The sequence below is a fragment of the Robertmurraya sp. DFI.2.37 genome, assembly GCF_029211245.1.
In the GTDB taxonomy this organism is placed as follows: Bacteria; Bacillota; Bacilli; order Bacillales; family Cytobacillaceae; genus Robertmurraya; species Robertmurraya methanolica_A.
In genome coordinates, this window is record NZ_JARGEJ010000024.1 from 1 (window position 1) to 57,671 (window position 57,671).

Sequence of the window (57,671 nt, forward strand, 5' to 3'; positions counted from 1 at the left end):
AAAGGCAGCAGCGTACTCATCGAGCAACGACTTGAATAAGCTTTCTGAGATGAGGACGAAGGACAACGGAAAGATTTGCTGTAGGAACAGAATATTATTATGGCTCAGTAGCTCAGTCGGTAGAGCACGGTGAATAAGCTACAAGAAAAGGCAGCAGCGTACTCATCGAGCAACGACTTGAATAAGCTTTCTGAGATGAGGACGAAGGACAACGGAAAGATTTGCTGTAGGAACAGAATATTATTATGGCTCAGTAGCTCAGTCGGTAGAGCAAAGGACTGAAAATCCTTGTGTCGGCGGTTCGATTCCGTCCTGAGCCATTTTTTAGTTGGAGGGGTAGCGAAGTGGCTAAACGCGGCGGACTGTAAATCCGCTCCTTCGGGTTCGGCGGTTCGAATCCGTCCCCCTCCACCAGACATTTTCACTGTAGTGAAAATTAGAGATTCTACTTTGTACGAAACGCAGTGAAGTAAAATAGCATTCATTAATAGTTTTCGTAATAGCGCTAGTATAGAGCAAAACGGGCAAAGGCATACTTTAATAATAGAATCATGGCGGTCGTGGCGAAGTGGTTAACGCATCGGATTGTGGCTCCGACACTCGTGGGTTCGATTCCCATCGATCGCCCCATTTATATTTCAAAGGTAAGACAAAAACTAATTAATAAAGATTACAATAAAAATGCGGGTGTAGTTTAATGGTAAAACCACAGCCTTCCAAGCTGTTGTCGTGGGTTCGATTCCCATCACCCGCTTCCTAAAAAGGATGTTCTAGGTTAGTGCTAGAATATCCTTTTTCTTATTTGGCACCTTCTTTTACTTCACAAATAAATCTAGATCAAGTATACTCACAATAACACACAATTCTTATGTGATAGGTGGGTTTTATATGAATAAAAAACCTAAATCAATTCCAAGACCGTTGGTGAGGTTAAATCAATGGGTTATCGTTTTCAGTGTTCTCTTAACCTGGATTACTCAGCAAGAAATTATTTTGTTGTTCCCGTTTATTTGTGGTCTTATTGGGCTTATTTTTAAAGTTAATCCGATTATCGCCGCAGGAAGGAAATTTTTAAGAAAAGCGCCTTCTGCATATATACCTGAAGATTTTGACCAACAGCAGTTTAATCAAGTAATTTCTGTCTTCTGCTTGGGGCTTGGTTATACAGGGTATATATTTGGATGGACAATTATTGCCTGGACCTTTACAACTATGGTTGCATTAGCAGCGTTTATTGCAATTCTTGGTTTTTGTATTGGATGTTATATTCGTTTTCAATGGCAACAGTATCAATATCGAAAATCAATGAGCTGACCAATGATGTAGGGGTGAACTTCCATTTTCAAAAGAAATCCGTTCGAAAGGCTGCTCTTATTATGAAACAAGAGCAGTTTGAATTCGAGCGGTTTTTTATGCATAAGGCTAAACTTTTGTAAAAAAAGTAAAATAAAGAGTGAATATTTATAGAATGCTTGTCCTTCAGGAAATTTTTAGGGAAGCGCCATTGTTTACTGGAATTTTTGCAGATGAGAATGTTTTTCTTCATAATACTGTCAGCTAACTCTGAGGAAAAATTTTAAAAAATGGATGAGCTCGCTCAAGCATCTGTTTGTGAGTTTTTAAATTTACATACTGGAATTATTTAATCATTATGTCCAATGAGGAGATTGGGTTGAATATGCGTCTTTAATACAATCTTTAAAATGGCAGAGTAAAAGGAGATCTATTTACGATTACAGTTCATACTATAAAGGAATCTTTCCAATTAATCTTATCAGATGATTCAAGGTAATATCCATTGTTCATGATAGTCAAAAACTAGAGGTTACTCCATGAGTAGCCTTCTTTTTTGGATCAATCTTGGGTGCTATCCAATAATCGGTCAATTTCAATATTCTCTAAAATAAGGTGGCTAACATCCATAGCGAGATCCTCGGTTTCCTCAAGCAGTTGATCGATGTCTGTTTTTACCATAAACAGTTCTCCTTTCTATTTATCAAATCGATATTGTTATATTCACGTTTTTTACTCTTTTAAAACTTGTTTATGTTATATAATGCAGAGTATGTTCGTGCATTTATAATAAATTTTATTTCTTAAAAAATATGTTCGATACCTTTAACTCGTTTAAAAAAATATGTACTATATGCTTCGTATTGTTAGTGAAAACTATGGGTGTTTGTATAGAAATAAAGATAAAATAGCAGAAAATATTTGCAAAAAGTTGCTAAAATAATTAAATAGTCTTATGTTAAGTTTGAAAGGAATTTGCAGTAGATTCAGTTTTTACGGGAGTGGAAAAGATGAATGTTTTAGTAATAGAGGATAATGAAAGTGTTTGTTCCATGATTGATATGTTTTTTTCGAAAGAGGGTATAAAAGGCGAATATGTCCATGACGGACTAAAAGGGTTTGAACGATATAAGGAAGGGGAGTGGGATCTTTTAATTATTGATTGGATGCTTCCGGGAATGGACGGTGTTTCAATCTGTAGAAAAATAAGAGGAGAGGGAGATTCGATCCCTATTATTATGTTGACTGCAAAAGATAGTGAATCTGACCAAGTTCTTGGATTAGAGATGGGAGCGGATGATTATGTAACAAAGCCATTTAGTCCTTTGGCATTAATGGCTAGAATTCGTGCAATTACGCGCAGAGTTCATTCGGGTCCAATGGAGAAGATAGAGAAAGGCTTATTAGTGACGAAACATTTTCAAATCAGTAAGGAAAAAAGAGAAGTTTATTTGGATGGTGAGGCAATTACAAATTTAACACCGAAAGAATTTGACCTCCTATACTACTTTGTTCAACATCCAAAGCAAGTTTTCACAAGAGAACAGCTCCTTGATCGTGTTTGGGGTTATCAATTTTATGGGGACGAGCGAACTGTTGATGTCCATATTAAGAGACTAAGGAAAAAACTAGGTACAGATCACCAACCATTTTTCCATACTGTTTGGGGAGTAGGGTATAAATTTGATGAAACGATCCAAACCAGTGAAAATTAAGTATTTATATCAACAGCTCATTAGTCATATGGGCGTTCTTTTAGTTGCCTTCCTCATCATGAGTATTGTTTTTGCCCACTATGTTGAACGATTAGTGTACCAAAATACGGTTGATGAGCTCGTTTCTTATGGAGAAAATATTCTTAATGATATTACGAGAGGATCACGCTCTGTCTCAAATATTGTGAATGAGTATAGTTTGGTTTTGAAAGGGAGAAATATAAGCTTCAGTATTTTTGATCAAGAAGGAAGCCTTCTATATCCTAGTGGGAATTTACGACTTGTAGATGAAGTTCTCGATCAGATCGCTGAAGGGAAACCTCATGTTGTAAGAAATAGAATTAAACATTCCAATCAAGAAGTTACCTTAGTGGCACTACCATATATCATGAATGACACTTTAATTGGGGTAATCCTGTTAACGGCTCCTATAAGTGGCTCAAGAGAGATGATTAGTCAAATTAATCAATACCTATTCTTCACCGCTCTCTTGGCATTTGCGCTTGCGATTTTACCAAGTTGGCTCCTTTCGAAGGTTCACGTAAATCGGATAAAACGGATTCAGGAAGCAACTTCGATGGTATCTAAAGGGGATTACTCTGTCAATCTCCCCCCATCAAATTTTGATGAAATTGGAGAGCTTGCGCAGGATTTTAACCATATGGTGAAGAAGCTGAACACCGCCGCTGAGGAAATTGAAAGCTTAGAAAACCGCAGAAGGAACTTTATGTCAGATGTTTCCCATGAATTAAGGACGCCATTAACAACGATAAGCGGTGTAATTGAAGGTTTGAAAAATGGCATGATTGCGGAAGAAGAAAAAGAAAAAGGGATCAATTTAGTTAGTCAGGAAACAAAGAGATTGATTCGTTTAGTTAACGAAAATCTTGACTACGATAAAATTAGGTCCAATCAAATTAAGTTAAAAAAAGAAGACGTACAGTTACGAGAGGTTTTTGAAATTATTCAGGAGCAGCTTACGTTACAAGCTGCCGAGAAAAATAATCAGATTGAGATTAAAGTAGAGGAAGATGTTCGAATTCTTGCTGATTATGATCGGCTCATTCAAATTCTAATTAACATTACGAAAAATAGCATACAATTTACCGAAAATGGCCATATTTGCTTAAAAGGAAGAATGGAAAATAATCATACTGTGATCGAAATAGAAGATACGGGAATCGGTATCGATACGATGGAAATTGAAAAAATCTGGCATCGATTTTATAAAGCAGAAATTTCTCGAACCAATAATCCATACGGAGAATTTGGTTTAGGGCTCTCAATTGTAAAGCAGCTAATCCATCTTCATCATGGCTCCGTTGAAGTATTTAGTGAAAAAGGAAAAGGTACAAAATTTGTTATAAAAATTCCTTACAGATGAGTCCACTTCATAATTGCCTACTTCAAGTTAAAAAACGAATGTCCTTTTGACTTTTACATTATTTTAAGGAGTAAATGCGGACATAAATGATTATAAAACGTTATATTGTTCGTTTTTTAATTAGCGATGGTACATTATGCAATCGATTCAAATAAGCAATATAAAATTATTAATATGGAGTAAATCGTTTTGAGCATTCGGTGCGATATCGCGACGAGTGCTTTTTGCATTCCTCTATTGGCATTAGTGGACTCAAAGCAAATCAGAAGTTTATCCGACACATTTAGAAGGATTATGTATCAAAAGAGAAAAAGGACTAGATTTTTCTCGATTTATTCAGTTCTTCTTAAAAGTTTCGTCACTATTTGTTCATAATTACGGGATAAAATTTGCTTAAAGAGCTTGAGAGGTAGGAGGAATTGAAGATGGATGATTTGAACAAGAATGAGATCCAAGTAGTGGAGCAATCGGCTGCTCCTAAAGATAAAAAACCGAAGTCAAAACTAAAAGGTTTTCTCAGTATGGTAGCTGCGGGAGCAGTTGGTTCAGTTTTAACGATGACAGTTATACCGCAAACTGACTTTTTTCATGATTACTATCAGCCAGTTGCAGAAGGAAGTGAAAATGTTGCAGGTGCTGCGACACAAGGAAATGAAGTAAATATCATGCCGACATCTACAAACAATTCATCGGCTTCAGTTGCAGATATTGTTGACCAAACGGCATCTGCGATTGTAGGAATTATAAACAGACAACAGCAGAACAATCCTTTTTCGAGAACATCAGAGGTGGTGGAAAGCGGTTCTGGTTCGGGTGTGATTTTTAAGAAAACAGATGATGTTGCCTACATTGTGACGAACAACCATGTAATTGAAGGGGCATCAGAAATCGAAGTTTCGCTTCATAATGGTGAGAAAGTGACAGCTCAATTAATTGGTGCGGATGCACTCACCGATTTAGCTGTCTTGAAAATTGATGCAAAGTACGCAGATAATGTACTTTCATTTGGAGATTCTTCTACTTTAAGAGCAGGCGACCAAGTGCTAGCGATCGGTAATCCTCTTGGATTGGAATTTTCAAGAACAGTCACACAGGGAATTGTTAGTGCTGTAGATCGAAATATCGCCGTTTCAACTTCTGCTGGAGAATGGGAGTTAAATGTTATCCAAACAGATGCAGCTATTAACCCAGGCAATAGCGGGGGAGCTCTTATTAATTCACAAGGACAAGTAATTGGCATAAATAGTTTAAAAATATCTGAAAGTGGAGTTGAGGGATTGGGATTTGCGATTCCAAGCAATGATGTCGTTCCAATTGTAAATGAAATCATTGAATCAGGAAAAATTAGCCGCCCGTATATGGGAGTTAGTCTTGCCAGCTTAAATGAAATTCCTCCAGCTTATTACCAAAATCTCCCTGATGATGTGACCGGGGGTGTAATGGTGACATACGTGGACCCCAATTCGGCAGCTGCTGAAGCTGGTATTAAGGCACAGGATATCATAGTTTCAATTAATGAACAGAAAGTGGAAACTGCCAGTGAATTAAGAAAATATTTGTATACAGAGGCGAAAATTGGCGATGAGGTAAAACTGGAGATTTACAGAGAAGGGAAGCTAATCAAGGAAAAAATAACCTTGTCGAACAATATTCAAGCAAGTTGATGTACCAATAATAGATCTTTCGGAAAAAATGAAAGATCTTTCATATAAAATGGAGAGGCTAAGTTGAAAGAGCAGCTGGTTACCACCTTTCGACTTGCCTCTTTTTTATTAATAAGGAACGCTTTTAGCTGTCCCCTGTTCTGTACAGCTTTTGCAAAAAGATTGCTTTGATGCAGAAGCAATAGGGAGACTATTAAACATACTGTTGGCAATAAATAAGGTACTATGAATCACGACTCTCTTGTTTAAGCGTTTTTTTTACATCTTTTTTAAATTGCTGGAGTTCTTGCTGAAGTTCTTCTTTGCTTATATCAAGTGTTTCCATCACATCATGAAATGATTTTTTTTCTTTCTTGTAAGCAATGATTTCTTCTAGTGGTTTTTCACTAAGCTTAGCGAGGGCTGCTGCTCCAATTAAAAAACGCAAATGAAATCCATCTTTGATATATTTATCGATTTCCTCGTCTGTTTTATTGGCGTATTCCGCTAAGTATTTCTGCACCTCTTTTTCATTATTTTTAACGAAGGTTTCCCACTTCCGCATAGCGTCAATACGTTTAAATTCTTCCATATCAATTCCGAGCTGTTGAGCTGTTTTTTCCCAAGATTTCGTTTTATTGTATGAGTCAAGAACTTCATCGATGTTCTTGTCCGTTTTTTTACTTAATATGGCTGCCATGAAGATATCTTGTTTTGAATATCCCTGTTTCTTTAATTGTTCCGCCTTTTCATGCTCAATTAACTTATGATGATGTCCATGTTTATGGTCGAACTTATCAGGGGATGCATGAACAAGAGTAGATGATAGGCTACATGTTAAAGCAACAATAAGAAGTGCTGTTATTATTGTTATTTTTTTCATTAAACATTCTCTCCTTTATTTAAAGATAAATGAACCACGAAGTATATGGTAACCAAAATATGTAAAAAATATGAGAACTATTTTGTTTTTGTCAAAAAGGGAAAATCTAATTCTCGTTAGTGTTCCCTTTCACAATATTGCCATGAAATCAATCGTATCATTGCTAAATCTTATAGTATTCTTATAGTGAAAATATAATAGTTGGCTGGAGAATTGGAGAAGCCGCAAAAAACTGTCTGGGTGAAGTCTGTCTACCCATCAGGTTTTTTGCGGTTTCTTTTTTAATCGGGAACATATTACGCTGGCCTTATTAAATCAATAGGGAGGAAATGGCATGAGAAAAAAGATAGAAACACAAGTGATTGTAATTGGCGGCGGTGTAACAGGAGCGGGCGTACTTCGGGACCTGGCAGTCCGTGGAATTAAAGCAATCCTGGTCGAACAGCGTGATCTTGGTCATGGAACTTCCTCAAGAAATCACGGGCTCCTCCATTCAGGTGGCAGATATGCAGTTAGAGATGAAGAAGCGGCGATTGAAAGTTATCGGGAGAATATCATCCTAAAAAAGACAGTTCCTGGTTCGATCGAGCAAACGGGCGGCTTATTTGTGAAAGTACCAGAAGATGATGATGAATATGTGCAAAAATGGGTATCTGCCTGTGAAAAGGTTGGCATTCCCGTCAAGAATATCCCTCTTGAACAAGCGTTTCAGGATGAACCGTATTTAAGTAAAAAGATACAAGCTGTTTATTCAGTTCCAGATGGTTCAGTGGATTGTTTTACGCTAGTTGTTGATGTTGTAGCAGATGCAGTGGCAAGAGGAGCTAGGGCATTAACTTATCATGAAGTGATTGAAATAATGCGTGAAACAAACGGAGTGACTGGAGTAGTCGTCCGCAATCGTTATACTGGTGAAGAAATCGAAGTTCGTGGGGAGATTGTGATTAATGCTGCGGGACCATGGGGGGCTAACATGGCCGAAATGGCAGGAATATCCTTGCATTTAATCAACAATAAAGGGATGCTTGCTGTTCTTAATCATCGCTTTAACAGGCAAGTAATCAATCGTTTAAGGATGCCTGGTGATGCAGATATTTTTGTTCCGGCCCATAATGTAACGATCTTTGGAACAACAGGTGTTAATGTCAATGATCCGAACGATTTTAGCTTAGAGCGTCAAGAATTGGAAATGATGCTAGAGGAAGGGGTAGCGTTGGTTCCAGATTTGTTGAACATGCGTCTTATTCGAGCGTTTAGTGGTAGCAGACCCCTTTATCAAGAAACAACAGTTGCTGATACAAGTGGCCGCTCAGTTACGAGAGGAATCGCTTTGATAGATCATAAACAAAGGGATGGTGTCGATGGTTTTATTACCATTACTGGTGGAAAGCTGACAACCTTCCGCTATATGGCGGAAAAAACAGTCGATATTGTTTGTGAAAAAATGAATATTGCTGCTCGTTGTACGACAGATGAGGAGATCGTTCCTCACCGAGATGCACAAAGTTTTTTTAAAGAGGTTGATATGGCTCCCGCTGCGAAGCATAAATTATTTCATTGGGCAGGAACAAAAGCAGCAAAGATTGAGCGATCATTAAAACAACGTCCAATTGATCGGACTGTTATTTGTGAATGTGAACAAGTGACATGGGCTGAAATTGAATCGACGTTGACCGCTGATAGTCCCTTTAATTTAGGAGATATTCGCAGAAGAACACGTTTAGGAATGGGACCTTGTCAAGGAACATTTTGCAGTTACCGGGCGGCAGCGGTAGCGGTGGAAAAAAATGCAGCCACTTCGGAACAAGCAGCCTGGGCATTAAACGATGCACTCAATGAACGTAAAAAGGGAATGACCGTTGTCGCGACAGGTGAGACGGCCAAACAAGCACTGTTAATGGAGACGATTTACAACGTTTCATTACGTCTAAAGGAGGGGGCAGATCAACATGTATGATGAAATTATTGTAGGACAGGGGTTAACTGGCCTATTAACGGCCATTTGGAGTCGAGAAGAAGGAAAAAAAGTTGCTTTAGTGTCTACCGGTTTGGGCAAGATTTTTCAGTCAGCAGGCGTATTCGATATACTTCCAGGGGAAGATGGTAAATTTGCAGATTTAATGACGAAATATAAGTTGGATACACACTCACGTTTAACGATAAGTGAGGCTGCGAAAAAGTACTTTCAGTTAACAGAACGAATTGGTTACCCCTATCAAGGAGGTATAGAGACACCTATAACAATAATTACCGGATCGGGTCATCTTAAGGAAACGGCATTCTATCCAGATACGATTAAACCGATTCCTGAGCAGGGTCATGTGGTTATCGTTGGTTTTGAAGAGGTAGTGGATTTTCTTCCAAAGTATGTGAAAGGGAATTTACAAAAAAGCCGGCCAAGTTTACATGTAGATACGATGACAGTATCACTTGGAAAAGGTTCTTCAAGAACAATGTCACAACTTGATGCAGCATATTTATTGGATCAGGAAAAAGTGTGCCAGCATGTTCTTGATCAAATCAAGATAAAAATGGCGGATAAAAAAATAGCAAAGGCGGAGCTATTTATTTTTCCGGCCGCATTAGGGTTTAATAATTGGCGGAAAGTATTGGAACAAGCAACGATCCAATTGCAGGCTGCGATAACGGAAGCACCGGGAATGCCGCCCAATGCGACAGCAATTCGCTTGCATGATAAATTAAAAAAAGAAGCCATAAAGCTTGGGGTAAGATTTTATGAAAACACGACCATCATCGGTGCAAAAGTCAAGGATAGTAAAGTTCAATCAGTGATCACAAAAGCGAATTTAGAAATAAAATCAGAGAGTTATGTGATTGCAACCGGTGGGATATTAGGTGGTGGAATAGAGAAAACAGCTACGGGCTATAAAGACAAAGTATTGGGAATTGACCTTGATCAACATGGCCGCTACACGAACTGTCCAGAAAATGTATGGTTAGTTGGGGCCAGTAACGGAATGAACGTGACACAATATGGAATAACTGGCGGTGTCTATTCCATTTTATCATGCTATGAAACGTATACAGCACGTAAACAGCGTATGAAGTTAGGAGGGCTCCAACATGCATAATTATAATTTGCTAGACCGTTCATTTGATGCCTGCCTCAAGTGCCATGCTTGTACGGCAACTTGTCCTGTTTCAAGTGTTTCCCTTGAGTTTGGGGGACCAAAGCATTTGGGACCAGAATTAAAAAGACTAACTGATAATCAACAAGTCATTGATGACAAGCGAATTGAATTATGCACCCTTTGTGGGAATTGCGATATATCCTGTCCGGAGAATGTCCATGTTTCTACTCTAACGGCATATGCGAAGGCGATTCATGCAGATATTGAAGGAACAAAGCTTCGCGATCATGTTTTAAGCAATGCTGAATTAGTTGGTGTGGCTGCATCAGCTTTTGCCCCCATTACCAATGTGGCGATGACAATGAAGCCTGTTCGTCAAGTGATGCAAATGGTGCTGGGCATTCCTGCTGAACGAAAGTTTCCACAGTATCGTTTTAACAATTTTAAACGTAAATATAAAAAAACAACTTCAGAGACAAAGAGAAAGGTAGCTTACTTTGTTGGTTGCTATGCAACCTATAATGCTCCTGAAGTGGCAGATTCATTTGTTGAAGTCATGAAACATAACGGAATTGAAGTGGCGGTACCAAAACAGAAATGTTGCGGTGTACCAATGTTTGCAAACGGTAAGATGGAGCAAGGACTTAAGAATGCCAATTATAATATTGAAAGTTTATTAGAGTACACAAGGCAAGGTTATGATATTGTTTTAACTTGCACGAGCTGCACCTTTGCTTTTAAAAAGGAGTATGTGAATTATTTACAATCGGCAGATGCACAAGAGCTAGCAAAGCATGTCTATGATGCTGACGAGTATTTGCGCATGCTTAAAGAAGCCGGTGAATTTAATTCAAACCTTGCACCAATGAGTGACAGGGCGGGTTATTATGCTCCTTGTCATATGAAGGGTCAGGGGATTGGCAATCCAGCTATGGATATTCTTGGACTTATTCCTGGCTATGAAATTCAAGATGTAGCAGCCGGCTGCTGTGGCCAATGCGGCACTTTTGGATTTAAAGAAGAGAAATACGATATTTCTATGAAAATAGGAAAGTCAATGTCTGAAGCAATTGCTGATGCAGATGCTGATTATACAGTAACAGAATGCGGCATGTGCAGAAATCAATTAGAACAACTTACGACAAAAAATGTCAAACATCCAATGCAAGTTCTCGCGCAATCCTATGCAAAGAATCTCGAAGAAAGCGCAATTGCTTCTTCAAAATAACAGTGTAAAGAGTTTGGAAAAGGGTCAAATCCTCTTATTTATTCGAGGGTTTGCCTCTTTTTTTAAATCTCAAAAAGAATGAAAAAAGCAATGATTTAAATAAAACAGATAAACAAGTTGTTTATCTTCCTTGTTGAAAAATTGTCACATTATAGCGTTAAATTACTAATAGGAATTGTTGACAACGCTTTCAGACATTCTTTATACTTTAGTTACAAGTTAATGCAATTGTGACGGAGATAAGGAGACTCACACAGCCCCTATTTTATGATAGGATGTACTGGTGTGGCTCCTTTTTTTCTTCGTCGAAGTAAACCGATTACAATTTGATAGATGAGGAGAGGAAAAGATGACACAATTTGTTGGAGAGATTGTTGGTACCATGATTTTAATTGCATTTGGTGCCGGAATTGGGGCTGGTTCTTCTTTAGAAAAGTCCTATTCAAAAAATGCAGGATGGATAGTAACAACACTAGCATGGGGACTTGCTGTAACAATGGGTGTGTTTGCTGTTGGTTCTGTTAGTGGGGCCCATTTAAACCCTGCTGTGACGGTTAGTTTAGCTATAACCGGAGATTTTCCATGGGCGGATGTCCCTAGTTATATCATTGCTCAATTTATTGGAGCAATATTAGGGGCAACTCTAGTATTTTTACACTACTTGCCGCATTGGAAAGAAACAAAGGACCAAGGTACAAAATTAGGGGTATTTGCAACTTCACCAGCAATTCCGCATACTTTTTCAAATTTGTTAAGTGAGATTATTGGTACTTTTATGCTTGTGCTTGGGTTATTATTTATAGGAGCAAATAATTTTACTGAAGGATTAAATCCACTAGTTGTCGGCTTACTCATCGTTGTAATCGGAATGTCTTTAGGCGGATCAACAGGTTATGCAATTAATCCTGCCCGTGATCTTGGTCCAAGAATTGCTCACGCAATCCTCCCGATACCTGGGAAAGGTGATTCAAACTGGAAATACTCATGGATTCCAGTAGTTGGTCCACTTTTAGGTGGTAGCATAGGAGCCGTGTTTTATCAAGCGGTTTTCTTAGGAAAAATCACTTCTGCTTTATGGATTGTACTAGCGATTACCGCAGTTATTCTAATCATTGCTTATTTTGCAAGCAAAAAACAATCTAATGTTGTTAATGAAACGAATCAAGTAGCTTAAATCAAATGGGGGAATTGACAATGGAAAAATTTATCTTATCTTTAGATCAAGGAACTACAAGCTCTCGGGCAATATTGTTTAATAAAAAGGGAGAAATCCATTATACTGCACAAAAGGAGTTTACACAGCATTTTCCGAGTCCAGGTTGGGTAGAGCATGATGCGAAGGAAATTTGGAGTTCTATTTTATCGGTAATTGCTGGAGCTCTTTCCGAGTCCAATGTTAAGCCGGAACAGATCGCAGGGATCGGAATCACGAATCAACGTGAAACAACGGTTGTATGGGATAAAGAAACAGGAATACCAATTTATAATGCAATTGTTTGGCAATCAAGACAAACGAGCGACATTTGTGAAGACTTAAAAGAAAAAGGGTATGTTGATTTATTCCGTAATAAAACTGGGTTGCTAATTGACGCTTATTTTTCCGGAACGAAGGTAAAATGGATTCTAGATCATGTAGAAGGTGCACGTGAGCGGGCAGAGCGCGGAGAACTTTTATTTGGTACGATTGATACATGGTTAATTTGGAAGTTATCAGGTGGCAGAGCACATGTTACTGATTATTCGAATGCATCGAGAACGCTCATGTATAATATTCATGAGTTAAAGTGGGATGAGGAGTTATTAGAAATCCTTGATGTTCCGAAAGCAATGCTTCCGGAAGTGCGCCCATCCTCTGAAGTTTACGGTTATACCATTGATTATCATTTCTTTGGAAAAGAGGTGCCGATCGCCGGAGCGGCAGGAGATCAGCAAGCTGCTTTATTTGGTCAGGCATGTTTTGAAACAGGAATGGCAAAGAATACTTATGGAACAGGCTGCTTCATGCTAATGAATACAGGAGAAAAGGCGGTTAAATCTGAACATGGCCTTTTAACAACGATTGCTTGGGGACTAAATGGAAAAGTTGAATACGCTTTGGAAGGAAGTATTTTTGTTGCTGGTTCAGCGATTCAATGGCTGCGTGATGGTTTGAGAATGTTAAAGAATGCTAAGGATAGTGAGGAGTACGCAACAAAGGTTGCCTCAACGGACGGTGTATACGTGGTACCGGCATTTGTGGGCTTAGGAACTCCTTACTGGGACAGCGATGTTCGAGGAGCGGTATTCGGTTTAACTCGTGGAACGTCGAAAGAGCATTTTGTAAGAGCGACATTAGAATCGCTCGCTTATCAAACGAAGGATGTATTGTCAGCAATGGAAGCAGACTCAGGAATTGTCTTGAAAAAGTTTCGTGTTGATGGCGGAGCGGTAAAAAATAATTTCTTAATGGATTTCCAAAGTGACTTGTTGAATGTTTCAGTTGAGAGACCTATTGTCAATGAAACTACTGCTCTTGGAGCAGCTTATTTGGCAGGGCTAGCTGTTGGTTATTGGGAAAGTCAAGAAGAAATTGCCAAGCAATGGGCAGTAGATCGAAAGTTTGAACCAACGATGGAAGAGGAAAATCGCGCAGAGCTATATGATGGATGGAAAAAGGCAGTAAAAGCAGCAATGGTTTTTAAATAAGAGTTAGATGGCCCTGTCAAAAAGTCGGTTACTACGGCTTTTTGACAGGGCTTTTTTATAAGAAAAGAAAAAGCCATTTCTAGCTATGCTAAAAATGGCTTTTCCCCATCAACAAATCCTCAGCCTTAACTCTATGAATCTATGAGACGATGGAGGAATTGGTTAAGGGAAATTGTTCGATATTCCCCTGTTCTTCTATTTTTCGTGTGACTTCAATATATTTGATGTGATGGTCTTCCATTTCTATGATTTTAAAGGAATAGGACTCAATCTCAATCGTGTCACCTTCTTGGGCTTCATAATTTTCTGTTAAGATCCAGCCCCCAATGGTATCGACATCTTCATCATTAATATTAAGGTTAAACAATTCATTCACTTCACTTACGAGAACTTTGGAATCAAGGATGTAATGGTCATCAGTAATCTTACGCACTTCAGATACTTCATCCATATCGAATTCGTCGCGAATTTCTCCGACAATTTCTTCGATGATATCTTCTACCGTAACAAGACCTGATGTTCCCCCATATTCGTCCATTAGAATGGCCATGTGGATCCGCTCTTTTTGCATTTTAATTAATAAATCTCCGATAGGAACCGTATCAATCACGCGGATGATCGGGCGAATATAAGATTCCAATGTTTGTGAAGCTATTTCAGGGTGATTTAATAAATCAGTCATGATTTCTTTTAAGTTCACTAATCCAATAATATGGTCTTTATCGCCATCAATGATAGGGTAGCGCGTAAACTTTTCTATATACATGACTTCCAAGAACGTTTTTATCGTATCATCTTTTGATAATGATACAATTTCGGTTCGGGGAACCATAATTTCTTTGGCAATACGATCGTCAAATTCAAAAATTTTATTTACATACTTAAACTCAGATTGGTTAATCTCACCACTTTTATAACTTTGAGACAGAATTAGTCTTAGTTCTTCCTCAGAATGCGCCTCTTCGCTCTCCTTAGCAGGTTTTAATCCAAACCAACCGACAATGATTCGAGCTGCACCGTTTAAAGTCCAAATAAATGGATAGAACAAGCGGTAAAACCAAATAAGTGGTCTCGCCACAACTAACGTGACTTTTTCGGCTTTACGGATCGCTACGGTTTTTGGAGCAAGCTCACCAACCACTACATGGAGAAACGTAATAAACAAGAAAGCTATCGCGATAGAAACAGCGTGGGATAGAGTTGAAGGAATATTGAACTCCAAAAATAGTGGAGTGAGCATTTTAGCAATGGTAGGTTCTCCTAACCAACCAATTCCTAAAGCTGTAACGGTAATCCCAAGCTGACAAGCCGATAAGTATTCATCAAGATGAGTGATGACTTTTTTGGCAGCGACTGCACTTTTGCTCCCTTCGTCAATTAACTGTTCTACTCTTGAGCTCCTTATCCTAATGATCGCAAATTCTGAAGCGACAAAAAATGCCGTTAAAGCAATCAAAATGGCTAATAAAACCAAGTTAAATATGTCCAAATAAATTTCCTTATCTCGTCACAAACGAGTAAGGAGTCACCTCCCAATAAATTCAAAAATATAGTCTAGCCTGTTAATTCGGAAAGGGACTTTAATAACACTTCTCCTTCTGTATTGAGTAACTTGGAGTAATTCTCTGCTTGGCCAGCTTCAAGATTTTCGATCAATGGTATGAGAACGTTTAAATCGATCTGAAGCTGTTTCATTTGTTGGGTGACAGAAAGAATATGTTTTTTTAGTTCCCCTTCTTGCACTTCTTTTATTTTTTTAATCTCTAGTTTTCTCTTAATCTCTTCAAGTGGAATATGAAGACCTTTGCATTCTTCAATAAATCTTAAATCCTCTAAAGCTTGTTCTGTGTAAATTCGATAATTGGATTTTGAGCGTTGAGCTTTCAAGAGTCCAATACTTGTATAATAATCGATCGTTCTTTTTGATACATTTGCTAAACTTGCTAGTTCGCCAATGCGATACAATGCCCCATCATATCACCTCAATCTATTTCTATAATATATGATTATAAATGATGCAAAACCATACAGTCAAACGTTGTGGTTGCCCAAAAATAAGTTACCTTTAGTTTATTATAAATTGGAAGGAATATGAATAATTCTTTTATGATTTGTTTGAAAATACAAAAAAATCTGTTAAAAAATAACAGAGTAAGAGAACAAGTAACAATTTGAAAAAGCATTATTTACTAATCCACTCTCTTGCAAGCATGCTGTACATTCGTAAATGGTGAAAGTGGCCATTTAAGTTTTCACCGTCTCGAACGAAACCTTCATACGTAAAACCAAGTCTTTCTGGAATCGCGCGGCTTTTTAAATTCTTTTCACCACAGCGGATTTCTATTCGATTTAGCCCTAATTCAAAGAAACTATAATTTAGAACAGCGTGAACAGAGCGTGTCATAATCCCTTTTCCTCCTGCATCTTCTGCCAAAAAGTAGCCGATAGATGTTTGACGATTATACCAGTCAATATATTGTGAGCCGATATTTCCTACTAACCGACCTTTGTATCGAATCCCAAGGCTAAATCCATTATGGTCACTTAATTGCATGAGCCAGAAGGAGATAAGCCCTTGGGTTTGTATAGGAGATAAAATTTCATTAACCCATGGGAGCCACCTTTTTAAGAATGTTCTATTTTGATCAATTAGGTGAAAAAACTCCTCTGCATGTTGGAGTTGAAGCAATTGCAGTTCAATTTCATTGTCCACTTTCATTGTAAACATACTTTCCCTCCTTTTGTATGACTATCATATGCGGCGTTTTGAAAAAGAAAAATCTTTGAACGGAAAAAAGTTCAAGAAATTTACATATTAACTTAATCAATAAGTTTTATAGGTATGTGGTGAAGGTTTAAATACTTTTGTTTCGTCATAAAGATGTTGTTTTTTGACTCACTTTCTCTCTGATTCTATGGAGCGCTGTGAGCTCAGGGAATCAGAACCCTTTTTTGGCGAACTAAAAGGCGTGAGAAGTCAAGATTTCACACGAAATGAGCCAACGAAATTCGTTAGCTCAACAATATGGTTTTTTAAGGTTATTTTTTTACGTGCTAGCGCTGTGATTTTTCACACTGTTGAAACAGATAAATCATGCTATAACGAAAGAGAATCATTCTCAATTAATCGAAGTTAGGTGATGAAAATGCTAGCAAGCCTGAAAATAGGCAAACGTGTAAAAATTATTGATACGTCGGGAACAGATCGTTTAGTTCGAAGACGTTTACTCGACCTAGGAATTACAGAAGGATCGGAAGTTTGTATTAAATGTAAAATGCCTTTTGGTGGACCATTTATGCTTGAATCTTGTGGACAATGCGTTGGTATTCGGCGACGCGAAGCACAAACAATAAAGGTGGAAGAATTATAATGGATATTGCATTATTAGGTAACCCGAACACAGGAAAAACCTCAATGTTTAATAATCTGACTGGTTCCTATGAGTACGTGGGAAATTGGAGCGGGGTAACTGTTGAGAAAAAAGTTGGCCTTTTAAAAAAAGGGACAGCCTCTCTTATCGATTTGCCCGGTGTGTATTCATTGAATCCGCTTTCGAAAGATGAGGGGGTTGTAACCCATTTTTTGCTCCACGATTCTTTTGATCGAATGCTCAATATTGTAGACGCTTCCCAATTAGAACGAAATTTACATTTAACAATTCAACTTCTTGAGTTTGGTCGACCTTTAATTATTGCCCTTAATATGGTGGATGTTGCGTCTAAACGAGGAATTGAAATTGATGTCGAAAAGTTAGCTTCACAATTAGGAACGAGTGTCGTACCTGTTATTGCCAGAACTGGCAGAGGCTGTGACGAGCTTACTGAATTTGTTACGACGATTGAATCACCATCGATTACTAGCTTTACAGTATCGTATGGGGAAGAAATGGAACGAGCAATCGAGAGATTAGCACGAATGCTTGAAGGAAAGGTGAACCATTCTGTGAGATGGTTGACTCTTCAATTATTAGAAGGAAATCATTATGTGAAAGCATATTTACAAAGCTTTATCGGCAAGGAAGAATTAGAAGTCTTTATACATGATACTTCAAAAGCAGTCCTTTCTAATGTTGAAGAAAAAACAATTGACCACTTTATTTATCGCAAAAGACAAGCAGCGATCGGAGCGCTGTTAAGAAACTCGACGTATACGGAGCAAGAAAATAAACAGCCGTTATCAGAAAAAATCGATGCAGTTATAACAAACAAATGGTTAGGACTCCCTATTTTCTTTGTTGTAATGTATTTTTTATTCATGCTAACTTTTGATTGGCTTGGATTTCCGCTTTCCGACATGTTAGATGGGATTATATCAGGACCGATTACGAATGGACTAGAGAGCTTTTTATCCTTGATAGGTGCATCTTCGTTTATTCATGCTCTGGTGCTTGATGGCGTTGTTGCTGGAGTAGGGGGAGTTCTTGTTTTCGTGCCACAAATATTCATCCTCTTCTTTTTTATTTCGTTATTAGAGGATTCTGGCTATATGGCTCGTGTTGCTTTAGTAATGGATCGGTTAATGGAACATGTTGGAATGAATGGAAAAGCTTTTATTCCAATGATGATTGGTTTTGGGTGCAATGTTCCAGGTGTTATGGCCGCAAGAACGATCGAAACTCCTAGAGAGCGAATGCTTACAGTATTGCTCACACCATTGATGTCCTGTTCAGCTCGTTTACCAGTTTACGCTTTATTTGTCGGTGCTTTTTTTGTCTCCCACAAAGCATTGATCGTACTATCACTTTATATTCTTGGGATTGTTGTAGCACTCATTTTAGCTAAAGTATTTTCAACGACTATTTTAAAAGGTGAAACTTCATTTTTTGTGATTGAACTTCCGCCATATCGAATTCCCCAAGGAAAGGCACTCTGGAAGAGCACATGGGAAAAAGGGAAGGGATTTGTTAAGAAAGCAGGTACCTTTATATTTGCTGGATCGGTTCTCATTTGGCTACTGTCTTATGCAGGGCCACAAGGTTTGAACGTGGAGATGGACGATAGCTTTTTGGCTATGATTGGCGGCTTATTTGCTCCGCTGTTGGCACCATTAGGGTTTGGAACATGGCAAGCAGGAGCTTCACTATTAACAGGCTTTTTAGCAAAGGAAGCAATTATATCAACGATGAATATTATATATTTTGTACCAGATGAGGCAAGCTTACAAGGGCTCCTAATCAATAGTTTTTCACCTGTTGCAGCATACAGCTTTATGGTATTTATTCTTCTTTATATTCCTTGCTTAGCAACTGTTGCGACAATAAAAAAAGAAACCGGCTCTTATAAATGGACAGGTTTTTCAATGGGGTATGCGTTGCTAATCGCCTATTTACTTTCATTTCTTATTTACCAAATAGGCACTCTATTAGGTTTTTAGACAAGAAGGATTGCTCATTTATTCACTAGGCTTAGTTAACCGGAATTGTTGAAAAACAATTTTTGGTATTTTTGAGTAAAACCTGGGAGCTTCGCACATCTTTCAGTATCCTGAAAAATCAGAGAGAAAAAGAGTTAAAAATCAACACTGACATATTTTAAAAAGCAAATCACTTAAATGGAAGTTTTCATGAGATTTATTCAATCGATATGGGAAGGCGGAACAATAATGGTAAACTTCATTATTGGCGGATTTATTTTTGGATATGCGTTCTGGGCGCTTTGGAAATTTATTAATAGAGCGAAGCGAGGGAAATGTGCAAGCTGTGAGCTCAAAGAGACTTGTTCAAGTGAATCATGCTGCGAAGGTACTAATAAATAGTAAATTATCAGTAGTTTTCCTTGAATAGTTCGTCTTTCATCTTTATAATATATGTATAAAGTGTAAATTTACACCAATTATACATGAGGGAATGACAATAGGTGACACGTGAAGAAATCATTTTAAAAGTATCTGAGAAATTAAGGCTTATTCGCACAGAGGCAGGATATACCCAAGATAAAATGGCAGAAATTATCGGTGTCTCGAAAAAAACATTAGTGCAAATTGAAAAGGGAAGAGTGTATGCCAATTGGCCAACGGTTGTGACGATTTCCGCCCTTTTCAGAGAAACTGAAACTGTTCAATACTTGTTTGGCAACGAACCCCTTGAAGTATTAGAGACGGTTGCGCGCGATGGAATCGATTATCGCAAGGAAAAAACATTAGGAGGTAAAATTTGGTGGAGAGAGGTTGCCAAAAAAAATGGTTTCATCCTCCAGCAAAATATTCTTAGCCAACATTATCGAATTCTCGATGACGAGTATTTTCGCATTTTCAGCAGCATGGATGAAGAGGCATCTTTAGAAAGATTTAATGAATTGGCGAAGGAATAATCTTTCAGTCTCAAGGCTGAGAATGAAACCATCAACAGGCTCTTAAGAGCGTGAAAACTCTCCCGTAGTATAGAGATATAAATATTACGAATGGGAGAAAAAAATGAAAAAATTTAAAGAGATCTTTCAAAATCGAAACTACTTACGATTGTTTTTGGCACATTTCACTTCACAGCTTGGAAGCACAATTGGATTAACGGCATTTATGTTTTATTTATTGGATCGATTTTCCGATCAGCCTGCTTATGCGTCCATAACGGAACTTATGTATTCGTTGCCTACATTAGCTGTCTTCTTTATTGTCGGGGTTTTAGCTGATCGCATGGATCGACAAAAAATTGCTTATTATTGTGATTGGATCAGCGCTCTTTTATCGCTAACATTGATGGTTACCATTTATCTAGGTTGGATGCCGCTTATTTTTGCTGTGCTATTTCTGCGAAGTGCTGTCCAGAAGTTCTTCTATCCAGCAGAACATGGAATGGTGCAAGGGATTCTTAAAAAAGATGATTATACAACAGCTGCCGGGTTAAATCAGCTTGTGATGAGTCTTTTTATGTTATTTGGCAATGGTTTCGGAATTTTTGCCTACTGGACTGTTGGGGTTTATGGGGCTCTAGTTATTGATGTGTTATCATTTTTAATCAGCGCATTGTTAATCCGGGCTTGTAAAATAGACGATATTGTCAAAATGCCTAACGGAAAGCATCGAATCAAGGATTTAAGTAGAAAGATGATGCTGGATGATTTCAAATCGGGTTTCTTTTATATTTTGAAGAATAAGCTTTTAAGAACACTATTAATCGGTTTCTTTGTCTTTGGTGTTGTAAATGGTGGTTTTTCCGTTATGCCTGTCTTCATGCTTAAATATAAACTTGCGCCTGAGTTATATGAACAATTTTCGATCATCATTGGGGTTGTCTTCGGTACAGGCATCATAATTGGGAGTTTTATTGCTTCGGTTCTGAGTCAAAGAATAAAGCTCTATCAGCTAATTATTTATGGATTAATTGTTACAGGTGGCTTCGTTATCTGTTCCTCTGTTCCCAATAATCTTATCTGGTTTATGGTCATTATTTTTATTTCATCTATAGGCTTACCTCTTATCAATATTGGTATTGGAGGTTGGATGCCAAGCATTGTTGATCCGAAAATGATGGGAAGGGTGCAAGGGTTGATTACGCCGCTGATGATGTTATCCCAGTCGTTAACTTTAGGTTTTATCACCATCACCTTTCCAAAGCTGTTATCGATTGAAGCTTTATATTGGCTAGTTGGAAGTTGTCTTATCATCGTGGGTATTTTTTATTTATGCACTCTTCCGAAATATTCAAGTGAGCATGAGCAAAGCAGTATGATTTCTGAGGCAAAGGAAACTGGTTCTTAAAAAAATCCTAGTATAGGATTTTTTTTTTGAAATTTGAACCCATTCTTTCATCACGATCGTATGTAATGTTGGAGATGAAAAAAACTTTTTAACGATACAAAGCATCGCGTAGGGGTGCAGCGTATTTACGGCATTTTTCACACTCCAATCCAGTCATGATTGGAGTGTGAAAAGAGCCTTTCTCAAGGAAAGCTAAGGGAATGATGAAAATGGGTAGGCTTAAGCAATTATTATTATTGATTACGGTCGTCGGGCAGTTTCTTGGAATCGTTATGCTTTTTTTTAATGTAGCAGCCGCTGTCCTTATTTTTATTTTGCAAGGAGTAGCGATCTTGGCCATCTTTATCGTATTAATTGTCGAAAGAATAAAAGAGAAAGAGGAGGACGATGAAAATGATTATCGTAACTACTGATTTTGTACCAGGAAAAGAAGTAAAGGAACTTAAAGGGTTTGTACGTGGCAATACGATTCAATCGAAGCATATTGGAAAAGATATTTTGGCTGGATTAAAAACAATCGTTGGTGGAGAAATTGGTGAGTATACACAAATGATGGATGAGGCCCGTCAAAAAGCAATTGGGCGTATGGTTGAAGATGCAAAGGAAAAGGGTGCAAATGCCATCATTGCTATGAGGTTAGAGAGCTCAACTGTGATGCAAAATGCCTCTGAGATTATTGCATATGGAACAGCTGTTTACGTTGAATAGGCTAGTGATTTTTTAGAAAAATGAGAATTGACTTTTAATATTTGAGATGTTAAGCTAACAAAGTGGAAAAAATATGAAAAGGCAGGAGGTTACGAAAATGATGACAATGAGTGAACGACAAATATTAACTAAATACAACTATAACGTAACCACCCTTAACATTTGAACCTTTAACTATTATTTTTAAAATTAAAAGGCACTGGTCTACGTTTTCCTGTAGCGTGTGCACTTATATGAGAAAAGGCATGTCTCACTAGATCGATATGCCTTTTTTTTGATCCATTAACCTAATAAAAATGGTCGGAGTTATCAGGGCATCATTTTTTTCATTCTCAAAACACGGAACAATGATGTTCAAGAGAATTTTCGATAGTGAACGAGGAAATTCTTTTCTATAAATTTAAAAGGGCTTTGTTAAACAATGTTGATGATGGTATCTACGAATCAGAAGAAAAGCAAAAATCATCAGCGTCATGATAGCAAGGCTAAAGAATAAGGAGGAATGAACATGTTACAAATTATCAGAATGGTATCTACGGTGGAGCTTGAAGGCGGTTAGTGAAAAAACGGACAGATGAAAGGAGAGTGTTTTTTTGTTCTCTATACTCAAGAAGTTAAGCTGGTTTTTTAAAGAAAATTGGAAAAGGTATACAGTGGCGATTGTATTGCTTATTTTCGTCGGAATATTGGATGTTATGCCCCCACGATTAGTAGGTATGGCGATTGATGATATGCATGTTGGAAGTATGACCGGAGAAAAGATTTTTCAGTACATCGGCATCTTTATTTTAATTACAGCAGTATCCTATGGTGTTACGTATATTTGGATGTATCAGCTTTTTGGCGGAGCCTATCTTGTTGAGAGGAAGCTGCGTTCACGATTTATGAGCCATTTATTAAAAATGACCCCTACTTTTTTTGAAAAGAATCGAACAGGCGATTTAATGGCGCGGGCAACTAATGACCTAAAGGCCATTTCAATCACTGCTGGGTTTGGAATTTTAACTTTGATTGATTCCAGTATTTTCATGCTGACAATTTTATGTACGATGGCTATTTTGGTGAGCTGGAAGTTAACATTGGCAGCGATACTTCCCTTGCCAATTATGGCTTGGTTAATGAAAGTATATGGAGATCGAATTCATAAAAGGTTTACGGAAGCTCAAGATGCTTTTGGTGAACTTAATGATCGCGTTTTAGAATCTGTAGCAGGTGTAAGAGTGATTAGGGCATATGTTCAGGAAAGGGCAGATGAAAAAAGATTTCACTCTTTAACAGAAGATGTTTATCAGAAAAATATTAAGGTAGCAAAGATTGATTCCTTGATTGATCCGACTATTCATATTTTAGTGGGATTGAGTTATATTATTGGTCTTGGTTATGGTGCCTATCTCGTTTTTCATCAAACGATCACGTTAGGAGACCTTGTTTCATTTAACGTTTACTTAGGAATGCTTATTTGGCCAATGTTTGCTATAGGAGAATTGATAAATGTCATGCAAAGAGGGAATGCCTCACTGGATCGAGTGGAGGAAACATTGGCTTATGAGCAAGATGTGAAAAATCCAATTAATCCGGAGGAAGTGAACGATCCAGAAACGATAACATTTAATGAGGTAACATTCCAATATCCATCTTCTAAATTTGCAAATTTGACGCAAATTCAGGTGAGTATGAAGCGAGGGGAAACTTTAGGAATCGTTGGGAAAACTGGAAGTGGAAAAACAACTTTTATTAAGCAGCTTTTACGTGAATATCCAAGCGGTTCAGGTGAGTTATCAGTAGCAGGAATTTCTTTGGATCAGCAGAGATTAGAAAATACAAGGGAATGGATTGGCTACGTTCCTCAAGATAATTTCTTATTTTCTAAGTCTGTTAAAGAGAATATTCTTTTTGGAAAAAAAGGTGCAACGGAGGAAGAACTGAAGAAAGCTATTGAGTTAGCTGATTTTCAGAAAGATGTAGAAATCTTGCCAGAAGGGCTAAATACTTTAGTAGGTGAAAAGGGAGTCGCTTTATCTGGAGGGCAAAAGCAAAGAATTTCTATTGCGCGCGCACTAATAAAAGATCCTGAAATTTTGATTCTTGATGATTCATTATCTGCGGTTGATGCGAAAACAGAACAAAAGATTATCGATAATATCCGTCAAGAACGTTCTGGAAAAACAACGATTATAAGTACACATCGAATGTCAGCGGTACAACACGCGGATCGCATTATTGTTCTGGACAACGGCAAAATTATGGAAGAAGGGACACACGAACAATTACTAAAGCAAAATGGTTGGTATAAAGAACAACATGATAGGCAGCTTGTTCAATCGGCGATAGAAGGGAAGGTGGTTTCATCATGAAAACAACAGGAAGACGATTAGTCGACTATGCCCTTTTATATAAAAAAATGATTGTTGCTGCTTTATTGATGCTCACTGTCGCAGTTGCGGCCGATTTATCTGGTCCCTTCATTGCCAAACACTTAATCGATAATCACGTACTAGGAATTGAATCGAGATGGATGCAGACGGAAAGTGGGAGAGATGCAGTCGAGTATAGGGGGCATTTCTATAAAAGAGAAGAATATTTTGAGGAAAATGAAACGAAGCTGGAAAGTGCTCGTATTCTTCAGGTTAATCGAAGCTTTGTTTTTATTGAAGGAGATATTGAATTCGATGGGGAACGTTCTTTTCAAGATGGGCTGCTAACCATTCGTAACGGTGAGGACACTGCAACATATGATGCGCTGATGCTCAACGGAAATGAACTACTGCAATTCTACATGCCTGAAGTACCAAGGATGTTGAAATTATTAGCTTTCTTTTTTGGCTTGCTTATCGTAGCAGCTTTCTTTCAATACGGTCAGCGGTATGTATTGCAGAAAACGGCTAATCGTATTATTCAAAAAATGAGGGAGGATGTCTTTGCACAAATTCAAAGGCTGAGAATTCAATATTTTGACAATCTCCCGGCAGGAAAAGTAGTGGCGAGGATAACCAATGATACAGAAGCTATTCGAGAGTTGTATGTCACGGTGCTTTCAACCTTTTTTACAAGCATGATTTATATAAGCGGAATTTATGTGGCTCTCTTCATTTTAAATGTGAAATTGGCACTTATATGCTTGCTCCTCATTCCGATTTTATACGCATGGATCATTCTTTATCGCAAGTATGCTTCACAGTATAATCGAGTAATACGTTCGCGGAATAGTGATATTAATGGAATGGTCAATGAATCCATTCAAGGGATGAATGTGATTCAAGCGTTTAATCGTGAGCAGGAAATTCAGGCAGAATTTGAAAAGTTGAATCATGAACATTTCACATTTCAAAATAAGCTTCTTAATTTAAACTCATTAACGTCTCACAACTTAGCTGGTGTACTACGTAATATCGTGTTTGTCGCATTTATTTGGTATTTCGGGGGCGAGTCGCTCAGTGCCTCGTCCGTCATTTCCCTCGGGATGCTGTATGCGTTTGTTGATTACGTAACACGGCTTTTCCAACCAGTCCAAGGAATTGTTAACCAGCTTGCTAATTTAGAACAAGCTCTTGTGGCAGGTGAGCGTGTGTTTAAACTTTTAGACGAAGATGGAATCGATGTGAGCGACCAAATGATCCCAAGATATAAAGGGAATGTGTCCTTCCAGCATGTATTTTTTGGTTATAAGGAAAATGAGTATGTATTAAAGGATATTCATTTCGAAGCAAGGCAAGGAGAAACGATTGCGCTTGTTGGACACACAGGGTCTGGAAAAAGCTCCATCATCAACCTTTTGTTTCGGTTTTATGATTGTCAAAAAGGTACAATCTCTATTGATGGAATTAATATTCAAGATATTCCTCATCAAACACTTCGCAAGCATATGGGCATTGTTCTGCAAGATCCGTATTTATTCTCGGGAACAATTGCATCGAATGTAAGTTTAGATGATCCGGCAATTTCTAGGGAAAAAGTTGAGAAAGCATTGAAGGATGTAGGGGCCGATAAAGTATTTCGAAATTTAGAACAAGGCTTTAATGAGCCTGTTCTGGAAAAAGGGAGTACCCTTTCAAGCGGGCAAAGACAGTTGATTTCTTTTGCTCGGGCTCTTGCTTTTGATCCGGCAATCTTAATTTTGGATGAAGCGACCTCCAGCATTGATACAGAAACTGAGGTAATCATTCAGGAAGCAATGGATGTGTTAAAACAAGGAAGAACAACTTTTATCATTGCCCATCGTCTATCGACCATCCGAAATGCAGATCAAATCATCGTTTTAGACAAAGGACGAATTGTGGAGCGGGGAACCCATGAGCATTTAATGGAATTACAAGGAAAGTATTATCAAATGTATCAATTGCAGCAAGGGCAAGCAGCTAAAATTGGGTAATATAAATCACATCACGTCTAAAAAATGTTCAACAAAAATACAAATTATAGACACAAAATAGTGCGAAATTCTAAGAAGACCTTTCCCTTTTCTATGGTACTTTATAAACGAATATGTACATATAGCGGAGGGGGAGGAAAAATGGAAGAATTAAGTGTTACTTTAGCGATTGCAAGTTTAATGGTGCTCGTTTACTTTATCGGTAACGCAATAACTAGTGCGGAAAAATAACATATTTGAAATTGAAAGCCCCCTTTTTGCAAAGGGGGCTTAGCCATATTTATTAAATTGTTATATTTATGCCTATCCTAATAATTAGAAGCTTCCGCCTAATTGTTGCTCAGCCATTTGAACTAAGCGCTTAGTAATTTCTCCACCAACAGAACCGTTAGCGCGAGATGTAGTGTCAGCACCTAAGTTAACACCAAACTCGTTAGCGATTTCATACTTCATTTGGTCTAATGCTTGAGATACTCCAGGTACTAAAAGTTGGTTTGAAGAATTGTTGTTTGCCATTGATGTACACTCTCCTTCAGAATTTTTGTCTAATGGTTGGGTTAGCTGGAATTGCACCAGCAAGCAAGTCACTAGCCAATTTGCGAGTTTACCTGCCACCTATACTTGGTTTAACCCAATATGTTTACCGCTGCTGCGGTGTTTACTTTTAGTATGGAATTTTTAAATCGTTTTATTCCACCAAATATTGCGGGAATTTTTTCCTCCTGGAAAACAACTCAATTACTTATACAAGAACGAAAACAACATAAAATAAAGAGGATTATGTTGTAAAAGAAAGTTGAGGGTTAGAAATGGGAGTGTGTCCATTATGCAATGGTTTTCAAAGTGTGGAACAAAAATGTAATAGCTGTGGTACGGTACTTGTAGATGCTGGCAGAGTCATGGACTTCTATGACGACTACAGTCCTTACATGCCAATTGATTTACTGAAGCTTGAGGATGGCTATCCTCACGATTATAAAAATGAGCAATGTCCCCATCTTTTGCAATGCCTACAATGTGGCATTGCAAAAGTTGTGTTTATACAGGAGTAAATAAAAGTAGGAATATACGAAATTCATGCAATAGCATTATTTTATGCGACTAACGGTTGGTAACAGATTATTCGTTCTATTTTAAGAGCTAAAGCCGCTGAGAGAGTATGTGAAAAAGAAGTATATTCTGCTGAAAGCCATGCCGGGACAGTCATTTAAAAGTATGGGCAAAATAAGGTGCTATTCAACCAGAAGTGGTGGGCATGAAAGAGGTCAAATAAGGAGCTTAGTCGAGCTTAAACGGATAAGAAAATCAGTAAGCAAGTCGGAATAAGCAATTTATTCGACCAATCCATCAAAAACGGTTAGTGCGAGTAAATAAGCTACAGCCAGCCGTCAGACCTTTTCTATTATTGATCATATACATGAAAGGCCATGATTTCATGGACCTGCTTTATGAGTGCTTCTTTGTCTGCTGTTTTTATAGGGGATGTCCATTCGATTGTACCATTAGCGTGATAGATTCCAGTATGTTTTTCTTTATTGAAATAGAAGGAAAACCTCCAACCGGGCATATCTTGATTGTCATATAAAGGCTTGTACTGAAAATGTGTAATCATATAAACCCTCCGTTTTAGCATCTTGTTACTTTATTTTATCATGGAGAGGATTGCTCGACTAAAAATAGCTATTTTCTAAAGCGAAAATAGCTGTTTTTTAAAAAGTTGCTGGAATAAGGCAATCAACGAGTCGATTCTGTTTTTCTCAATCTGTTTTTCATCAAAGCTCATCGGTTTGGAATTGACCTCATAAATCACGTATTCACCTTGCTCGGTCAATCCGGCATCGATTGAAAATTCACCAAAAAAGCCTAATTCGTCAGAAAGGATTTGTCCGCAGCGATTGACAATTTCCTCTATAACCCCCTCATCCTCAGCTCTCTTAACCTCATCAAATTCAAGTATTTTTCCTCCGTTCAACACATGAGTTGTTAGATTCTGTTGCCCTGATTGACGTACACCGACGCCAGTAACTTGATAGGATTGCCCATTAAAATGGGCAAGAATACGAAAATCAAACCGATTTCCCTTATATAAAAGTGGTGTAACCTCTGCTTGAGCAATATATGGTTTACTACAAAAAAAACTTTTATATTCTGACCAAAAAGTGTTGTAATCGGGATAGGTTTGCTGATGAGAATACTTTGTCACTATGATTGAGCCTTTGTTGTCTTTGCCTACTTTAAAAATGCCTTTCCCTTTTGCTGAGTTTGCAGGTTTGACATAGATTTGTTCATGCTTCTCTAGAAAAGCCTTTAAATGTTCAGTTTCTTTTACAAGAATCGTTTCGGGCAAAAAGTTAGTTAGCAGTGGCTCTCTTTTCAGGATGTTATAAAGTTGATATTTGTCAATAAAAGAGGGGTTAAAAAAACAGATTTTTTTTTCGCGAAAGAGCCTGAGTGCTGATTGATATTGTTCCGAATGCTCTAGTGCTCTATAAGGAAGGCGATTGTAAACAATATGAGGGAAAGGACTATAGATTTTAAGCCAGCTCTTCTTTTCTGGAATATATATGTGCCCTTTTATTCCGTTTTTTTTAATATCCTCTAATGTAAAAACAAGAGCAATTCCATGATGTTCTTCGATGCCTTCTTGCAATTTTTTAAAAAGGGGGCCATTCCCTACGACGGATTCCTTTCCTTTCCGACCTGCTAAAATGCCGACAAGAGGACCGAGATTGAGTTGATGGGTTTGAACTGAGAAAGGAATGGAACTGGAAGAGGGAGCGTGTCTAAAAAATAATGGAATTTCTTCAACTCCCAATGTGAATGTTTGATGTTGAACTGTGTGGAACCATGACTCAGTTCTTGCATCATAATATACAATCATTTGAAAACTTCCTCAGGATTAACAATGGTTTGCTCTGTCAAAAAGATTGAGAAATCTAAGGAGAGTCGGCGTGTCAACAGGTCAAAAGCTTTTAAATGGGGATGTTTAAAGATTGAGCGCCCCGGTTTTGAGTTTGCTTCGAACAGCCAGACATTTCCGTCCCGATCTATTCCCATATCAAAACCAATTTCACCGATTATCCCTTCCATGTAGGTTTCCAAAGCATGACTAAGCGTGAGACATGCTTTTTTTAATTTTTTTACAGCTTCTTTTTCCTGCTCAGGGGAATGGAAAATCTCCTGCATCGTTTTTATCATCCCACCGTTATTAATATGGGTTGTCACACTGCCAGGACTGGCGACTTTAGCAGCAATAGCCGTTATTTGCCAATTTCCTTCATTATCCTTGTTCGTGTGAATTCTAAAGTCCACTGTTTGCTTGTTGACGCGCAATGAATGAATTCCTTGCTGCACAAGCATATGAGATAAACTTCGATTTTTAAATATATGTTTAAATAGTGCTTCAAGAGTTTGGTATTTCCTTAGTTTGTTTTCTCCATTCCGTTCCCGATAGCGACAAAAATAAGCTTGGGATTCACGATCAAAAATAATTTGATGGATGCCAAACCCAAGGCTTCCATTAATCGGTTTGATAAAAACATGACCATAATCAGCAAGCATGCTTTCAATCATTGAGAAGGAGGTAAAGGGATGGGTCTCTGGTAAATAAACTGCACTTGCCGGATCCTGCTGAAGTCGTTCGTAAACATCCATTTTGTTAAAGAATCCGGGATTATACCATGGGATCAAATATTCCTTTTGCAACCTTTCCTTTACGCTTAAGTTACTTTCTTTTTTTTCACTGCGTCGGTTTGGTAGTCGGTCATAGATCACATTTGGAAAAGGTACGGTGATTTTTTGCCAACCACTCTCAAGGTAAAATAACCCTTCAATGGTGCCATTTTCCCAATTGATATGCTCCTCCCCAAAGACAAAGGCGTGGGCTCCAACAAGCTTTTCAACGGACAAAAGCTTTGAGAAGAATAATGATCTTTCTCCAATTGGCCTTAACGGAAATGGAGTGAATCCTGATGTGAAGATTCCGACGAGCGGACCTAAATATAGGGTATGCTCGTGCATAAATAGATGGAGTGGCGTTTTAAGGTTAGGTAATCTTAATTTAACAGCGATATCTTCACTAATGACAAGGATATTCTTTCCTTTAGGATGGGCTATACCATGTAGCTCAACTGCTAAAGTGCCATATGCGACTCTTTGAATAGCGTCTCCTTGAACTTCTGCAGGAATATAAAGTAAGTTTTTTGCATTCTTAGCTATTTCAATCTGATAATGTGTTCTCATGTGTTCGCTGGCTCCTTTTCAGTAAAGTGTTTGCGTAAAGTAAGGGACTTTCGTAAAGGTAATCACTTAATTCAGGTAAGCTATGCAATACTACTTTACGTCCTGGCTTGGAATTTATATCAAGAATCCAAAGAGAATAGTCTTCCGCCATGCCAATGTCGACTCCAAGTTCAAAAAGTGGAGGGAAAAATTGTTCAAGAATCAAAGGGAGATTTTCAAGAATATCGTTGACTTCATCGTTAATAAAAGCTCTTTTTTGAATGGGCAGCGTTTTTAACCATGAGTCGAAATCGCTTGCCACCGCACCGGCACTTAAATTGGAAATGATTCCATTTATTTTGCCGGTGCGAATATGGCTGTAGAATAAATTCTTTCTTATGAAGGAGTCTATCGAGCCAATTGACAAGTTGCACTTCGTTAGCAAAGGAACGAGTGGCTTGATATTCTGATTTATCCGTTTTTACTTTCCAAAATTCATCTGATTTCTCGATAAAATATATCCCATTTCCTTGTGAGCCGTTGATTGGTTTTAAAATAATGCGCTTCATTTTTTTGCACAGCTGCTGAACCATTTCAGGTGAAGTGATTTTTACGGTTTTTGGTAAATAGGGGGCAAGGGATGTGCGGTTTAATGTCTCATAGAGCTTATGTTTATTTGGTAAACCGTAACCGAGAAACTGAATGTTTTTTTTGGTTTTTAGCCAATCCACGATTGCTTTACATTGCTTCGAATGAAAATCCTCTCCGTAAAAACAACGGTCATATAAAATGTTTGGTAGCGGAAATAGCTTCTGTTTCCATGTTTCTTGGTTGCAGTCAAATTCTTCCCCTTGAATCATTTCAGATTGGGGATTGATGTCCGATGGTATAAATCGAAAACAAGTAATATTATATTTTTTGGCGCGTTTTGCCATCTCTGTAAAATAACCTTGTTCATTTTGTAAGTGTAACGTCATGAATCCAAGAGTAAGCATGTTTATCCCCCAGTCAATGCTTGCTAATAGTTGCTGGTTCATTTGTAAGCATCATATGAATTAAAAGGCTGCTCAGTCCTTTCAAAATGCTATGAATGTTTACTGAACCATAAAAATCAATCTTCATTTAACAATTCCTTTTAAATGTTGAAAAGAAAGTGCTGTTCCATACTCATAGATTGCTTTCGTTGATGGTCGAATTTCTGTTTGCTGTTCTTCCATATTTTTAGACGGCTTCGAATTGACTTCAATAATCCAAATTCTCCCACTCGAATCAATCCCCATATCAATTCCAAGTTCACCAACTATCCCTTGAACGGACTGACTGATAATTTTTGAAATCTCGAGGGATAGCTCTTTCATGAATGAAATTTGAGAGCGGGCAGTTTGTAAGTCAAAAAGTTGTGTTAAAGGTTTGCTCGCTTTCATCATTTCCCCCCCACGGGCTAAGTTAGAGACAAATTCGGATTTTGCGGAAACTCTTGCTACAATCGAAGTGACTCTCCAGGAATTGCTGTAATCTTTATGGCAGAGAACTCGGAAATCAAGCGGGCGATGATGATAAGTTGCCAAAGGAATGCCCTGTTGGATGATAAAAGGAATTTGCTTGCGCCGTTTTTGAAACCATTCAAGAAATTCTTCTAAAGTGGCAAATAGGTTTATTTTCCCATCTTCTCTCGTGGAAGTGGTTTTAACAATAATAGCGTCGTTTTCAAGCAAAACCTTAATAATATTGCGACCTTGACTACCATTCAAAGGTTTTATAAAAATGGTTCTGTATTTTTTAAGCAGATCTGCAAGTTTGTCATTACGATATAAAGCTGTCTCAGGTAAGAAAGGATGTAAATGGGGTTCTTGATATAATAGATTATGGACCTCCCATTTGGACAAAAATCGCTCGTTAAAAATGGGTATTTCTTTCAGACTCATTTGCGCGGTTTTATCTTGAAAAAAAGAACTCGCTTCTAATTTACGTGAATGTATGCGATTATATATTACATTGGGCAAAACAAGTTTGCTTTTTCTCCAATGATCCCCATCGTGATAAAAGCCATTAACCCCTTCAAGCGAGAAGTCTTTAATATGAAAAATATACACTAAACCTCCTGCCGTATGAGCTGTATAATGGAGCTCCTCCGCGAATGAATGAATAGAGCGAAAGCTTGGCTCGGACTCTTCGCCTTCATGTACTTCCGTAACAAGTGCGAATATTGGACCAATGAACAAATACTTCTGCTTTTTATCGTATTGACTTAGAAATGAAAGGCTTTTAAGCGGTAATGGAAATTGAGAGAACAGCCATTCATTCATAAGAATTTGCTCTTTTTCTAACGCTTTGGCATCAACAGAGACCTGTAATGATTTCGTGCCGATGCAAAGCTTTATTTCATCACCAGGTTCCATTCCCCAATGACTAAGTAAAGAACTGCTTAAAAAAATTATCTTGTTCTGATCGTGAAACGTTTTGGTTGGTACAATCGTAATAGGTAGATAAGAAGTTAATGACATAAGCATTCCTCATTTGCTCGTGTTTGTAGCACCATATATAATAGCAATGTTGGATATATGTTCACGTACTTCATATAGGCGAAAGCTGATTATGAGTATCGTATGAAGAAAAACGTTGATTTGTGCCTGCAAAAAGGCAAAGTGGAGTTTTTAAATGAGGATGGAAGGTAGATGAATATGAATACTGTTTTTATCATTTTACTTATGGTTATCATTGGTGCGGTTATTGGGGGATTTACCAACTCTTTAGCAATAAAAATGTTATTTCGCCCGTATAAACCTATTTATATCGGCAGTTGGAGAGTGCCGTTCACACCAGGGCTGATCCCGAAGCGACGTGATGAGTTAGCTACTCAGTTAGGGGTCATGGTCGTAGAGCATCTTCTTACACCGGAGAGTATTCAAAAGAAATTTTTGAATGAGAGCTTTCAGCAGGAAATGACAAAATTGGCTCAAAAGGAGCTGGAACAGCTTTTAAGCAGAGAGGAAAGTCTTGAGCAATTTTTTGCAAAACTTGGATATGAAAATGGTCAAGAGTGGATTGAGAGTAACTTTGAGCATTATCTAGAAAATAAATATGATCATTTGATGGAAAAGTATCGAGAAATTCCAATTAAGTCGTTAATGTCAGAGGAACTTTTAGAGAAAATAGACGCAAAAATTCCACAAATTAGTCAATACATTTTGAAAAAAGGGGTTGAGTATTTCTCCAGTGTGGAAGGTGAGCTTCGCATTGAAAGAATGGTCGATGATTTTGTGAAGGAACGTAGCGGAATGCTCGGAAACATGATGCAAATGTTTTTGGGCAATGTTAATTTAACCGGCCTCATTCAAAGAGAATTACTGAAATTTTTAAATAATGATGGAACAGAGGAACTCATTACGACCTTGTTAAGGAAAGAATGGGATAAAGTATTAGAATGGCAGGCTGCCGAAATCGAAGAGCAGTTTGGGAGAGAGCAGCTGCTAAATACAATTAAGAACACGGTCAAAAAGATTGTTCGTGTCGAGCGAATTTTTGCTACACCGATTTCTGAATTAACCGAGCCTTACAAGGATAAAGTGATTGAGAAACTGGCCCCTCAAGCAGTGCTCATGCTTGGAGGCTGGCTAGCAAACAAAATGGAGGAGATGATGGAACGATTGCATCTTGCAGATGTCGTTCGCGAGCAAGTGGAATCCTTTTCGGTTGAACGGTTAGAAGAGATGGTTTTATTAATTACTAGACGTGAATTGAAAATGATCACATACTTAGGTGCCTTGCTCGGTGGAGCGATTGGGCTTCTGCAAGGAATTATAGTTCTTATTATCGGTTAACACAAGAATAGCAACACATATGTGCAATTTCCTTCATAGTTTGTTATAGTGGTATGGATTAACTTTCATAGTGGCTAGTTCATGGAAGGATCAGAGTTAAAAAAAGGAGTGGGTGTTTAAAATGGCAGTAAATTTACATGATGCAGCGTATGATTTAGAAAGAGCGATTCGCAATAGTGATGAATTTAGCGATTTAAAGAAAATGTATGATACCGTAAATGCAGATGAATCTGCGCGAAATATGTTTGAGAATTTCCGTAACATTCAATTAACATTACAGCAGAAGCAAATGATGGGCGAAGAGATCACTCAAGATGAAGTTGAACAAGCCCAAAAAACAGTTGCTCTTGTACAGCAACATGAAGTAATTGGAAAGCTAATGGAAGCTGAACAACGCATGAGTGTTATTATCAATGAGTTAAATCAAATTATTATGAAGCCTCTGGAAGAATTATATGGGGCTGGTCAATAAAGATTATTCATCCCTGCTACTAAAATTAGCGGGGATTTTTTTATGTCCGCCTCTTTAAAGAAGTCTAAGAAACAAAACAACTCTTATGAATTGGCTTTGTTAAACCGTATTGTTGTTCAAACGCTTTTTGGTTCATTACGTGTAGAGCCCTAGTTTCATACATCTTACATTTATGCTGAAAAAGATGAGAAAATGGGGTGAAAATCAACACTGACATATAGCAAAATCAATAAGAAAAGCGATGCCCTAGTATGGAGAAAAAGAGGGATTGGAGAAAATAGATTGTCAAAAGAAATTGATTTGGGGCATGACTAATTTGTTTCATGCCCCTAAAATCATTTCTTAAAATTTGCCGCCTAGTTGCTGTTCTGCCATTTGCACTAGACGCTTCGTGATTTCGCCACCAACTGAACCATTTGCTCGTGAAGATGTTTCTGGACCAAGATTTACACCAAATTCTGATGCAATTTCAAATTTCATTTGTTCAATTGCTTGTTGTACTCCTGATACTAGAAGCTGGTTTGAATTGTTGTTTCTTGCCATGTTAATCATCTCCTTGGTGTTTGATTTTTTGTGCTACATTTCTAGTTATGTATCAATTTCTTTTAATTATTCATAGAAGAAATGTGGTAATTTTTTCTTATCACTTCGGCATGTTCCTTTTTGCGAAAAGTTATAAAGAGTTAGGGAAATATATCCCCCTTGCTTGTTCTATTTTCAATTCATTTTTCATAAAAGTGTAGTAAGACAAATTTTCGTATTAACATACGAAAGTGGTGGCAATGACATCTAAGAACAAGGGGGCATTATAAGTGATTTATAGGCTATTAGCTTTAAATATTGATGGCACACTTTTGCAGTCAAACGGAAGGTTACATAAGTCCACTAAAGAAGCTGTTGATTACGTGAGAGAAAAGGGTATTTACGTTACATTGGTGACTTCAAGAAGCTTTCCATCCGCAAAAAAAGTGGCTAAAGCATTAAAAATAGATTCTGTTCTCATCACCCATCGCGGAGGATATGTGGCGAAGGAACTTGAAAAGCCTGTTTTAGAAAGAAGAATTTCAGAGGACATTGCGTTTGAAATTGTTAGGCTTTTGGAAGGCTTCCAGTGTCAAATTAGACTTGTTCATGAAAAATATTCCCTTGCCAATAAACTGAAAATAAATAACAATCTCCTAGCAAAGACGGTTGTAAATTCTGGGGACCCGCTTTATTATCCACATCAGTTTGTTGATTCCATCAGTGATACAATTATGGATGAACCGATCTCGCCGCCAAAAATAGAAGTATATTTCGAACAAAAAAATGACCTTGAAGATGCAAAGAAAGCAATTGAAGGAATGTTTTCTGAGGTTGATCTGTTGCGGTTAACAGATTATAGAATGGAAATTGTCCCACGAGGTGTTTCCAAGCTCACTGGTCTTCTCTTTTTAGCTCAACAGTTGGGCATTAAACGAAGCGAGATCGTTGCGATTGGCGATGCCATTGATGATTTAGAAATGATCGAAGCAGTTGGACTTGGTGTTGCGATGGGGAATGCACCAATCGAAGTAAAAAAAGCAGCAGATTGGATTACCCGCTCGAATAATCAACAGGGAGTAGGTTATATGGTGAAGGAGCATTTTCGTAAACAACAGCCGATCGAGTTTTTGAGAAAAATGAATATTATTCGTTAAGATAGTAAAAAGGATTGCCATTTGTGCAATCCTTTTTTGGGGAATAGAGAGCTACTGCCAATTGACCTCGATTGTTCTATTCTGTACACTAGAAGTAATTTTGTCTTTATTGAAAGAGCAAGGAGAGATACTGTTGTATATTCATATAAATGGCTTAAAAGATGAACGATTTATCAGACCGCTCCAATTAATTGCAAACCTGTTTTTTGAAGAGACCTCGATTTCTCTCGAAGAAGAAATAGGTAAGGCTAATATAAAGATTGATTTTGAGCTACAGATTGGAGAAAGAGTAGAGGTTCAAGCTGTATTACAACAAAATGATCAAAGCTACCAAGCTTTTTATGAAAAAGATCTTTCTGATGATCTTTCAGAAAAAGAGCAATTTAAAGTGATCAAAAATGCCGTGGCCCACGTGTATTTATCCGTCCTACAGGACTGTACAAAAATGGTGCAAAAGTGGGGAATCTTAACGGGAATAAGACCGACTAAGCTATTGCATAAATCGCTTCAACAAGGATTGACGAAAGAAGTAGCTCATCAAAAGTTAAAGTCTGAGTACTTAATCACCGATGAAAAAATTGCCTTGATGCAGGCCATTGTCGATCGTCAATTATCCGTTGTACCAGATCTTTATGAATTGGAGAAGGAAGTAAGTATTTATATCGGTATTCCTTTTTGTCCAACGAAATGTGCCTACTGCACTTTCCCGGCTTATGCGATAAACGGAAGACAAGGTTCAGTCAATTCTTTTCTAGGTGGTCTCCATTTTGAAATGAGAAAGATCGGCGAATGGCTCAAGGAAAATAACGTGAACATTACGACCGTTTATTATGGTGGAGGGACTCCAACGAGTATTACTGCAGAAGAAATGGATATGCTCTATGAGGAAATGCACACATCCTTTCCCGACGTGGAAAATATTCGTGAAATCACTGTAGAGGCAGGAAGACCAGACACAATCACCCCGGAAAAGTTAGCTGTATTAAAAAAATGGAAAATTGATCGGATTAGTGTTAATCCTCAATCGTACACACAAGAGACGTTAAAAGCGATCGGTCGCCACCATACAGTAGATGAAACGATCAATAAATTTCACCTCGCACGGCAAATGGGAATGAACAATATTAATATGGATTTAATCATTGGTTTGCCTGGTGAGGGAGTGGCGGAATTTCAACATTCCCTTGATGAAACAGCAAAGCTTATGCCTGAGTCGTTAACCATTCATACGTTATCCTTCAAACGTGCTTCGGAAATGACAAGAAATAAATCTCGATACAAAGTGGCAAGCAGAGAAGAGATTGTCGAGATGATGGATTTAGGAGAGAAGTGGACGAAGGAACATGGATATGCTCCATACTATCTATACAGACAGAAGAATATTTTAGGGAATCTGGAAAATGTCGGTTACTCTCTTCCCAATCAAGAAAGCATTTATAACATCATGATTATGGAAGAACAGCAAACCATCATCGGCCTCGGCTGTGGAGCGGCTAGTAAATTTATTGACCAAGATGGAAAGATCAATCATTTTGCCAACCCCAAAGATCCAAAAACCTATAACGAAAGCTTTGAAGAATACACGAACAAAAAAATCGCTATCTTAAACGAGATTTTTAACAAAAATGTGTTAACGAATTAAATTGCTAAACTGCCGACAAGCTCGAAGGGGAATGTCGGCAGTTTGTTTTTAAAGAAACTTAAGTGCTCTTATTATAGATAAAGAGTTCATCAACTTTAACGCCTAGAATATCTGCTAATCGAAAAGCAAGGTGTAAGGTGGGATCGTACTTATTATTTTCAATTGCATTAATGGTTTGCCTCGATACATCACATAATTTAGCCACTTCTTCTTGGGACAGTTTGAGAGATGTCCTCAATATCCTAATTCGATTGTCCATTTAATTTCCATACTTTCTTCGATAAAATAGTAGAGATACTAAGTAAATGAGTGCTGCACCTGTTAACAATGCAAATGCAGGTTTAGGTTCATAAGGTACAGTGCCCCAAAAAATGGAATAGATATCCCTTCCTGCTTCTATAAGCAACATCATTATAATAACAGTGAAACTAAAAGATTGGGCTTGTGTCTTTATCATTTTTTTTCTCTCATCGCCAACATTCGGTAATGTCACGAATGTAGTAATAATAAGTAACACAGAACCAAGTAAAATTGAAATATAGAAGATTGTTAAGAAATCCATAAATTCAACTCCTCTGAAGTAATAATGTCAAAAACTTTTTACATTTCAATCTTATCATGAAACAGAAAAATGTAAAACATTTTTTACATTTTTCTGTTTCAAAGTTAAAAAAGAAGCCATTCATAAAAGAAAAAGCTAAGTTTAGTCTCTGTTGTGGGAGTGGATGCCTGCTTTCTTCGGGGCGGTCCGCCAAGCCAAGAATCTGAGGACTCTAACTCTTCGCTAATTGAAGAGTCAAGCAAGGAAGATGAAATCTGTGTTAGTTCTCCCGCCCTGATTTTCCTGAAAACGGTTTGACTAAAAACTATAAAATCTTTAAACAAAAAAAGGATTTCTTTCTTAAAGAGAGAATCTTTTACAATAGGCTTCATACTTATCTATAAGCAGAAAAAAATGTAAGCGTTTTATTTTTTGGAACTTTGTTTAACGATATTGTTGTTCAAAGGATTTTTGGCTCATTTCTGTCAAACCTTGGTGTCACACGAAATGAGCCAAAACATAAAATCGACATCTAACAAAGCTAATTTTTAAAAGGAGGAAGGTAAAATTGATGATGCAAACACCTTTAACAATGACGCAAATGATTAAGCGAGCAGAAACGTTTTTTCCTAAGAAACAAGTTATTTCACGGACTGCAAAGGGAATTACAAGGTTAACGTACAAAGAGATGGCTGAACGAACGAGAAGGTTAGCTGATAGTCTTCAAAAACTCGGCATGCAAAAGGGCGATAAAATAGGGACGCTTGCTTGGAACACGCATCGTCATTTAGAAGCTTATTTCGCGATACCATGTTGCGGAGCCGTTCTCCACACGATTAACATAAGGTTAGCACCTCATCATATTTCCTACATTATTAATCATGCAGAAGATAAAATCCTACTCATTGATGAAGATATCGTCCCATTAATTGAAAAATGCCAACATGAAATTCCAACGGTAAAAGCTTTTGTTATCATGACAGATGAAGAACAATTACCTGAAACAAGCCTTTCGCCTGTCTACCATTATGAAGAATTGATCGAAAATGGCAGCACTGATTTTGAATATCCAGAAGATATTGAAGAAAATGATCCTGCTGGGATGTGTTACACATCGGCAACGACAGGAAATCCGAAAGGAGTTGTTTATACACACAGAAGTACAGTTTTACACAGTATGGCACTAGGGATGGCCGATAGTGCAGCCATTAGTGAGCGTGATGTGGCGATGGCCATTGTGCCAATGTTTCATGCTAATGCATGGGGACTACCGTTTGCAGGTGTTTGGTTTGGGACTACTTTAGTCATGCCCGGTCCATATTTTACACCAAAAATATTGGCTGAGTTGATTGAACAGGAAAAGGTAACTTTTTCAGCAGGAGTTCCGACCGTTTGGCTCGGTTTACTAAAAGAACTGGAAGAGAAGAAATATGATGTTAGCAGCTTAAGAGCCGTTCTATGTGGTGGTTCTGCTGCCCCTAAATCGGTGATTAGAGCATTTGAGCAGAAATATAATATTCCTTTTATGCACGGATACGGAATGACAGAAACAAGTCCACTTGCCGTTATTTCAACGTTAAAGAGCTATCAAGAGGAACTCCCTTATGAAGAGAGATTAAATATACGTGCGAAACAGGGAATACTTGTGCCTGGACTAGAGATGAAAGTAGTCGGACAGTCTGGAGAAATTGCATGGAATGGTAAGGAAATGGGAGAACTTGCCCTTCGCGGTCCGTGGATTGCATCGGAATATTATCTTGATGAAAGAACAGGTGAAGCATTTTTAGATGGTTGGTTATATACGGGGGATGTGGTTACCGTAGATGAAGAAGGCTTTATTAAAATAGTGGATCGAACAAAGGATTTAATCAAAAGTGGCGGTGAATGGATTTCTTCTGTCGATTTAGAAAACGCTCTGATGGCTCATGATGCTGTATTCGAAGCTGCAGTTGTTGCAGTTCCACATGAGCAATGGCAAGAAAGACCAGTAGCATGTGTTGTGTTAAAAGAAAAGGCAGAAATAACTAAAGAAGAATTAATAGATTTTCTTAAACCACAGTTTGCAAAATGGTGGTTGCCCGACGATGTTTTATTTTTGCAGGAAATTCCTAAAACATCGGTCGGTAAGTTCCTTAAGCGAGCTTTACGAGATAAAGTTCAAGAGGAATTGCAAAAGAATTAAAATGTGCAACTTGTGAAAGCAAATTTGCATTCTACGATTTATGAGATGGTCAGAAGTTTTTTACTCAGTTCTTCGTTCTGACTCGGTGATATGTGGGAAAGTAAGTTTTCTCTTAGTGATCATCGGGTCAGATTAGAAACTTGAAAAAGAATCAGCAGTGTTTCGCCTAAACGATTAATCTGAGAAATATGTGTAAACTGCCTAAGTACATGAAAATCGTAATTCGGGTCATAAAATAGGCTATTTAATCCGCTGCTGACCTCCTTTTACGATTGCCAAAATGAATCGGAAGGCATTTTCGTTTTTGCTCTAATCGAAATAAATAGTAATTTTAAAATATTATAAAAAATACTTATCCTTTCCATCTATTCCCTTTATAATAAAGGTGAAGGAATTATAGGAGGGGGAATGGTTATGACAACTGAGTTTCTAACGAATACGTTGAATGTCGAAGTGACTGGGAGAGTAGCCACGATTCAATTTAATCGTCCTGAAAGCTTGAATTCAATAAACATTGAAATGATTAAGGAATTAGCAAGTAATTTAAAGGAGATTAGTAACTCTGATGTAATTGATATTGTTGTTTTCACTGGAAATGAACGGGCATTTTCCTCTGGAGGAGACATTAAAACGATGCTCAATCAGGAAGTGAATGAAAACGATTTCTCTTCCGTGATGGATAATATTAGTGAATTGGTGGTTACAATTAATAGTCTGCCAATGCTAACAATTAGTGCAATTTCGGGGGCTGCTGCTGGGCTGGGGCTTAGTCTTGCGCTGGCAACAGATTACATAATTGCTGATGAAAACAGTAAGCTTGCCATGAATTTCATTGGGATCGGCCTTATCCCCGATGGAGGAGCGCATTTTTTCTTAGAAAAAAGAATGGGGGAAAATAAGGCGAAACAGTTAATTTGGGAAGGTAAAACATTATCCGCCGAAGAGGCGCATAAATTGAATCTTGTACATGAAGTTGCAGCGGATTATAAAGAAGCGCTTGAGGCCAAAATAGAGGATTGGTTAAATAAACCGATAAAAGCAATGATCAAGACAAAAAAAATTCTTGCTGAAAAAAATCGTCCACAACTTCTGAAGATCTTGGAGTTAGAGAAAAATGGGCAGTACGCGATGCGACAAACAAAGGACCATCAAGAAGGGATCGCTGCCTTTCTTGAAAAAAGAAAACCGAAGTTCACTGGTAAATAAAAATCTGGAATGAAATGAAGCGTAAAACGTTCATTTCATTCCAGATTTTTTTCTTTCGGCTTGGTTATGTCGATGTTAATTTTAGCTTTTTTCAGAAGCGTCTCTATGAGTCCATCAATTTCAGCTTTTCTTACCTTTTGTAAATTAAGAGGGGGACTGACACGATAGGTTGAAAAGTTCTTTATCGTTTGGCTAGCAACGAATAGGTAAGTAGAAGCCTTTCATTAGGCGGCGCATGATCATTATACGAAAAGATGGTCTATGCTTTTTAGGCGGCAAACCGAGATAAAATCAATCATACGCTGGTTAACTGTTGAAATACTGTTCCAATTTGTAGGCGGCTATTGCCAATTGGAGGGTCAATCTCGCATCAGCGGAATTTAAATCGGAACCGCTGCGACTTTCAATTTGCCTGAGGCGATATTTTAATGTATGACGATGGATGAAAAGCTCTGCTGCAGTTGCTTGTATATTAAGATTGTGTTTGAAATAAAGCTCAAGAGTATGGATGTAATCAATCCCATGCTTACTCCCTTCTAGTAATTTGCCTATTTGTTCCTCGTAAAATTCCGCCAAGCTTATCCCTAATTCCTTCATCTGTACTAATAAATGGAAGGTTGCTAAGTCGTTGTAATGAATAATTTCTTTTTTTACTAATAAAAGATTGGATAAATCCACTGCATATTTTGCCTCGTTGGCACTGTCACTTAATTGATTAACATTTTTATATGCGCTTCCTACTCCAATGGTAATGGGGATCCCCTGGTTTCGCTGCTGCCAATGATGCAATAGATTTTTGGCGAGGCTAATACTGTCTTCAGTAGCATTTCCTTCCTTCTTATCAACCTTGACCTCTGTAAGGATAATCAGCCCATCTAACCTCGTTCTCAACATAAATTGTCTATTTGACCTGTCCATGTAGGTAAGGACATGATTATACAGCTGTTCAGCATGTTGCTTAAAAATTTCGTTTTCTTCATATTTCTCCAGTTTAATTTGCAGGACTGCATGATAGAGAGAGAGATCGTATCCAAGCTTTTTCCCCCTCTCGATAATTAGTGACGTCGATTGGAAGCTGCCATTAATGATCTCTTCCAGAAATTCTCCCTGTAATCGAATTTGCGTTTGTTTCACAGCTTCTTCTTTTAAAAATTCAATTGCATAAACAGTCGCTGCATGTTCAATTGTTGTAATATAAACGTCTTGCCATTTTTCGATTTCAGTAATAGCAATTAATGTGCCATGATAGTGCTCATTGGCAATAATCGGATGTACATATATTTTCAAAATTTCCCACTCTAGTTCCGACGGCTGTCTTTGACTGCGGCACTTCTTTACTAAGGGAGCGAAAGGAATGGAGCGATTGTTGATGAAGAGCGCATTATCGCTATAAAGTAAAGAATGATGCTTGTAGGCATAATACGCAAATTCATCGAATTCGTTTAAAACGAAAATGGAAGAATTGATTAAATCGGCTAATGTTGTTGAAATCTTATTTTCTTGTTCATTTTTTAAGACAAGATTTGTTAATTGTTTATGGGTTTCTAACGAAAAGGATGTGACCTCCATTTGCTTATTTAAAATTTGCTGCAAAATACTTTTCGTGATGGAAGAAAAATTAATATGGGTTGGAAGTTCGATTAGTGGCAATTGGTATTGATTAGCGATGTCAATAAAAGTTTGAGGAATGTCTCGTAAATAAAAGCCGCTGTAGATGGCGACCCCTGAAAGCTGTTTCATCGCTAGCAATCTTTGAAAATTTGCACTGTCATCGTTTAAACCATAGCCGGTTGTAATGAGAAATTCGCCCTCTTGGAAGCGGTTAATATCCTCAATGATTTCAACAATGGTGACCCATTTTATTTGGTTATCGATTCCCCCTGCTCCGCCGCGTATTTTCGCTTCTTTCATTACTGGAAGAGTAAGGGCTTCCTGAACACTTATACTCAATATAAATCCCACCAATCCAACTTTTCATTGATATCCTTATACACATTGTATAATAAAAAGCCACTATTTTTCATTGGTTTGACGTATATCAATTGTGTATTTCTTGAAATAAGATGTAATTATCAGAAAAAAACAATAATTTTAAATATCTTCAGAGGAGGCGAATTCAATGAGCGAACAATCATTTCTAATCAAGCCTTTATTCGGTGGTCACTATCCTACTGCCAAGTATGGAAAGGGGATTTATATTTATGATGACACGAATAAGCAATATATTGACGGTTCTTCTGGAGCAGTAACAGCAAGCATAGGTCATGCTGTCCCTGAAATTATCGAAGCAATGATCAAGCAAGCTCAAAAAATCTCATTTGTGTACCGCTCACAATTCACAACTGAAGAAGCGGAAAGATTGGCGGCTAAATTAAGCAGGATTGATTTTATTAAAGCTGGCGACTACAGTTCCTTCTTTGTAAATAGTGGCTCTGAAGCAACAGAAACGGCAATGAAAATTGCAATTCAATATTGGCAGGAACAGGGAAAGACAACAAAAAATAAAGTGATTTCAAGATGGACTAGTTATCACGGAATTACGATTGGTTCATTATCCTTATCAGGACATTCAGAACGGCGTAGAAGGTTTGTTTCATTATTGGATGATTTGCCAACGATTTCAGCGCCTTATTGCTATCGTTGTCCATTTCATGCAACTTATCCAAGCTGTCAATTACAATGTGCATCAGAGCTTGAGAGCGCAATTCAACGAATCGGTGCAGAGCATATTGCCGCGTTTATAGCTGAACCAATTATCGGTGCAGCCGGAGCAGTGATTGTACCACCAGAGGGATATTATGAGCGCATTAAAGAAATTTGCGAACAGCATAGCATTTTATTTATAGCCGATGAAGTGATGACTGGAATAGGTCGTACTGGAAAAATGCTGGCGATGGAACATTGGGGAGTAAGACCGGATATCATTACACTTGGAAAAGGGATCAGTGCTGGCTATACACCAATCGCTGCTACCCTTGTAAGTGAAAAAGTGCTTGCTCCAATTCGCCAAGGGTCAAAGGTGATTATGAGTGGACACACATACAGTGCAAACCCTCAATCTGCTGCTGTATCGTTAGCGGTTCTGGAGTATATTGAACAGCATCAACTAGTAGCAAAGGCAGAAGAGAATGGACAATATCTCTTAAGTGAATTGCAAAAATTGGCTCAGCAAATTCCCATCATCGGGGATGTAAGGGGGAAAGGGCTTCTTGTTGGAGTGGAATTTGTGGCGAATTACTTTAGCAAGTTCCCGTTTCGCAAAGATCTTGATGTAACTAATTCAGTTGTTGCATTGGCGAGGGATAAGGGACTATTAATCTATCCAGCTTCGGCAGGAGTAGAAGGAGGCGATGGAGACGCAGTCATTATTTCTCCGCCCTTGACTATAAATAAACAAGAGATTGATCAATTATTAAAGATTTTTAAAGAGACACTTCTCGATATTCAAAATGGAGTCATGGTCGATGACAGTTATGATTCGATAAGTTAAGAGAATGGAGGTGCGGTATGGAAGCGAAAATGGAGATGCAGTCTAAGGTGACCACGTTAGAAAATGCATTATCTTTCATTAATGACGGTTGCGTATTAATGTTTGGCGGCTTTGGCGGTGTTGGCAATCCCCCCACCTTAATTAAGGGGATTTTGCAAAAAGGAACAAAGAGCTTGACCTTGATTGGAAATGATGCGGGTTTTCCGGAGATTGGTATCGGGAAAATTGTGAGTGCTGAGAGAGTAAGCAAACTAATTACTACGCATATTGGTTCAAATCCGATAGCAGGGAAATTAATGGTTGAGGGTAAGATGGAGGTTGAGTTTTGCCCACAAGGAATTTTAGCTGAAAGAATCCGAGCAGGTGGAGCGGGACTTGGAGGTGTTCTTTCTGATATTGGAATCGGGAGCATGATTGAGGTTGGAAAGCAAAAGGTGGAAATGGGTGGGAAAACATACTTGATTGAGCCAGCTTTATATGCAGATGTGGCGATCGTTCATGCTAAAAAGGCAGATTATTTTGGGAATCTCATTTATGACAAGAGTGCAAGAAATACAAATCCATTAGTTGCAACAGCAGGAAAGATAACGATTGTTGAAGCTGAGGAAATTGTAGCTCCTGGTATGCTTGACCCAGAATCGATTATTACGCCAGGAATCTATGTCGATATGATTGTCGAAAGCGAGGGGGTTGATTGGAAGTGGGCATGGGAATAGAGGTGCGCAATCGAATGGCTAGTCGGGCAGCAAAGGAAATAAAAGCCGGGATGGTCGTGAATTTAGGAATTGGAATTCCTTCTCTTGTCCCGAATTTTCTTGCTCCTGAGACGGAAGTGTTATTTCATGCAGAGAACGGCGTCCTTGGTATGGGTCCTTCTCCGTCAAATGGAGAGGAGGATGCGATGCTATGCAATGCTGGGGGATTTCCGGTCACCGTTATTCCTGGTGCCTCCTATTTTGACAGTGCTACGGCTTTTGCCATGATCCGTGGAGGTTATTTGGATATGACGATACTAGGAGGACTGGAAGTTAGTGAAAAAGGTGATTTAGCCAATTGGGTCATTCCGGGAAAAAGGATTCCAGGAATCGGCGGAGGGATGGAGTTAGCGGAGAAGGCGAAAAAAGTCATCGTGTTAATGAGCCATGTTAATAAGCATGGGGAACCTAAAATTTTACAGGAATGTACTTTACCTTTAACTGCAAGAGGATGTGTAGATTTAATTATTACTGATATGGCAGTAATTGAAGTAAGTGAGAAGGGATTACTGTTAAAGGAAGTGATGGAACCTTTTACTGAGAAGGATGTAAGGGAGATGACCGGTGCCAAATTATTGGTTAGAGAGGGGGGCAAAAAGTGAGTACTGCAATTAAAGAGCAGCTTAAGCAATGGTTGACAGAAAATCAAGAACGAGGCATTAAGCTATTGCAACAATTCGTGCAAGCAAAAAGTACACAAGGAAATGAAAAAGGTGTACAACAATTAGTGAGAGAAGAGCTTCAACGGATGGGACTTGAGGTAGATGTGTGGGAGCCTGATGGCAGACGATTAGCGGAGCATCCTTTTTTTGCATCACCAAGAAGGGAATTTTCGGGAAGTCCAAATGTGGTTGGTGTGCTAAAAGGAACTGGGGGTGGCCGTTCTATTATTTTGAACGGGCATGTGGATGTAGTGCCAGAAGGGGATTTGCAAAAGTGGGAAGATGACCCATACAGCGGGAAAATAGTTGATGGAAAAATATATGGGCGCGGTACGACGGATATGAAAGGGGGCAATGTCTCACTTCTCTTAGCTTTGCAAGCAATTCAAGCATTAGGTATTCGATTAAAAGGAGATATCCTATTTGAAAGTGTGATTGAGGAAGAAAGTGGTGGAGCAGGGACGCTTGCGGCGATTTTAAGAGGGTATCGAGCGGATGCAGCACTTATTCCTGAGCCGACCAATTTAAAGATATTTCCGAAACAGCAAGGATCGATGTGGTTCCGCATTAATGTGAAAGGACAGTCCGCTCATGGAGGTACCCGCTATGAAGGCGTGAGTGCAATTGAAAAGAGCATGTCTGTTATGAACCATATTTTACAATTAGAAAAAATTCGTAATGAGCGGGTGCAGGACCCACTTTACAATCAGATTCCCATTCCTTTCCCCATTAATATTGGTAAAATTTCTGGTGGCGATTGGCCATCATCGGTGGCTGATTTCGTTCAAATTGAAGGACGGATCGGCGTATCTCCCGATGAAACGATGGATGAAGCAAAAGAGGAAATGGAAAAATGGATCGGGCGACTAAAAGAGATCGATCCTTGGTTTGAACAATCTCCTCCTCAATTAGAATGGTTTGGAGCTAGATGGCTACCAGGTGCAATTGAGCAGGAACACAAGCTGATGAAAATTCTAGTCGAAAAATTTCAAGAGGCGTTAGACGAAGAGCCGGTTATTGAAGCCTCTCCTTGGGGAACTGATGGTGGACTGTTAACTGCCATTGGCGACACACCGACGATCGTTTTCGGTCCTGGTGTGACAGAATTGGCTCATCACTCTGATGAGTATATCGAAATAGAGAAAATATTTATCGCAGCGGAGATCATTGCTTTAACCTTACTCGAATGGTGTGAAATAGACAATGCTAACTTAATTGAAAACTAGATAAGGAGGCTGCTGTAATGACAATGAAAACAGAGTCGATTAACCTCATTACTGAAATTCCTGGACCAAAAGCGGCAGAGCTGTTAAAAAGAAGAGAGCAACATGTCCCAAGAGGACCATTTAATACCGTCCATTCCTTTATTGAAAAAGGTAAAGGTGCTTTAGTTACCGATGTCGATGGAAATACATTTATTGATTTTGCAGGGGCAATCGGATCTTTAAATGCTGGGCATTGTCCACCAGCAGTAGTTGAGGCGGTGAAAGCACAATTGGAAAAATATTTACATCCTTGTTTTCATGTGATGATGTATGAACCATATATAGAGTTGGCAGAGAAATTAAATCGAATTACGCCAGGTACTCATAATAAAAAAACTTTTTTTCTAAGCAGTGGTGCGGAAGCGGTTGAAAACGCCATCAAAATTGCGCGGAAATATACAGGCAGAAGAGCGATTATCTCTTTTGAACGGGGGTTTCACGGTAGAACATATATGGCAATGTCTCTAACCAGTAAAGTGAAGCCATACAAAAATGGCTTCGGTCCCTTTGTCCCAGATACGTATAAAATGCCGTACCCTTATTATTATCGTGCGCCTGAAGGGATGACGAGGGAAGATGTTGATGAACAGATAATTAAACAATTTCACACCTTTTTCTTGAGTGAAGTGCCGGCTGAAGACGTTGCTGCTGTAATTATGGAGCCGGTTCAAGGAGAAGGGGGATTTATTGTTCCTTCTAAATCCTTTGTCCAAAAAATAAAGAAAATATGTGAAGAGAACGGAATACTTTTTATTGCAGATGAGGTTCAAACAGGTTTTGCAAGAACAGGGAAAATGTTTGCGATGGAGCATTTTGAAGTCATTCCTGATTTAATGACGATGTCAAAATCGATTGCCGCTGGACTCCCACTTAGTGCTGTCACAGGAAGAGCGGAGATAATGGATGCACCTTCAAGCGGTGAAATTGGTGGAACATATGGAGGGAGTCCTTTAGGTTGTGTCGCCGCGTTAGAGGTGATAAAAATGATTGAAAAGGAAAATCTTACAGAGCGTGCAAACAAAATAGGGGAGTCGCTCGTTCATTTTTTCAAGCAGCTTCAAGAGGACATTGCCTTTATTGGTGAAGTACGCACACTAGGTGCAATGACAGCGATTGAGATTGTGAAGAACAGAACTGAAAAAGAGCCGGATAAGGAGTTAACAATGCAGATTCTTCAGGAGGCCCATCGCCGTGGTTTAATTTTAATGAGCGCAGGGTTATATGGCAATATTATTCGCATTTTAAGCCCATTAGTGATTACAGATGCTCAACTTGATGAAGGCTTAGCTGTGTTAAAAGAAGTGATGTTTCATTTAAAACAAACCGGAATGAAGCATTCATAATGCTCTAGGCTCTAACTCGATGAATGTTGAAGAAGGTGAACCTTTCTTCTAAATCATTGACTTAGAGCTATTTTTCAGTAAAATAGGAGAAATATTCAAAAAAATGAAGCTGTCATTGCTGCGTGTGCAACATTTGTGAAAAACGAGTTGTGGACGGATATGATGTTTGAGCATGAAAAGTCGCATAGACGTATGGACTTATGTATAATGACCATGTAGCAATATTAGTTTTAGTTCATCAGATTGGGATGAAATCATATTCAAATTACGTTGTATTATGCTCCTATGTTGATTTTCATTAACAATATGGTACAACAAGGCCTAAAAATTATAACGGAGAGTAAAATGATGGATCATAACCTATTTGAACAGATCGCAACCAAATATGATACAAAAGATAGAATAGAATTAGCGAAAGTAATAGCAACTGAGGTAAGAACTGAATTGCAAGATAGTCAGTCAAAAACTTTAATGGATTATGGCAGTGGCACAGGTCTAGTTAGCTTGGAATTATGTGATGTAGTACAATCCATATTACTAGTAGACTCAGCAAAACAAATGTTGGAGCTTGCGAAAGCGAAAATCTCCCGTAAAGCAATCACCAATGCACAAGTGCTTTATTCTGATTTTACTAAAGCTGCATCTGAACATAAGGTAGATATTGTTTTAATGTCATTAGTACTCCTCCATATCCCAGATACGAAAAAAATCCTTCAGCAGTTATTCCATATTTTAAATGAGGGCGGTAAGTTAATCATTGTTGATTTTGACAAAAACGAAAATGTATTTCATCCGAAAGTGCATAATGGATTTGTTCACGAAGAGCTGAAAGAAATTTTGGCTGAAGTTGGATTTAAAGGTACTAAGTTTAGAACATTCCACCATGGGAAAAGTATCTTTATGAATCAAGATGCCTCAATGTTTATCTCCAGTAGCTTAAAGTGAATTTTTTTGTTTACGAACGGGAGGCCCACCAGATTCTTTTTATAGGCTCAGGTGGGCCAGTTGAGTATCAGTGGTTCTTTTTTACCTTTACGTTGCGATAGGCTACATATGAAATAATAGTAGCTGGCCAGTTGGTGAGGTGCAACGATGTGTTTTATCAAGTGCTCCTATTTCATTTAAGCGTTTTTCCCCTATTTGCTTCGCTTCATCATCGTTGTTCGCTTCAAATGCTTCGTCCAGAATTTTCTCTCCATTCGATTCAAATGCAGTTAGTTTATAGATTTTCATCGAAAAGATTCCCCTTTATTTAGTAAATTTAATGGCGTCGTAGAGCGCTTACATCATGTTTCAATGATAATTTTTACATAATCATTTAAATTTTGCAAAAAAAATTCATTGTTTGTCGTTATTGATTTTTGACTGCACTTCGTGTAGAAATCAAAGGTTTTACATGAAATGGGCAAAAACCATTTTATCAATAATTTTGTTTAATAAAGCCTTGTAAAAAGAAAAATTAAGAGAAAATGAACCTTTTTTCTATTTATTTCGTATACACTAAGTAAGAAGAGGAGGATGCAATATGGTTCTAAAGTTAGAAGATGTATCAAAACGCTTTGGTAATTTTACCGCGGTCGATAATCTATCAATTGCTATACCTGAAAAGGAAATGTTTGGTTTTTTGGGTGCGAATGGTGCTGGGAAGACGACAACCTTCAGAATGATATTAGGCCTTTTAGATGCTACTGAGGGAAAAGTTACTTGGAATGGACAGCCAATTACATATGAGACAAGTCCTGTTATTGGATATCTTCCAGAAGAGAGAGGGCTATATCCGAAATTAAAGGTAAAGGATCAATTGGTGTATTTAGCACGACTAAGAGGGATGAAAAAAGAGGAAGCATTGGAAGAGTTAAAAAAGTGGCTTGATCGTTTTAAAGTGCCTGAGTATTTAGATAAACGGGTCGAAGAGCTTTCAAAAGGAAATCAACAAAAAATTCAATTTATTGCTGCTGTTTTACATAAACCAAAGCTGCTTATTCTTGATGAACCTTTCAGTGGACTTGACCCAGTAAATGTGGAGCAGTTAAAAGAAGCTGTTTTAGAAATTAAGGAGAATGGTACAACGATCGTCTTCTCCAGCCATCGAATGGAACATGTAGAAGAGATGTGTGAGCATTTATGTATCATGCATAGAGGGCGTCCAGTTGTTCATGGCTCATTAAAGGAAATTAAAAGAGCTTTTGGAAAAAAGAATTTAATCATTCATGCTGATTTTGATTTATCTTCTTTTGAGAGCTACCCTGGTGTGACAAAAATGAAACGAACACCAGAAGGGGTACATTTGCAAATTGAAGGGGAAAATGTTGCAGAGAGAATCTTAAATGAAATTGTTGGAAAAGGGTTTGTTCGAAGATTTGTGCTTGAGGAGCCTTCTTTGAATGATATTTTTATCGAGAAGGTAGGTGCTTCCTATGAATAATTTCTGGATTATTTTATCACATACGTATATGAGTAAGGTAAAAACAAAGTCATTTGTGGTGACGACTATTTTGACATTGGCAATCGTTATCGGTCTCTCCAATATGACGAATATCATTGACTTTTTTAATAAAGATAGCTCAGAAAAAATTGCTGTGATTGATGAAACGAGAGAGCTTTTGTCACCACTTCAAGAACAATTAAAGTTAACGGACAGTGAACTGATTTTAGAAAATTATGAGGCAGGCGCTGTAGAAGCTGAAAAAGCGGTGGAAGACGGTGAATATAGTGGATTGTTAATTTTGGAAGTGGATGAAACGAATTTACCAACAGCAACCTATAAAACAATGAGTATTTCTGATACAAATTCATTTGCCGCTATTCAATCCGGATTGCAGCAAATCAAAACACAAATGGCAGCAAATCAAATTAATTTAACACAGGAACAACTTGCTGCTCTTTATGAACCGGTTTCGGTTGAAAGGGTTGCTTTAGCGGAAAATGCAAAAACTGAAGAAGAGCTTAGTCAGGCAAGAGGACTTGTTTATGTGTTATTATTTGTGATTTACTTTGCTGTTATTATGTATGCAAATATGATTGCTATGGAAGTTGCGACTGAAAAATCTTCGCGTGTGATGGAGATTTTAATTTCAAGCGTCTCTCCAATTAAGCAAATGTTTGCGAAAATATTAGGAATTGGACTTTTAAGTTTAACGCAGCTAATCCTGTTGCTAGGGGTTGGGTATTTTTCAATAAAGCAAAATCTTGATTCGATGGAAGGCGGATTTTTCAGCGTATTTGGATTTGGTGCTGTTTCTGTTGCAACGATCGTGTATGCTGTCATATTCTTTATTCTAGGCTATTTCCTCTATGCAACTTTAGCCGCGTTTTTAGGCTCGCTTGTTAGCAGAATAGAGGATGTCCAACAAATGATTACGCCCATGACATTGTTGGTCGTTGCTGGCTTTATGCTCGCCATGTTTGGGCTTGGGAATCCTGATGCCCCATTTGTTGCAGTTACTTCGTACATTCCGTTCTTTACGCCAATGTTAATGTTTATGCGTGTCGGAATGCTATCCTTACCAACTTGGGAACCAATTCTTGGGATTGCCATCTTACTTGTTTCGATTATTCTACTTGCGATATTTGGAGCTAGGGTTTACAAAGGAGGAGTACTTATGTACGGTAAAACAAGCTCCTTTAAAGATATTAAGAAGGCTCTTCAGTTAACGAAGTCAGATAAATAATCAATCCTTGAAAAGTTATTTTATGGGAATATATAAGATTACTTGCCTTTTCCAATTTATTCTGTTATGCTTAGTAAGAATTATTTTTGTTCAGAATTTAAGGGAAGAATAATATATTTTCGCCTGGAAGAGCAAGAATAGTAATACATTTGTGCGTTTAATGCACATAGGAGGCAACATACATGGAAAATGGTAAAGTAAAATGGTTTAACGCAGAAAAAGGTTTCGGATTTATCGAGCGTGAAGGTGGAGAAGATGTATTCGTTCATTTCTCAGCTATCCAAGGCGAAGGTTTCAAAACTCTTGAAGAAGGTCAATCAGTAACTTTTGACGTAGAACAAGGTGCTCGTGGACCTCAAGCAGCTAACGTTAACAAAGCTTAATTAATTCGAACTTACAGAGCAGACTCATTTATGGGTCTGCTTTTTTGTCGTTTAAAAAAGAGTATATTCATTATTTTTCATGGCGCCATATCTTTGCCCAAGCAAGCCTATCGCCTCACAAACCTTAACTCCTTGGCACTTGCTCTGTAAATTCTTTACTGTAAAAAGATAGCTGTAAAGGCGTGAAGGAAAATGACATAGATTTTACATGGGAGGATCCATTCGGACATTTATGGCTCATCAGGAGCTTATGCAGTTCTAGAACATATATTCGATTTTGTGGTAAGATATTAGAAAAGCTAATGTGAGGAAGTAAAATGAAGAAAATAAAATTTATCCATGGGGCAGATTTACATATCGATAGTCCGATGCTTGGTTTACAAGCATTGCCGGACGCCATTTTTAAAAGAATTTTGGAGAGTACCTTTCGAGCGGTGGAAAATTTAGTGAATGCGGCCATTTACCACCAAGTTGATTTTGTCATCTTAGCTGGAGATTTATTTGATTTAGAAGACAGAAGTGTGCGGGCCCAAGTGTTCCTTGCTAAACAACTGGAACGATTAGAGAAAGATAAGATTGATGTTTTTATTGTTCACGGTAATCATGATCATTTAGGAGGAAAATGGACGGATATAAGACTACCTGCTAATGTCCATGTCTTTGAAGAGAAAGTGGAGATAAAGAAATTTACTGCTAAAAACGGAACTAAGGTTCATTTATATGGTTTTAGTTATCCAGAAAGGCATGTGTTTGATAGGAAAATTCACAGCTATAAGCGAAAAGCTGGGGCGGATTTTCATATTGGAATTCTCCATGGCAATGTGGAAGGAAGCTCAGGTCATGGAAATTATGCTCCTTTCCAAATAAAAGATTTGCTTGAAAAGGAGTTTCACTATTGGGCATTAGGCCATATCCACCAGAGAACTGTTCTTCATGAGGAGCCGCCTATTATCTATCCAGGGAATACGCAAGGGAGACATGTAAAGGAGCAAGGTGCGAAAGGATGTTATTTAGTTGAGTTGAATGATGCTGCAGCAACATTTGATTTTGTTGAAACGAGCGAGATTATTTGGGATGAAATAGCCATTGACGCTCGCGACATTTCCACCTTTGATCAATTATATCGTCTATGCCTTGAAGAGCTAGAAGGAGTTAGAGTAGAAGGACGTGGCATTTTTATAACTCTAAAAATCAATCATTTGCAAAAGCTTGATTCTGCTCTTTTAGATGAACTATTAGAAATTTTGCAGGAAGAAGAGAAGGATGAACAGTCATTTGTATGGGTTGTTCGAATTATAGCTGAAGAGAAGTTCTCTTGGAATCAAGGAGAGTTGGCGAAGGAATCTGATTTTTATGGAGAACTTTTTCAAACGTTGAAGAGTTTTACAGAAATAGAGGAAGCGATAGCACCGCTCTATAAGCATCCTAGTGCGAGAAAATATTTGTCGCCACTTTCTGAGAGCGATGTACAGGAAATAACGACAGACGCTGAGGCGTTATTAATGAAGAAGCTACTTAAGCAGTAGGGGGTGAGATGTTTGAAAATAAGGGAACTCCATATTTACGGTTATGGCAAATTGGAAAATGTAAGCATTAAAAATTTTCAAGATCTGAATGTTTTTTACGGGGAAAACGAAGCGGGAAAATCAACGATTATGTCATTTATTCATAGCATTCTCTTCGGTTTTCCTACAAAGCAGCAAAATGAACTGCGCTATGAACCGAAGCAAGGTGCGAAATATGGTGGCCAGCTTGTGCTGGAGTTGAAAGAAGGCAAGGCTACAATCGAACGTGTGAAGGGAAAAGCAGTCGGTGATGTCACTGTTCTATTGTCAGACGGCAGAAGCGGTGGCGAAGAATTGCTTAATGAGCTTTTATGGCGGATCGATAAAGGATTATATCAGTCAATCTTTTCATTTAATATACATGGTTTGCAAAATGTGCATCAACTGAAAGGGGAGGATTTAGGAAGGTTTTTATTCTCTACCGGAACAGTTGGCACAGAGCGATTGTTAATAGCTGAGACTGAATTACTGAAAGAAATAGATAGTCGCTTCAAGCCAAATGGGAAGAAGCCTGTCATTAATGAAAAGTTAAAGGAGATAAACGGTGTTCATAAAGAGCTAAAACGGGTAGAGCAAAAAAATGAACAATACGGGGAGTTTCTAAAGCAAAAAAGTCAAATCGAGGAAACCATTCAATTGAAACAGAAAGAAATGTACAGGCTGCAGAAGAAGTTGCAGCAATTGGAAGAATGGGAAAAGCTGTTGCCAATTGTAAAAGAAAAACGATTGCTCCAGAGCCAATTACACCAGTTTGAGGACGTTTCTTTTCCGATAGACGGACTGACTCGGCTTGACCAGCTACAGCAGCTATTAAAGCCGTTAGAAGGACAAATGAAGTCTTTGAATGAGCGCAATAAGAAAATGGAAGAAGAATTAAGACTTCATGAACCAAACGAGCAGTTAATTGAGGCAGAAACTGAGATACAACAAATTGTTGAACAGCTCACCCTTTATCAACAGATGAAAGAGGAGATTGAGCAGTGGCGAATAAAACGTGAGCAACTGGTTGAGAAAATCGAAGATATAGAGAGTATGCTCCATTTATCAATGGATGAAGACAGGTTGAATCATGTAAACACGAGTATTTTCATGAAGGATAAAGCGGCCCATGCTGAGAAAAAACAAATTCGACTGCAAGAGCAAAAGCTTGAGCTTGATCAACAATTTGTAAAGGAACAAGAGGAATTAGAAAGACTGGAACGTCAAATTGAGCTGCTTCAAGAGGAATTACTGCCTGACGCTGTTCGAGAGGAGAACGAAAATAGACTGCAGCGTTGCAAGCGGAAGGACTTAATAGAAAGGGAACTACATAGTATTGGTGATAAAATTCATCTTCTTAAAATGAATATTCAAAAAGAGAAGGAGCAGCTTCGCTCCAATCAAGTCCAAACGTTTTTTTTGGCGGGGCTTTTTGTCATATTGACGATTTGGGGACTCTTTCAGGAACAATGGGCTCTTATTGTTATTGGTGTACTCGGGATAAGTTTTTCTGGGTACACGCTGCTTGTAAGGAAGAAAGCTCGGCAGAAAGAGTATGAAGTTGAACTACAACGTTTAAAAGAAGAAGAAGTTTCTCTAAGAACAGAAATGAATGATTATTCTGGTGCAGATATTTCTTTTATAACGGAGCAATTAGAGCGAGATCAAGCTGTAAGAGAACAATTAACCGTTATGCAAATTAAATGGGAACAGCAGAATAATCAATATGAAAAAATACTTCATGCTTTTGAAACTTGGGAGCATGAAATGAAACAACATGAAGGGCTTTTACTTCAGCTTGGTCGAGAACTTTGCTTACCGAAGGAATTGGCTTTAGAGCATATTCATGAAGCGTTTCTGTTAATTTCAAAGCTAAAGGAATTAAAAAGGGAAAACCGCAATCTTGATTCGCAATTGCTGAAAAAAGAAGCGGATGTGAAACGTTTTGAGGAAAGAATAGAGAGGATATGGGCAAGGTTTTTCGCTCCGTCTTCAAGCTCGCTCAGCGATAAAATTTTTATATTAAGGGAACAGTTAAAAAAGGAATTTGTCAACAAACAAAAGTATGAATCGTTGATGGAGAAGGAGGCAGAATTAA

Annotated in this window: 50 protein-coding genes, 4 tRNA genes and 1 pseudogene (1 of these 55 running past the window's edge); 40 read left to right on the plus strand and 15 right to left on the minus strand. The window is 38.1% G+C overall.

What is annotated here, in order from left to right; genetic code table 11:
• Nucleotides 1–247: 247 nt before the first annotated feature.
• The 8 genes from PZE06_RS13795 to PZE06_RS13830 all read left to right on the plus strand — a co-directional run bounded on the left by PZE06_RS13795 (nt 248) and on the right by PZE06_RS13830 (nt 6,056).
• Nucleotides 248–320, plus strand: a tRNA-Phe gene (locus PZE06_RS13795).
• Between the two features lie 10 nt (nt 321–330).
• Nucleotides 331–414: transfer RNA gene (locus tag PZE06_RS13800), tRNA-Tyr, on the plus strand.
• A 140-nt stretch (nt 415–554) separates the two neighbouring features.
• Nucleotides 555–630: transfer RNA gene (locus PZE06_RS13805), tRNA-His, on the plus strand.
• A 53-nt stretch (nt 631–683) separates the two neighbouring features.
• Nucleotides 684–754, plus strand: a tRNA-Gly gene (locus PZE06_RS13810).
• Nucleotides 755–888: 134 nt separating this feature from the next.
• A complete protein-coding gene (locus PZE06_RS13815; protein WP_150916271.1) occupies nt 889–1,314 on the plus strand; it encodes a DUF4395 domain-containing protein in 426 nt (141 codons plus the stop codon).
• A gap of 989 nt (nt 1,315–2,303) precedes the next feature.
• Nucleotides 2,304–3,008 (plus strand): response regulator transcription factor, encoded by a 705-nt coding sequence (locus PZE06_RS13820; protein WP_095314852.1) that lies wholly within the window; start codon nt 2,304–2,306, stop codon nt 3,006–3,008.
• Entirely contained in the window at nt 2,998–4,392 is a 1,395-nt protein-coding gene (locus PZE06_RS13825; protein ID WP_150916281.1) for a HAMP domain-containing sensor histidine kinase, read from the plus strand. Before PZE06_RS13820 ends, PZE06_RS13825 begins: the two co-directional genes overlap by 11 nt.
• A gap of 425 nt (nt 4,393–4,817) precedes the next feature.
• On the plus strand, nt 4,818–6,056 hold the full coding sequence (locus PZE06_RS13830; protein ID WP_150916269.1) for a S1C family serine protease: 1,239 nt from the start codon (nt 4,818–4,820) through the stop codon (nt 6,054–6,056).
• 223 nt (nt 6,057–6,279) lie between these two features.
• Here the strand turns inward: PZE06_RS13830 and PZE06_RS13835 are convergent, their stop codons facing one another.
• The gene (locus PZE06_RS13835) at nt 6,280–6,918 is read right to left on the minus strand and encodes a hypothetical protein (protein WP_150916267.1); all 639 of its coding nucleotides are present in this window, start codon (nt 6,916–6,918) and stop codon (nt 6,280–6,282) included.
• A 334-nt stretch (nt 6,919–7,252) separates the two neighbouring features.
• Between PZE06_RS13835 and glpA the strand changes: the two genes are divergently transcribed.
• From glpA to glpK, 5 genes are all read left to right on the plus strand, one after another.
• Nucleotides 7,253–8,875, plus strand: coding sequence for an anaerobic glycerol-3-phosphate dehydrogenase subunit GlpA (gene glpA, locus PZE06_RS13840; protein ID WP_150916264.1), 1,623 nt, complete (start codon nt 7,253–7,255; stop codon nt 8,873–8,875).
• Complete coding sequence (locus PZE06_RS13845; protein WP_150916262.1) at nt 8,868–10,010, plus strand: FAD-binding protein; 1,143 nt, start codon at nt 8,868–8,870, stop codon at nt 10,008–10,010. The genes glpA and PZE06_RS13845 overlap by 8 nt, the downstream gene beginning before the upstream one ends.
• Nucleotides 10,003–11,238, plus strand: coding sequence for an anaerobic glycerol-3-phosphate dehydrogenase subunit C (locus PZE06_RS13850; RefSeq protein ID WP_150916260.1), 1,236 nt, complete (start codon nt 10,003–10,005; stop codon nt 11,236–11,238). Before PZE06_RS13845 ends, PZE06_RS13850 begins: the two co-directional genes overlap by 8 nt.
• 349 nt (nt 11,239–11,587) lie before the next feature.
• The gene (locus PZE06_RS13855; RefSeq protein ID WP_150916258.1) at nt 11,588–12,412 is read left to right on the plus strand and encodes an MIP/aquaporin family protein; all 825 of its coding nucleotides are present in this window, start codon (nt 11,588–11,590) and stop codon (nt 12,410–12,412) included.
• Between the two features lie 20 nt (nt 12,413–12,432).
• Nucleotides 12,433–13,923, plus strand: a complete 1,491-nt coding sequence (glpK, locus tag PZE06_RS13860; protein ID WP_150916256.1) for a glycerol kinase GlpK — start codon at nt 12,433–12,435, stop codon at nt 13,921–13,923.
• Between the two features lie 139 nt (nt 13,924–14,062).
• On the opposite strand, the gene PZE06_RS13865 is transcribed toward glpK, so the two are convergent.
• The 3 genes from PZE06_RS13865 to PZE06_RS13875 all read right to left on the minus strand — a co-directional run bounded on the left by PZE06_RS13865 (nt 14,063) and on the right by PZE06_RS13875 (nt 16,651).
• Nucleotides 14,063–15,412: a hemolysin family protein gene (locus tag PZE06_RS13865; RefSeq protein ID WP_150916254.1), complete on the minus strand. Its 1,350-nt coding sequence runs from the start codon at nt 15,410–15,412 to the stop codon at nt 14,063–14,065.
• A 65-nt stretch (nt 15,413–15,477) separates the two neighbouring features.
• A complete protein-coding gene (locus tag PZE06_RS13870; RefSeq protein ID WP_150916252.1) occupies nt 15,478–15,888 on the minus strand; it encodes a MerR family transcriptional regulator in 411 nt (136 codons plus the stop codon).
• 217 nt (nt 15,889–16,105) lie between these two features.
• Nucleotides 16,106–16,651 carry a GNAT family N-acetyltransferase gene (locus PZE06_RS13875; RefSeq protein WP_150916250.1) on the minus strand — a complete coding sequence of 182 codons (546 nt, stop codon included), beginning with the start codon at nt 16,649–16,651 and terminating at the stop codon, nt 16,106–16,108.
• A gap of 412 nt (nt 16,652–17,063) precedes the next feature.
• Between PZE06_RS13875 and PZE06_RS13880 the strand changes: the two genes are divergently transcribed.
• The 9 genes from PZE06_RS13880 to PZE06_RS13920 all read left to right on the plus strand — a co-directional run bounded on the left by PZE06_RS13880 (nt 17,064) and on the right by PZE06_RS13920 (nt 26,696).
• Nucleotides 17,064–17,294 (plus strand): FeoA family protein, encoded by a 231-nt coding sequence (locus tag PZE06_RS13880; protein ID WP_483314065.1) that lies wholly within the window; start codon nt 17,064–17,066, stop codon nt 17,292–17,294.
• Nucleotides 17,294–19,297 carry a ferrous iron transport protein B gene (gene feoB / locus PZE06_RS13885; RefSeq protein WP_150916246.1) on the plus strand — a complete coding sequence of 668 codons (2,004 nt, stop codon included), beginning with the start codon at nt 17,294–17,296 and terminating at the stop codon, nt 19,295–19,297. Before PZE06_RS13880 ends, feoB begins: the two co-directional genes overlap by 1 nt.
• 228 nt (nt 19,298–19,525) lie before the next feature.
• The gene (locus tag PZE06_RS13890) at nt 19,526–19,678 is read left to right on the plus strand and encodes a FeoB-associated Cys-rich membrane protein (RefSeq protein ID WP_306421212.1); all 153 of its coding nucleotides are present in this window, start codon (nt 19,526–19,528) and stop codon (nt 19,676–19,678) included.
• A gap of 101 nt (nt 19,679–19,779) precedes the next feature.
• Nucleotides 19,780–20,232, plus strand: a complete 453-nt coding sequence (locus PZE06_RS13895) for a helix-turn-helix transcriptional regulator (RefSeq protein WP_150916244.1) — start codon at nt 19,780–19,782, stop codon at nt 20,230–20,232.
• Nucleotides 20,233–20,335: 103 nt separating this feature from the next.
• Nucleotides 20,336–21,619: an MFS transporter gene (locus tag PZE06_RS13900; RefSeq protein WP_150916241.1), complete on the plus strand. Its 1,284-nt coding sequence runs from the start codon at nt 20,336–20,338 to the stop codon at nt 21,617–21,619.
• Nucleotides 21,620–21,819: 200 nt separating this feature from the next.
• The gene (locus PZE06_RS13905; RefSeq protein ID WP_225310681.1) at nt 21,820–22,032 is read left to right on the plus strand and encodes a hypothetical protein; all 213 of its coding nucleotides are present in this window, start codon (nt 21,820–21,822) and stop codon (nt 22,030–22,032) included.
• Nucleotides 22,013–22,327: a YbjQ family protein gene (locus PZE06_RS13910; protein ID WP_150916239.1), complete on the plus strand. Its 315-nt coding sequence runs from the start codon at nt 22,013–22,015 to the stop codon at nt 22,325–22,327. The genes PZE06_RS13905 and PZE06_RS13910 overlap by 20 nt, the downstream gene beginning before the upstream one ends.
• 593 nt (nt 22,328–22,920) lie before the next feature.
• On the plus strand, nt 22,921–24,681 hold the full coding sequence (locus PZE06_RS13915; RefSeq protein WP_150916237.1) for an ABC transporter ATP-binding protein: 1,761 nt from the start codon (nt 22,921–22,923) through the stop codon (nt 24,679–24,681).
• Complete coding sequence (locus PZE06_RS13920; RefSeq protein ID WP_150916235.1) at nt 24,678–26,696, plus strand: ABC transporter ATP-binding protein; 2,019 nt, start codon at nt 24,678–24,680, stop codon at nt 26,694–26,696. The genes PZE06_RS13915 and PZE06_RS13920 overlap by 4 nt, the downstream gene beginning before the upstream one ends.
• A gap of 315 nt (nt 26,697–27,011) precedes the next feature.
• Here PZE06_RS13920 and PZE06_RS13925 read toward each other — a convergent pair whose 3' ends face one another.
• Nucleotides 27,012–27,212, minus strand: a complete 201-nt coding sequence (locus PZE06_RS13925) for an alpha/beta-type small acid-soluble spore protein (protein WP_019153388.1) — start codon at nt 27,210–27,212, stop codon at nt 27,012–27,014.
• A gap of 293 nt (nt 27,213–27,505) precedes the next feature.
• Here PZE06_RS13925 and PZE06_RS13930 point away from each other — a divergent pair, with 293 nt between their 5' ends.
• Entirely contained in the window at nt 27,506–27,748 is a 243-nt protein-coding gene (locus PZE06_RS13930) for a hypothetical protein (RefSeq protein WP_150916233.1), read from the plus strand.
• Between the two features lie 350 nt (nt 27,749–28,098).
• On the opposite strand, the gene PZE06_RS13935 is transcribed toward PZE06_RS13930, so the two are convergent.
• From PZE06_RS13935 to PZE06_RS13955, 5 genes and pseudogenes are all read right to left on the minus strand, one after another.
• Nucleotides 28,099–28,308 (minus strand): YheE family protein, encoded by a 210-nt coding sequence (locus PZE06_RS13935; protein WP_150916231.1) that lies wholly within the window; start codon nt 28,306–28,308, stop codon nt 28,099–28,101.
• 75 nt (nt 28,309–28,383) lie between these two features.
• Nucleotides 28,384–29,577, minus strand: a complete 1,194-nt coding sequence (locus tag PZE06_RS13940; protein WP_150916229.1) for a YheC/YheD family endospore coat-associated protein — start codon at nt 29,575–29,577, stop codon at nt 28,384–28,386.
• Entirely contained in the window at nt 29,574–30,938 is a 1,365-nt protein-coding gene (locus PZE06_RS13945; protein ID WP_150916227.1) for a YheC/YheD family endospore coat-associated protein, read from the minus strand. Before PZE06_RS13945 ends, PZE06_RS13940 begins: the two co-directional genes overlap by 4 nt.
• Nucleotides 30,916–31,954: pseudogene (locus PZE06_RS13950) on the minus strand (YheC/YheD family endospore coat-associated protein). The gene PZE06_RS13945 and the pseudogene PZE06_RS13950 overlap by 23 nt, the downstream one beginning before the upstream one ends.
• Before the next feature lie 81 nt (nt 31,955–32,035).
• Nucleotides 32,036–33,421 (minus strand): YheC/YheD family endospore coat-associated protein, encoded by a 1,386-nt coding sequence (locus PZE06_RS13955; RefSeq protein WP_191963227.1) that lies wholly within the window; start codon nt 33,419–33,421, stop codon nt 32,036–32,038.
• A gap of 171 nt (nt 33,422–33,592) precedes the next feature.
• On the opposite strand from PZE06_RS13955, the gene PZE06_RS13960 reads away from it, so the two are divergent.
• Together PZE06_RS13960 and PZE06_RS13965 are read left to right on the plus strand one after the other, a co-directional pair.
• Nucleotides 33,593–34,738 carry a DUF445 domain-containing protein gene (locus PZE06_RS13960; RefSeq protein ID WP_150916223.1) on the plus strand — a complete coding sequence of 382 codons (1,146 nt, stop codon included), beginning with the start codon at nt 33,593–33,595 and terminating at the stop codon, nt 34,736–34,738.
• A gap of 121 nt (nt 34,739–34,859) precedes the next feature.
• Entirely contained in the window at nt 34,860–35,210 is a 351-nt protein-coding gene (locus PZE06_RS13965; protein WP_150916221.1) for a YlbF/YmcA family competence regulator, read from the plus strand.
• A gap of 342 nt (nt 35,211–35,552) precedes the next feature.
• Here PZE06_RS13965 and PZE06_RS13970 read toward each other — a convergent pair whose 3' ends face one another.
• Nucleotides 35,553–35,753, minus strand: coding sequence for an alpha/beta-type small acid-soluble spore protein (locus PZE06_RS13970; protein ID WP_095314791.1), 201 nt, complete (start codon nt 35,751–35,753; stop codon nt 35,553–35,555).
• A 269-nt stretch (nt 35,754–36,022) separates the two neighbouring features.
• Between PZE06_RS13970 and PZE06_RS13975 the strand changes: the two genes are divergently transcribed.
• Together PZE06_RS13975 and PZE06_RS13980 are read left to right on the plus strand one after the other, a co-directional pair.
• The gene (locus tag PZE06_RS13975) at nt 36,023–36,889 is read left to right on the plus strand and encodes a Cof-type HAD-IIB family hydrolase (RefSeq protein WP_150916218.1); all 867 of its coding nucleotides are present in this window, start codon (nt 36,023–36,025) and stop codon (nt 36,887–36,889) included.
• A 133-nt stretch (nt 36,890–37,022) separates the two neighbouring features.
• On the plus strand, nt 37,023–38,531 hold the full coding sequence (locus PZE06_RS13980; protein ID WP_150916216.1) for a coproporphyrinogen III oxidase: 1,509 nt from the start codon (nt 37,023–37,025) through the stop codon (nt 38,529–38,531).
• 58 nt (nt 38,532–38,589) lie between these two features.
• Here PZE06_RS13980 and PZE06_RS13985 read toward each other — a convergent pair whose 3' ends face one another.
• On the minus strand, nt 38,590–38,790 hold the full coding sequence (locus tag PZE06_RS13985) for a helix-turn-helix transcriptional regulator (RefSeq protein ID WP_150916214.1): 201 nt from the start codon (nt 38,788–38,790) through the stop codon (nt 38,590–38,592).
• Complete coding sequence (locus PZE06_RS13990; RefSeq protein WP_150916212.1) at nt 38,791–39,093, minus strand: hypothetical protein; 303 nt, start codon at nt 39,091–39,093, stop codon at nt 38,791–38,793. It lies immediately after the preceding gene.
• 550 nt (nt 39,094–39,643) lie between these two features.
• On the opposite strand from PZE06_RS13990, the gene PZE06_RS13995 reads away from it, so the two are divergent.
• Together PZE06_RS13995 and PZE06_RS14000 are read left to right on the plus strand one after the other, a co-directional pair.
• Entirely contained in the window at nt 39,644–41,254 is a 1,611-nt protein-coding gene (locus tag PZE06_RS13995) for a long-chain fatty acid--CoA ligase (RefSeq protein ID WP_191963229.1), read from the plus strand.
• A gap of 414 nt (nt 41,255–41,668) precedes the next feature.
• Nucleotides 41,669–42,460 carry an enoyl-CoA hydratase gene (locus tag PZE06_RS14000; RefSeq protein WP_150916208.1) on the plus strand — a complete coding sequence of 264 codons (792 nt, stop codon included), beginning with the start codon at nt 41,669–41,671 and terminating at the stop codon, nt 42,458–42,460.
• Between the two features lie 306 nt (nt 42,461–42,766).
• Here PZE06_RS14000 and PZE06_RS14005 read toward each other — a convergent pair whose 3' ends face one another.
• Complete coding sequence (locus PZE06_RS14005) at nt 42,767–44,410, minus strand: PucR family transcriptional regulator (RefSeq protein WP_150916206.1); 1,644 nt, start codon at nt 44,408–44,410, stop codon at nt 42,767–42,769.
• 169 nt (nt 44,411–44,579) lie between these two features.
• Here PZE06_RS14005 and PZE06_RS14010 point away from each other — a divergent pair, with 169 nt between their 5' ends.
• The 6 genes from PZE06_RS14010 to PZE06_RS14035 all read left to right on the plus strand — a co-directional run bounded on the left by PZE06_RS14010 (nt 44,580) and on the right by PZE06_RS14035 (nt 50,920).
• Complete coding sequence (locus PZE06_RS14010; protein ID WP_150916204.1) at nt 44,580–45,950, plus strand: aspartate aminotransferase family protein; 1,371 nt, start codon at nt 44,580–44,582, stop codon at nt 45,948–45,950.
• 17 nt (nt 45,951–45,967) lie between these two features.
• Nucleotides 45,968–46,666 carry a CoA transferase subunit A gene (locus PZE06_RS14015; protein ID WP_150916202.1) on the plus strand — a complete coding sequence of 233 codons (699 nt, stop codon included), beginning with the start codon at nt 45,968–45,970 and terminating at the stop codon, nt 46,664–46,666.
• Nucleotides 46,651–47,307 (plus strand): 3-oxoacid CoA-transferase subunit B, encoded by a 657-nt coding sequence (locus PZE06_RS14020; RefSeq protein WP_150916200.1) that lies wholly within the window; start codon nt 46,651–46,653, stop codon nt 47,305–47,307. The genes PZE06_RS14015 and PZE06_RS14020 overlap by 16 nt, the downstream gene beginning before the upstream one ends.
• On the plus strand, nt 47,304–48,593 hold the full coding sequence (locus tag PZE06_RS14025) for a peptidase (RefSeq protein WP_150916198.1): 1,290 nt from the start codon (nt 47,304–47,306) through the stop codon (nt 48,591–48,593). The genes PZE06_RS14020 and PZE06_RS14025 overlap by 4 nt, the downstream gene beginning before the upstream one ends.
• Nucleotides 48,594–48,616: 23 nt before the next feature.
• Nucleotides 48,617–49,975, plus strand: a complete 1,359-nt coding sequence (gene gabT / locus PZE06_RS14030) for a 4-aminobutyrate--2-oxoglutarate transaminase (protein WP_150916275.1) — start codon at nt 48,617–48,619, stop codon at nt 49,973–49,975.
• 348 nt (nt 49,976–50,323) lie between these two features.
• A complete protein-coding gene (locus PZE06_RS14035; RefSeq protein WP_150916273.1) occupies nt 50,324–50,920 on the plus strand; it encodes a class I SAM-dependent methyltransferase in 597 nt (198 codons plus the stop codon).
• Nucleotides 50,921–51,022: 102 nt separating this feature from the next.
• Here the strand turns inward: PZE06_RS14035 and PZE06_RS14040 are convergent, their stop codons facing one another.
• A complete protein-coding gene (locus tag PZE06_RS14040; protein WP_150916196.1) occupies nt 51,023–51,208 on the minus strand; it encodes a YhzD family protein in 186 nt (61 codons plus the stop codon).
• 292 nt (nt 51,209–51,500) lie between these two features.
• Here PZE06_RS14040 and PZE06_RS14045 point away from each other — a divergent pair, with 292 nt between their 5' ends.
• The 5 genes from PZE06_RS14045 to PZE06_RS14065 all read left to right on the plus strand — a co-directional run.
• Complete coding sequence (locus PZE06_RS14045; RefSeq protein ID WP_150916194.1) at nt 51,501–52,400, plus strand: ABC transporter ATP-binding protein; 900 nt, start codon at nt 51,501–51,503, stop codon at nt 52,398–52,400.
• The gene (locus PZE06_RS14050; RefSeq protein WP_150916192.1) at nt 52,393–53,646 is read left to right on the plus strand and encodes an ABC transporter permease; all 1,254 of its coding nucleotides are present in this window, start codon (nt 52,393–52,395) and stop codon (nt 53,644–53,646) included. The genes PZE06_RS14045 and PZE06_RS14050 overlap by 8 nt, the downstream gene beginning before the upstream one ends.
• Nucleotides 53,647–53,828: 182 nt before the next feature.
• A complete protein-coding gene (locus PZE06_RS14055) occupies nt 53,829–54,029 on the plus strand; it encodes a cold-shock protein (protein ID WP_095309826.1) in 201 nt (66 codons plus the stop codon).
• 317 nt (nt 54,030–54,346) lie between these two features.
• Entirely contained in the window at nt 54,347–55,555 is a 1,209-nt protein-coding gene (locus PZE06_RS14060; protein WP_150916190.1) for a metallophosphoesterase family protein, read from the plus strand.
• A 12-nt stretch (nt 55,556–55,567) separates the two neighbouring features.
• Nucleotides 55,568–57,671 carry the 5' portion of an ATP-binding protein gene (locus PZE06_RS14065; RefSeq protein WP_191963228.1) on the plus strand. 881 nt of this gene lie beyond the right edge of the window, so the window shows 2,104 of its 2,985 coding nt (coding positions 1–2,104); it begins with the start codon at nt 55,568–55,570; its stop codon lies off the right edge, out of view.

What these genes read in the sequence shown, in the direction of transcription:
- PZE06_RS13815 (WP_150916271.1), top strand. Translation starts at nt 889, where the DNA reads ATGAATAAAAAACCTAAATCAATTCCAAGACCGTTGGTGAGGTTAAAT.
- PZE06_RS13820 (WP_095314852.1), top strand. Translation starts at nt 2,304, where the DNA reads ATGAATGTTTTAGTAATAGAGGATAATGAAAGTGTTTGTTCCATGATT.
- PZE06_RS13830 (WP_150916269.1), top strand. Translation starts at nt 4,818, where the DNA reads ATGGATGATTTGAACAAGAATGAGATCCAAGTAGTGGAGCAATCGGCT.
- PZE06_RS13835 (WP_150916267.1), bottom strand. Translation starts at nt 6,918, where the DNA reads ATGAAAAAAATAACAATAATAACAGCACTTCTTATTGTTGCTTTAACA.
- glpA (WP_150916264.1), top strand. Translation starts at nt 7,253, where the DNA reads ATGAGAAAAAAGATAGAAACACAAGTGATTGTAATTGGCGGCGGTGTA.
- PZE06_RS13845 (WP_150916262.1), top strand. Translation starts at nt 8,868, where the DNA reads ATGTATGATGAAATTATTGTAGGACAGGGGTTAACTGGCCTATTAACG.
- PZE06_RS13850 (WP_150916260.1), top strand. Translation starts at nt 10,003, where the DNA reads ATGCATAATTATAATTTGCTAGACCGTTCATTTGATGCCTGCCTCAAG.
- PZE06_RS13855 (WP_150916258.1), top strand. Translation starts at nt 11,588, where the DNA reads ATGACACAATTTGTTGGAGAGATTGTTGGTACCATGATTTTAATTGCA.
- glpK (WP_150916256.1), top strand. Translation starts at nt 12,433, where the DNA reads ATGGAAAAATTTATCTTATCTTTAGATCAAGGAACTACAAGCTCTCGG.
- PZE06_RS13875 (WP_150916250.1), bottom strand. Translation starts at nt 16,651, where the DNA reads ATGTTTACAATGAAAGTGGACAATGAAATTGAACTGCAATTGCTTCAA.
- PZE06_RS13880 (WP_483314065.1), top strand. Translation starts at nt 17,064, where the DNA reads ATGAAAATGCTAGCAAGCCTGAAAATAGGCAAACGTGTAAAAATTATT.
- feoB (WP_150916246.1), top strand. Translation starts at nt 17,294, where the DNA reads ATGGATATTGCATTATTAGGTAACCCGAACACAGGAAAAACCTCAATG.
- PZE06_RS13890 (WP_306421212.1), top strand. Translation starts at nt 19,526, where the DNA reads ATGGTAAACTTCATTATTGGCGGATTTATTTTTGGATATGCGTTCTGG.
- PZE06_RS13900 (WP_150916241.1), top strand. Translation starts at nt 20,336, where the DNA reads ATGAAAAAATTTAAAGAGATCTTTCAAAATCGAAACTACTTACGATTG.
- PZE06_RS13905 (WP_225310681.1), top strand. Translation starts at nt 21,820, where the DNA reads ATGATGAAAATGGGTAGGCTTAAGCAATTATTATTATTGATTACGGTC.
- PZE06_RS13910 (WP_150916239.1), top strand. Translation starts at nt 22,013, where the DNA reads ATGATTATCGTAACTACTGATTTTGTACCAGGAAAAGAAGTAAAGGAA.
- PZE06_RS13920 (WP_150916235.1), top strand. Translation starts at nt 24,678, where the DNA reads ATGAAAACAACAGGAAGACGATTAGTCGACTATGCCCTTTTATATAAA.
- PZE06_RS13925 (WP_019153388.1), bottom strand. Translation starts at nt 27,212, where the DNA reads ATGGCAAACAACAATTCTTCAAACCAACTTTTAGTACCTGGAGTATCT.
- PZE06_RS13930 (WP_150916233.1), top strand. Translation starts at nt 27,506, where the DNA reads ATGGGAGTGTGTCCATTATGCAATGGTTTTCAAAGTGTGGAACAAAAA.
- PZE06_RS13935 (WP_150916231.1), bottom strand. Translation starts at nt 28,308, where the DNA reads ATGATTACACATTTTCAGTACAAGCCTTTATATGACAATCAAGATATG.
- PZE06_RS13940 (WP_150916229.1), bottom strand. Translation starts at nt 29,577, where the DNA reads ATGATTGTATATTATGATGCAAGAACTGAGTCATGGTTCCACACAGTT.
- PZE06_RS13945 (WP_150916227.1), bottom strand. Translation starts at nt 30,938, where the DNA reads ATGAGAACACATTATCAGATTGAAATAGCTAAGAATGCAAAAAACTTA.
- PZE06_RS13955 (WP_191963227.1), bottom strand. Translation starts at nt 33,421, where the DNA reads ATGTCATTAACTTCTTATCTACCTATTACGATTGTACCAACCAAAACG.
- PZE06_RS13960 (WP_150916223.1), top strand. Translation starts at nt 33,593, where the DNA reads ATGAATATGAATACTGTTTTTATCATTTTACTTATGGTTATCATTGGT.
- PZE06_RS13965 (WP_150916221.1), top strand. Translation starts at nt 34,860, where the DNA reads ATGGCAGTAAATTTACATGATGCAGCGTATGATTTAGAAAGAGCGATT.
- PZE06_RS13970 (WP_095314791.1), bottom strand. Translation starts at nt 35,753, where the DNA reads ATGGCAAGAAACAACAATTCAAACCAGCTTCTAGTATCAGGAGTACAA.
- PZE06_RS13985 (WP_150916214.1), bottom strand. Translation starts at nt 38,790, where the DNA reads ATGGACAATCGAATTAGGATATTGAGGACATCTCTCAAACTGTCCCAA.
- PZE06_RS13990 (WP_150916212.1), bottom strand. Translation starts at nt 39,093, where the DNA reads ATGGATTTCTTAACAATCTTCTATATTTCAATTTTACTTGGTTCTGTG.
- PZE06_RS13995 (WP_191963229.1), top strand. Translation starts at nt 39,644, where the DNA reads ATGATGCAAACACCTTTAACAATGACGCAAATGATTAAGCGAGCAGAA.
- PZE06_RS14000 (WP_150916208.1), top strand. Translation starts at nt 41,669, where the DNA reads ATGACAACTGAGTTTCTAACGAATACGTTGAATGTCGAAGTGACTGGG.
- PZE06_RS14010 (WP_150916204.1), top strand. Translation starts at nt 44,580, where the DNA reads ATGAGCGAACAATCATTTCTAATCAAGCCTTTATTCGGTGGTCACTAT.
- PZE06_RS14015 (WP_150916202.1), top strand. Translation starts at nt 45,968, where the DNA reads ATGGAAGCGAAAATGGAGATGCAGTCTAAGGTGACCACGTTAGAAAAT.
- gabT (WP_150916275.1), top strand. Translation starts at nt 48,617, where the DNA reads ATGAAAACAGAGTCGATTAACCTCATTACTGAAATTCCTGGACCAAAA.
- PZE06_RS14035 (WP_150916273.1), top strand. Translation starts at nt 50,324, where the DNA reads ATGGATCATAACCTATTTGAACAGATCGCAACCAAATATGATACAAAA.
- PZE06_RS14040 (WP_150916196.1), bottom strand. Translation starts at nt 51,208, where the DNA reads ATGAAAATCTATAAACTAACTGCATTTGAATCGAATGGAGAGAAAATT.
- PZE06_RS14045 (WP_150916194.1), top strand. Translation starts at nt 51,501, where the DNA reads ATGGTTCTAAAGTTAGAAGATGTATCAAAACGCTTTGGTAATTTTACC.
- PZE06_RS14050 (WP_150916192.1), top strand. Translation starts at nt 52,393, where the DNA reads ATGAATAATTTCTGGATTATTTTATCACATACGTATATGAGTAAGGTA.
- PZE06_RS14055 (WP_095309826.1), top strand. Translation starts at nt 53,829, where the DNA reads ATGGAAAATGGTAAAGTAAAATGGTTTAACGCAGAAAAAGGTTTCGGA.
- PZE06_RS14060 (WP_150916190.1), top strand. Translation starts at nt 54,347, where the DNA reads ATGAAGAAAATAAAATTTATCCATGGGGCAGATTTACATATCGATAGT.